The 57,671-nt window shown below is 32.8% G+C and carries 53 protein-coding genes, 1 tRNA gene and 2 pseudogenes (2 of these 56 running past the window's edge); 27 read left to right on the top strand and 29 right to left on the bottom strand.

All coding sequences use genetic code 11. The annotated features are described in order from the left end of the window. The 4 genes from OD917_RS02505 to OD917_RS02520 all read right to left on the bottom strand — a co-directional run. Positions 1-279: the beginning of a 3'-5' exonuclease gene (locus OD917_RS02505; protein WP_248727902.1), read on the bottom strand. Its footprint begins 492 nt before the window's first position; only the first 279 of its 771 coding nucleotides appear in the window; it begins with the start codon at positions 277-279; its stop codon lies beyond the left edge, outside the window. A gap of 219 nt (positions 280-498) precedes the next feature. Beyond that, the gene (locus tag OD917_RS02510) at positions 499-1,869 is read right to left on the bottom strand and encodes a dihydrolipoamide acetyltransferase family protein (RefSeq protein ID WP_263521957.1); all 1,371 of its coding nucleotides are present in this window, start codon (positions 1,867-1,869) and stop codon (positions 499-501) included. Between the two features lie 84 nt (positions 1,870-1,953). Beyond that, positions 1,954-3,117 carry a glycosyltransferase family 2 protein gene (locus OD917_RS02515; RefSeq protein ID WP_263521958.1) on the bottom strand — a complete coding sequence of 388 codons (1,164 nt, stop codon included), beginning with the start codon at positions 3,115-3,117 and terminating at the stop codon, positions 1,954-1,956. A gap of 31 nt (positions 3,118-3,148) precedes the next feature. Next, entirely contained in the window at positions 3,149-4,315 is a 1,167-nt protein-coding gene (locus OD917_RS02520; protein ID WP_263521959.1) for a BamA/TamA family outer membrane protein, read from the bottom strand. A gap of 104 nt (positions 4,316-4,419) precedes the next feature. On the opposite strand from OD917_RS02520, the gene OD917_RS02525 reads away from it, so the two are divergent. Then, positions 4,420-5,037, top strand: coding sequence for a hypothetical protein (locus tag OD917_RS02525; RefSeq protein WP_263521960.1), 618 nt, complete (start codon positions 4,420-4,422; stop codon positions 5,035-5,037). A 206-nt stretch (positions 5,038-5,243) separates the two neighbouring features. Here the strand turns inward: OD917_RS02525 and OD917_RS02530 are convergent, their stop codons facing one another. After that, on the bottom strand, positions 5,244-6,434 hold the full coding sequence (locus OD917_RS02530; protein ID WP_263521961.1) for a DUF5009 domain-containing protein: 1,191 nt from the start codon (positions 6,432-6,434) through the stop codon (positions 5,244-5,246). A gap of 112 nt (positions 6,435-6,546) precedes the next feature. Here OD917_RS02530 and OD917_RS02535 point away from each other — a divergent pair, with 112 nt between their 5' ends. Then, a complete protein-coding gene (locus OD917_RS02535; RefSeq protein ID WP_263521962.1) occupies positions 6,547-7,284 on the top strand; it encodes a tyrosine-protein phosphatase in 738 nt (245 codons plus the stop codon). Positions 7,285-7,289: 5 nt separating this feature from the next. On the opposite strand, the gene OD917_RS02540 is transcribed toward OD917_RS02535, so the two are convergent. Next, the gene (locus OD917_RS02540) at positions 7,290-8,708 is read right to left on the bottom strand and encodes an undecaprenyl-phosphate glucose phosphotransferase (protein WP_263521963.1); all 1,419 of its coding nucleotides are present in this window, start codon (positions 8,706-8,708) and stop codon (positions 7,290-7,292) included. A 126-nt stretch (positions 8,709-8,834) separates the two neighbouring features. On the opposite strand from OD917_RS02540, the gene OD917_RS02545 reads away from it, so the two are divergent. The 5 genes and pseudogenes from OD917_RS02545 to OD917_RS02565 all read left to right on the top strand — a co-directional run bounded on the left by OD917_RS02545 (position 8,835) and on the right by OD917_RS02565 (position 13,572). Next, positions 8,835-9,800, top strand: a complete 966-nt coding sequence (locus OD917_RS02545) for a T9SS C-terminal target domain-containing protein (protein WP_263521964.1) — start codon at positions 8,835-8,837, stop codon at positions 9,798-9,800. 89 nt (positions 9,801-9,889) lie between these two features. Then, entirely contained in the window at positions 9,890-11,752 is a 1,863-nt protein-coding gene (locus OD917_RS02550; protein ID WP_263521965.1) for an ABC-F family ATP-binding cassette domain-containing protein, read from the top strand. Between the two features lie 91 nt (positions 11,753-11,843). Continuing rightward, a pseudogene (locus tag OD917_RS02555) lies at positions 11,844-12,211 on the top strand (four helix bundle protein). Between the two features lie 101 nt (positions 12,212-12,312). Continuing rightward, entirely contained in the window at positions 12,313-12,783 is a 471-nt protein-coding gene (locus OD917_RS02560; protein ID WP_263521967.1) for an FKBP-type peptidyl-prolyl cis-trans isomerase, read from the top strand. Positions 12,784-12,792: 9 nt separating this feature from the next. Next, positions 12,793-13,572 (top strand): O-methyltransferase, encoded by a 780-nt coding sequence (locus tag OD917_RS02565; RefSeq protein WP_263521968.1) that lies wholly within the window; start codon positions 12,793-12,795, stop codon positions 13,570-13,572. 51 nt (positions 13,573-13,623) lie between these two features. On the opposite strand, the gene OD917_RS02570 is transcribed toward OD917_RS02565, so the two are convergent. Then, a complete protein-coding gene (locus tag OD917_RS02570) occupies positions 13,624-14,283 on the bottom strand; it encodes a DUF6565 domain-containing protein (protein WP_263521969.1) in 660 nt (219 codons plus the stop codon). A gap of 290 nt (positions 14,284-14,573) precedes the next feature. On the opposite strand from OD917_RS02570, the gene OD917_RS02575 reads away from it, so the two are divergent. From OD917_RS02575 to secA, 5 genes are all read left to right on the top strand, one after another. Beyond that, positions 14,574-15,260, top strand: coding sequence for an ABC transporter ATP-binding protein (locus OD917_RS02575; RefSeq protein ID WP_263521970.1), 687 nt, complete (start codon positions 14,574-14,576; stop codon positions 15,258-15,260). Positions 15,261-15,313: 53 nt separating this feature from the next. After that, on the top strand, positions 15,314-15,871 hold the full coding sequence (locus tag OD917_RS02580; RefSeq protein WP_263521972.1) for a hypothetical protein: 558 nt from the start codon (positions 15,314-15,316) through the stop codon (positions 15,869-15,871). A gap of 50 nt (positions 15,872-15,921) precedes the next feature. Then, the gene (locus OD917_RS02585) at positions 15,922-16,491 is read left to right on the top strand and encodes a cob(I)yrinic acid a,c-diamide adenosyltransferase (protein WP_263521973.1); all 570 of its coding nucleotides are present in this window, start codon (positions 15,922-15,924) and stop codon (positions 16,489-16,491) included. Positions 16,492-16,663: 172 nt separating this feature from the next. Next, a complete protein-coding gene (locus OD917_RS02590; protein WP_007138072.1) occupies positions 16,664-16,885 on the top strand; it encodes a DUF2795 domain-containing protein in 222 nt (73 codons plus the stop codon). Positions 16,886-16,973: 88 nt separating this feature from the next. Next, positions 16,974-20,315 carry a preprotein translocase subunit SecA gene (gene secA / locus OD917_RS02595; RefSeq protein WP_263521976.1) on the top strand — a complete coding sequence of 1,114 codons (3,342 nt, stop codon included), beginning with the start codon at positions 16,974-16,976 and terminating at the stop codon, positions 20,313-20,315. A gap of 153 nt (positions 20,316-20,468) precedes the next feature. Here secA and OD917_RS02600 read toward each other — a convergent pair whose 3' ends face one another. From OD917_RS02600 to cysC, 4 genes are read right to left on the bottom strand one after another with little or no spacing between them, the layout of a single operon-like run. Next, on the bottom strand, positions 20,469-21,131 hold the full coding sequence (locus OD917_RS02600) for a TrmH family RNA methyltransferase (RefSeq protein ID WP_263521978.1): 663 nt from the start codon (positions 21,129-21,131) through the stop codon (positions 20,469-20,471). Between the two features lie 59 nt (positions 21,132-21,190). Next, positions 21,191-22,159, bottom strand: a complete 969-nt coding sequence (locus tag OD917_RS02605) for a sulfotransferase family protein (protein ID WP_263521979.1) — start codon at positions 22,157-22,159, stop codon at positions 21,191-21,193. Position 22,160: 1 nt separating this feature from the next. Continuing rightward, positions 22,161-22,850: an aspartyl/asparaginyl beta-hydroxylase domain-containing protein gene (locus OD917_RS02610; RefSeq protein WP_263521980.1), complete on the bottom strand. Its 690-nt coding sequence runs from the start codon at positions 22,848-22,850 to the stop codon at positions 22,161-22,163. A 5-nt stretch (positions 22,851-22,855) separates the two neighbouring features. Continuing rightward, complete coding sequence (gene cysC, locus OD917_RS02615; protein WP_263521981.1) at positions 22,856-23,383, bottom strand: adenylyl-sulfate kinase; 528 nt, start codon at positions 23,381-23,383, stop codon at positions 22,856-22,858. Positions 23,384-23,549: 166 nt separating this feature from the next. On the opposite strand from cysC, the gene OD917_RS02620 reads away from it, so the two are divergent. The 3 genes from OD917_RS02620 (at position 23,550) to OD917_RS02630 (ending at position 28,119) form a co-directional block, all read left to right on the top strand. Continuing rightward, entirely contained in the window at positions 23,550-24,239 is a 690-nt protein-coding gene (locus OD917_RS02620) for an SIR2 family NAD-dependent protein deacylase (RefSeq protein WP_263521982.1), read from the top strand. A 78-nt stretch (positions 24,240-24,317) separates the two neighbouring features. Continuing rightward, a complete protein-coding gene (gene purB / locus OD917_RS02625; RefSeq protein WP_263521983.1) occupies positions 24,318-25,664 on the top strand; it encodes an adenylosuccinate lyase in 1,347 nt (448 codons plus the stop codon). 217 nt (positions 25,665-25,881) lie between these two features. After that, on the top strand, positions 25,882-28,119 hold the full coding sequence (locus OD917_RS02630; protein ID WP_263521984.1) for a cation:proton antiporter: 2,238 nt from the start codon (positions 25,882-25,884) through the stop codon (positions 28,117-28,119). Between the two features lie 168 nt (positions 28,120-28,287). Here the strand turns inward: OD917_RS02630 and OD917_RS02635 are convergent, their stop codons facing one another. Next, positions 28,288-28,926: a peroxiredoxin gene (locus OD917_RS02635; RefSeq protein ID WP_008468040.1), complete on the bottom strand. Its 639-nt coding sequence runs from the start codon at positions 28,924-28,926 to the stop codon at positions 28,288-28,290. Positions 28,927-29,038: 112 nt separating this feature from the next. Continuing rightward, on the bottom strand, positions 29,039-29,950 hold the full coding sequence (locus tag OD917_RS02640; protein WP_263521985.1) for an AEC family transporter: 912 nt from the start codon (positions 29,948-29,950) through the stop codon (positions 29,039-29,041). A 253-nt stretch (positions 29,951-30,203) separates the two neighbouring features. On the opposite strand from OD917_RS02640, the gene OD917_RS02645 reads away from it, so the two are divergent. The 3 genes from OD917_RS02645 (at position 30,204) to meaB (ending at position 32,565) form a co-directional block, all read left to right on the top strand. After that, complete coding sequence (locus OD917_RS02645; RefSeq protein ID WP_111289163.1) at positions 30,204-30,611, top strand: RrF2 family transcriptional regulator; 408 nt, start codon at positions 30,204-30,206, stop codon at positions 30,609-30,611. A 57-nt stretch (positions 30,612-30,668) separates the two neighbouring features. Further along, positions 30,669-31,310 carry an NAD(P)-dependent oxidoreductase gene (locus OD917_RS02650; RefSeq protein WP_263521987.1) on the top strand — a complete coding sequence of 214 codons (642 nt, stop codon included), beginning with the start codon at positions 30,669-30,671 and terminating at the stop codon, positions 31,308-31,310. A 157-nt stretch (positions 31,311-31,467) separates the two neighbouring features. Further along, the gene (gene meaB, locus OD917_RS02655) at positions 31,468-32,565 is read left to right on the top strand and encodes a methylmalonyl Co-A mutase-associated GTPase MeaB (RefSeq protein WP_263521989.1); all 1,098 of its coding nucleotides are present in this window, start codon (positions 31,468-31,470) and stop codon (positions 32,563-32,565) included. 54 nt (positions 32,566-32,619) lie between these two features. Here meaB and OD917_RS02660 read toward each other — a convergent pair whose 3' ends face one another. From OD917_RS02660 to OD917_RS02670, 3 genes are all read right to left on the bottom strand, one after another. After that, positions 32,620-34,554 (bottom strand): LTA synthase family protein, encoded by a 1,935-nt coding sequence (locus tag OD917_RS02660; RefSeq protein WP_263521990.1) that lies wholly within the window; start codon positions 34,552-34,554, stop codon positions 32,620-32,622. A gap of 37 nt (positions 34,555-34,591) precedes the next feature. Next, on the bottom strand, positions 34,592-34,819 hold the full coding sequence (locus tag OD917_RS02665; RefSeq protein WP_008468034.1) for a hypothetical protein: 228 nt from the start codon (positions 34,817-34,819) through the stop codon (positions 34,592-34,594). A 105-nt stretch (positions 34,820-34,924) separates the two neighbouring features. Then, a complete protein-coding gene (locus tag OD917_RS02670; RefSeq protein ID WP_263521993.1) occupies positions 34,925-36,310 on the bottom strand; it encodes an MATE family efflux transporter in 1,386 nt (461 codons plus the stop codon). A gap of 190 nt (positions 36,311-36,500) precedes the next feature. Between OD917_RS02670 and OD917_RS02675 the strand changes: the two genes are divergently transcribed. From OD917_RS02675 to OD917_RS02710, 8 genes are all read left to right on the top strand, one after another. Continuing rightward, complete coding sequence (locus tag OD917_RS02675) at positions 36,501-37,019, top strand: hypothetical protein (RefSeq protein ID WP_263521994.1); 519 nt, start codon at positions 36,501-36,503, stop codon at positions 37,017-37,019. A 219-nt stretch (positions 37,020-37,238) separates the two neighbouring features. After that, positions 37,239-38,075 carry a DUF6929 family protein gene (locus tag OD917_RS02680; protein WP_263521995.1) on the top strand — a complete coding sequence of 279 codons (837 nt, stop codon included), beginning with the start codon at positions 37,239-37,241 and terminating at the stop codon, positions 38,073-38,075. A 262-nt stretch (positions 38,076-38,337) separates the two neighbouring features. Next, a complete protein-coding gene (locus OD917_RS02685; RefSeq protein ID WP_263521997.1) occupies positions 38,338-38,838 on the top strand; it encodes an RNA polymerase sigma factor in 501 nt (166 codons plus the stop codon). 2 nt (positions 38,839-38,840) lie between these two features. Continuing rightward, a complete protein-coding gene (locus OD917_RS02690) occupies positions 38,841-39,812 on the top strand; it encodes a hypothetical protein (protein WP_263521999.1) in 972 nt (323 codons plus the stop codon). A 70-nt stretch (positions 39,813-39,882) separates the two neighbouring features. Next, complete coding sequence (locus OD917_RS02695) at positions 39,883-42,048, top strand: YfbK domain-containing protein (RefSeq protein WP_263522000.1); 2,166 nt, start codon at positions 39,883-39,885, stop codon at positions 42,046-42,048. A 53-nt stretch (positions 42,049-42,101) separates the two neighbouring features. Then, positions 42,102-42,689, top strand: a complete 588-nt coding sequence (locus OD917_RS02700) for an LURP-one-related/scramblase family protein (protein ID WP_263522001.1) — start codon at positions 42,102-42,104, stop codon at positions 42,687-42,689. A gap of 114 nt (positions 42,690-42,803) precedes the next feature. After that, complete coding sequence (locus OD917_RS02705; protein WP_111289183.1) at positions 42,804-43,520, top strand: 3-ketoacyl-ACP reductase; 717 nt, start codon at positions 42,804-42,806, stop codon at positions 43,518-43,520. Positions 43,521-43,656: 136 nt separating this feature from the next. Further along, positions 43,657-44,163, top strand: coding sequence for a hypothetical protein (locus OD917_RS02710; RefSeq protein ID WP_263522048.1), 507 nt, complete (start codon positions 43,657-43,659; stop codon positions 44,161-44,163). Positions 44,164-44,335: 172 nt separating this feature from the next. Here OD917_RS02710 and mtaB read toward each other — a convergent pair whose 3' ends face one another. Beyond that, positions 44,336-45,670, bottom strand: a complete 1,335-nt coding sequence (gene mtaB / locus OD917_RS02715) for a tRNA (N(6)-L-threonylcarbamoyladenosine(37)-C(2))-methylthiotransferase MtaB (protein WP_263522002.1) — start codon at positions 45,668-45,670, stop codon at positions 44,336-44,338. A 487-nt stretch (positions 45,671-46,157) separates the two neighbouring features. Here mtaB and OD917_RS02720 point away from each other — a divergent pair, with 487 nt between their 5' ends. Further along, positions 46,158-46,679, top strand: coding sequence for a hypothetical protein (locus OD917_RS02720; protein WP_111289276.1), 522 nt, complete (start codon positions 46,158-46,160; stop codon positions 46,677-46,679). 69 nt (positions 46,680-46,748) lie between these two features. Here the strand turns inward: OD917_RS02720 and OD917_RS02725 are convergent, their stop codons facing one another. The 12 genes and pseudogenes from OD917_RS02725 to hisS all read right to left on the bottom strand — a co-directional run. Then, the gene (locus OD917_RS02725; protein ID WP_263522004.1) at positions 46,749-47,279 is read right to left on the bottom strand and encodes a GNAT family N-acetyltransferase; all 531 of its coding nucleotides are present in this window, start codon (positions 47,277-47,279) and stop codon (positions 46,749-46,751) included. A gap of 4 nt (positions 47,280-47,283) precedes the next feature. Beyond that, entirely contained in the window at positions 47,284-48,087 is an 804-nt protein-coding gene (locus OD917_RS02730) for a Cof-type HAD-IIB family hydrolase (protein ID WP_263522006.1), read from the bottom strand. Between the two features lie 79 nt (positions 48,088-48,166). Beyond that, a pseudogene (locus tag OD917_RS02735) lies at positions 48,167-48,384 on the bottom strand (putative signal transducing protein). Between the two features lie 124 nt (positions 48,385-48,508). Continuing rightward, positions 48,509-49,321: an alpha/beta hydrolase gene (locus OD917_RS02740; protein ID WP_263522007.1), complete on the bottom strand. Its 813-nt coding sequence runs from the start codon at positions 49,319-49,321 to the stop codon at positions 48,509-48,511. Positions 49,322-49,464: 143 nt separating this feature from the next. Then, a complete protein-coding gene (locus OD917_RS02745; protein ID WP_263522008.1) occupies positions 49,465-50,127 on the bottom strand; it encodes a DEAD/DEAH box helicase in 663 nt (220 codons plus the stop codon). 102 nt (positions 50,128-50,229) lie between these two features. Then, positions 50,230-51,393 (bottom strand): sigma-54-dependent transcriptional regulator, encoded by a 1,164-nt coding sequence (locus OD917_RS02750; RefSeq protein WP_263522010.1) that lies wholly within the window; start codon positions 51,391-51,393, stop codon positions 50,230-50,232. 109 nt (positions 51,394-51,502) lie between these two features. Then, a complete protein-coding gene (locus OD917_RS02755; protein WP_263522011.1) occupies positions 51,503-52,819 on the bottom strand; it encodes an ABC transporter permease in 1,317 nt (438 codons plus the stop codon). Between the two features lie 79 nt (positions 52,820-52,898). Then, complete coding sequence (locus OD917_RS02760; protein WP_111289201.1) at positions 52,899-53,828, bottom strand: ABC transporter ATP-binding protein; 930 nt, start codon at positions 53,826-53,828, stop codon at positions 52,899-52,901. Positions 53,829-53,989: 161 nt separating this feature from the next. Next, positions 53,990-55,099 (bottom strand): molecular chaperone DnaJ, encoded by a 1,110-nt coding sequence (gene dnaJ / locus OD917_RS02765; protein ID WP_263522012.1) that lies wholly within the window; start codon positions 55,097-55,099, stop codon positions 53,990-53,992. An 81-nt stretch (positions 55,100-55,180) separates the two neighbouring features. After that, complete coding sequence (locus OD917_RS02770; RefSeq protein WP_111289205.1) at positions 55,181-55,759, bottom strand: nucleotide exchange factor GrpE; 579 nt, start codon at positions 55,757-55,759, stop codon at positions 55,181-55,183. A gap of 458 nt (positions 55,760-56,217) precedes the next feature. Further along, positions 56,218-56,288, bottom strand: a tRNA-Trp gene (locus OD917_RS02775). A gap of 120 nt (positions 56,289-56,408) precedes the next feature. Continuing rightward, positions 56,409-57,671, bottom strand: partial view of a histidine--tRNA ligase gene (gene hisS / locus OD917_RS02780; protein ID WP_263522014.1) — the 3' portion only. Its footprint extends 165 nt past the window's final position; the window shows 1,263 of its 1,428 coding nt (coding positions 166-1,428); the start codon falls outside the window, past its right edge; it ends in the stop codon at positions 56,409-56,411.

Raw genomic sequence — 57,671 nt, forward strand, 5'->3', positions numbered from 1 at the left:
AAATCCGCCCAAGTCACTGTCTTTAATCATATTGTGAATATGCGGAGCAAGTTCTGCAAAAGTTGGTTCGTTAGCCACTTTTTCATCAGTGATGCCATGAACTGCAGTTGTTTGTGGAGGAATTGGAATTGTTGGATTAACCAACCAAGTCTTACTTTCTTTATTTCCGTTAGGAAAAACTTTGAATATTGAAATTTCTACGATTCTATCTTTACCGATATCAATTCCCGTTGTTTCGAGATCAAAAAAGCAAATTGGCTTGTTAAGTTTTAATTCCATTTCTAATTTTTATAAGTTTACAAATGTAATTTTTAAAGCCGAATATCCTCCTTTATTCTGATTTTTTTTGTCGAAAAATGCTTTCAAATCCTAATTTTAACTTTTCAAAAATAAGTCCTACACTGGATTACGCATTTCTACTTAATTCTTTTCTTACAAAACAAAAAAATCCGACAAGTTTAAAACTTATCGGATTTGAATTTATTTTATAATTGATTTTTAGAAATCTCTATCTACATCAAAAGCTTCTAAATATTCTGCTACTCTTTTTACAAAACTTCCTCCAAGCGCTCCATCAACAACTCTATGATCGTAAGAGTGAGACAAGAACATTTTTTGGCGAATTCCAATGAAATCTCCTTCTGGAGTTTCGATAACTGCAGGAACTTTACGAATCGCTCCAAGTGCTAAAATTCCAACTTGTGGCTGATTGATAATTGGCGTTCCGAAAACACTACCAAAAGTACCAACGTTTGTTACCGTGTAAGTTCCGCCTTGCGTATCGTCTGGTTTTAGTTTTCCAGCTTTTGCACGGTTTCCTAAATCGTTAACCGCTTTTGCCATTCCAACCAAATTCAATTGATCTGCATTTTTAATCACAGGAACAATTAAATTTCCGTTTGGCAATGCCGCTGCCATTCCTAAATTGATATTTTTCTTTTTAATGATATACTCTCCGTCAACAGAGATATTCATTCCAGGGAAATCTTTTAAAGCTTTTGCAACAGCTTCCATCATAATTGGAGTAAAAGTCAATTTCTCACCTTCTCTTTTTTCGAAAGCTGCTTTTACCTTATCTCTCCATTTTACAATATTTGTTACGTCTACTTCAATAAAAGATTGTACGTGAGCCGAAGTTTGAACTGAAGCCACCATATAACCTGAAATCAGTTTGCGCATTCTATCCATTTCCACAATTTCATCCCCTCCGTTTACAGAAACTGGAACTGCTTGTTGGCTTTTTTGAGCAACAGGTTCTAGAGTTTTTGTAGTTTCAGCTTTTGGAGCTTCAACTTTAGGAGTTTCAACAACTATTTTCGGAGCCGCTTCAACTGTTTGTGGCGCTTGAACAGAACCTGATTTACGATCTTCTACATATTTTAAAATATCTTCTTTAGTTACTCGTCCGTCTTTTCCTGAACCAGCAATATTTTCAAGTTCGTTTAAAGAAACGCCTTCTTCTTTTGCAATATTTTTTACTAATGGAGAAAAGAATTTATCTGATGCTGAGAAATCTTGAGAAGTTACTGTTTCTTTAACCGCTTCGATTGTTTTTTCAATTTCAGCAACTTCAGCAGGAGCTGCAGTTTCTTCAACTTTATTTGTCGCTGCAGTTGGCTCGTCGCCTCCTTCAGTTTCAATAATCGCGATCGTTTGCCCTACTTGCACTAAATCATCTTTACCAAACAATTGCTCAACTAAAATTCCTGATACTTCACTAGGCACTTCGCTGTCAACTTTATCTGTTGCAATTTCGAGTACGGCTTCATCAGCCTCAATTTTGTCTCCAACTTCTTTCAACCAATTTGTAATAGTTGCTTCAGCGACACTTTCTCCCATTTTAGGAAGCTTTAATTCAAATCTTGCCATATTGTTAATCTAAAAGATGTTTTTGATTTTCAGATTGCGAAATTAATGAATATTTTAAACATAAATTACACTTAATATAATTTTTTACTCAATTTTTATAATTTGCCCTCTATCATTTCTGGAATCGCTTCCAATAATAAAATGGGTATTTTTGGGTAAAATTTTAAAAGTAATACTCTTATCTTTAAGAGTTTCTATGATTTCGATACATTTTTTGAACGAAATGTATCGATTATCCAAAATGATTTCGATCTTTTTTCCCTTAAAAATCAGGCACGAATTTACCATTTTTTCTTTCGGGATTTCTAAAAAGCTTACTTTATTTTTTAAAGTTAAAGCTAATTTTTGAGACAAATCTTCATTTAAAGAATAAAAAACATACGATTCTGGATTCGGTTTTATTCTTGTTTTACCTTGAAACATTTTTATAAAAGAGAAAAACCAAGTCCCCATTTGGATAAAAAAACTAAAAAACAATGGTTTCTTAAAATGCTTCTGATAAAAGAAATTCATTGCTTCCTGAAAATGAAGCATATATTTTTCGTCTTTTATTGTGCTTTCTCCTTTATAATGTAAAACAGTTGTTTCGTGAAAATAATAGTTTGTTTTTTCTTTCAGTAATGCGCGATACGATAAATCAATGTCGTCAGCATACATGAAACAATCTTCATCAAAACCATTTAAATCTTCATATAGTTTTCTTTCTAAAAACATAAAAGCGCCAACTAGAATATCTACTTTTCCAGTTTCATATTCATTTAAATGTTGTGCATAATATTGATTTAAAAATCTGGTTTTAGGAAAGATTTTATACAATCCGAAAATTTTTGTAAAAGAAACCCAAGGCGTTGGAACTCCGCGTTTACTTTCCGGAAGAAATTCTCCTGTTCCGTCAATTAATTTACAGCCAATGATTCCGAGATTGTTTTGCCTTTCGGCGAAAGCCAGAATCTTTCTAAAAGTATCTTCTGCAACAACGGTATCTGGATTTAAAATACAAACGTACTTTCCTTTCGCTTGACGAACACCAATATTATTGCCTTTTGGAAAACCGAAATTTTCTTTGTTTTCAATTAGTTTAACGTCTGAAAATTTTTCTTTCACCATCAAAACACTTTCGTCTGATGAATTATTATCCACTACAATAATTTCAGCATCGATTGACGCAATTGCTTCCTGAACACTTAAAAGGCACTGTTCGAGAAAGTAACGCACATTGTAATTGAGAATGACAACCGATAATTGCATGAATAATTGAATCTGTAGATTTTGGCCGAAGTTAGAAATTTTCTGATAACCCCAAACGAAGTGACCAATCGTTTTTACTAATTCCGTAATCTAAAGCTAAATTACTTCCGTTTCTTTTATTCCATTTTATGCGGATTCCAGTTCCAACAGCGGGATTCCATTTTTTAAATTGATAAGTATCTATTCTTGAAACAGAAGAAACATTGGTAAAAAAAACTGCTCCAAAAAATCCGTTTCGGCTAATATCTGTTCGATATTCAGTTTCAAAATAAGCCAAAGCATTACTTCTATATCTGTTTTTAGTAAATCCACGACCCGTTTTTCCTTCACGATCCCAGCCAATACTTGGCAGGTCCAAATAATGAGGTTTTCCTCCAAACGTTGACCAAAAAAAAGCTCTAGAAGCCCAAACCCGATGTTTGGTTTTGCTAAAGGAATGATATTTTCTGGCATCAAAATACAAAGACTGCCATTTATCACCTTCAACTCCGCTGGTATTAATTCGCAAATCGGCTTCGATATATAAACCTTTTTCAGGATTAATAATATTTTCCCTGGAATCGTAAAGTCCTTGAAATGCAAAACCAAACGAAGTTTCGTTAGAATAATCTCCATTCATATATTGGTAATAATCGGTTTCCCCTTCTATATAAGATTCTTCAGAAATGTTTTTATAATTATCCAAAAGAAAACCAACTCCTAGTCGATAATTGCCGACAATCTGTCTCGTTATAAACTGATAAAAACGCCATTGCTGATAGTCGAGTGTTGACATTTCTTCTTTGGAATCATGTTCTCCCAAGCCATATGTGAGCTGCGGATAAATCATATAACGATAATCTCCAATAAGACTCCATTTATTATCTTTTGAATAAATATAAGATTGAATTGGAAATACAAATTGTTTGCTAAAACTAAAATAAGGTGAAAAAGTAATCTGAGACATTCTGGTCGTTTCAGGATCGCCTAAATAAAATGTGGTCAAAAAAGAAACAACCAAACCAGTGCTAGAATTAACTCCAACAGGAACTGGCAACAAAGAAAAAGTCAGTTTTCTTTTTCTTTCTGGACGAATAGTATCTTGCTTGTCAAAAACCCGATGAATAACATCTAAAATATCTCGTGTGCCCACATCTGTGCTATCATTTTGAGCCTGACAAAACGATCCTATTAAAAATAAAACTAAGAAGTATTTCATTTTTAAACTATTCACACACAATATCTTAAAAACCGTCTCTTACAAATTTAAAATTTTATTAAGAATAACAATAAAAATTTTGGATGAATAAAAAAGAATTTCGGATGAATCAAAAAGTTATATTTGAAACACTAAATTATTTGATTTTGAAAACCTTAAATATGTTTCGTCTTTGTATTTTTCTTCCATTGCTTATAATCTTTGGCTTTTCGGTAAGCGATCAGAAAAAAGAAATAAATCTCGTAAAAACGAATAAATGGTTTATTGCTGGACCTTCTGTAGAAAATGAAGAAATGATAAATAAGTTTCGCCTGGAAAACGGAATTGTTGCGGTCACTGCAAAAGACAATCCGAAAGGCGAAATAGAATTAAATGTTATGATTACGCCTTCTGAAACTAATGACGGAGTTCCAACTAATCTTTCAGATCATTCTAAATATGTCGAAATTACCTATCAATCGACGCAAATTATAAAATTGCAAGCAAGAGAAGGAAATGAAGAAGGAACTGGCTGTATTCATGGGGGTTCGCACCCCAGAGCTAGCATTCCTGCTTCTCCCAAACATTTCTCTACAATAAAAATTCCTTGGTCAGATTTCAGACAAGACGAACTTCCAAATGGAAAAATTTTAGATATTCATAATTTATGCAAATTCAACTTCGTGAATTACAATCCTGTTTCTGGGTCTGTATTGAAGATAAAATCTGTTATTATAAATTGAGATTTTAACGCAAAGTGCGCAAAGATTTTTTAAGTGTTTTTTACAAACGGTAAGTTCACAAAGCTTTGTGAACTTTATATTTTCTTAAAATATTTATCTAGAATTCTTTGTGCACTTTGCGAAAAAATCTTTGCGCGCTTTGCGTTAAAAAAATTCTCTCAAAAATCCTTTACGAACTTTGCGCTAAAAAAATAGTTTCAATAAAACTATAATTGCATCTGAATTTTATATCTATTTAGAATTTTCATTACAAAAAGCATAATTATCGAAAATGCTAAAGACCATAGAATTCCCGGAACTCCTACTCTGAAATATCCTGGAATAATATGAAAGTTTATAAGCTTACAGAAATAATAAATAACACCTGGCAAAATATAAATCAATAACGGATTTGCTGCCGCAGGCATGAAAAATTCGCTCCATTTGGTTTGTTTTTTGACTTCCATTAGCCAATACAGAAAATAGAACAAAACAGTGCAAATCGCCGCTGAAAACATAGTCCAAGAAGGCGTTCCTTTTATTTTTGAAATTCCGAAATACGGACGAAGTAAAATTGCTGTCAGGGTAAACAAAACAATAAACCCAATTACAGGCCAATTGATTTTTGAACTGATTTTTCGATCGAAAAACAATAGCGAAATTACTACTCCAGCTGAAACTAAAGAAGCATGAGTAAGATGTCCGGCAATAAAACTAAGCCACGACGTATTTTGAACAAAAGAGTTTTCGGTTAAATTAAGAGAATTCATTGCGACAGAAAAAATTAAAAATCCAATCATCGCCCATAAATTCCCTGAAACCAGCCAATAATAAATTACTGTAAATAAATACGCCCAACCAATCAAGCCTAGAATACCCCACCATTTTGGCGTCATTCCTCTTTCTCCAGTATCTTGAATATATAAAAAGTAAAGCGCAATAAGAACTAAAATTCCTCCATATTGCAATACATTTTTCAACCAAAGAGGAAAATCTTTTGGGTATTTGTTCCAAATTGGAATTGGCATTGCGTAAGCCAATAATCCCCAAAATGCTGGCTCAATAATCATTTTTGAAGCATCATAACCATATTCGGCATTAACCATAAAAACACCAATTATTATAAGTGCTAATGCTCTTTTTAGCGTGTGCGTCCAGATGGTTTTCAGGCTGTCACCTTTAATCAATCTCGCATTAAAAGCAAACGGGATCGACATTCCGACAATGAATAAAAAAGCAGGAAAAACTAAATCAACAAAAGTCATTGCATCTGCATCTGCTGGCATATGTTTCATCCATTGTGGGACATTACTAATACTCGCCAGTTCGTTTACAAAAATCATTACAAAAATGGTAATTCCACGCAAAGCATCTATAGAAATGATTCTCTGATTGAATAAATTCTCTTTTATTTTCATAATTTTTTACTTTTTTACTAAAAATCAAATATAACATAATTCTAAAATGTCTTATTAGAAATTCTAGATTAATTTTGTACTCTAATAAATTGAGTCACACATTTTTTACCCCATGTTATCATTTTTCAAATCTAAACCCATTTTAAAAGAACTGTTAAACGGTAGTTTTGTAGATATTCATTCTCACGTTCTACCAGGAATTGATGACGGAGCAAAAAATATTACCAAATCGATTGCGCTTGCAAAATCTCTGAAAGAATTAGGTATTTCTCAAATTATTACAACTCCGCATATCAATCATTATGTTTGGAACAATTCTCCTGAAATTATTCAGTCTAAACTTCAGGAAACCCAAAATGCATTAAAAGAAAATAAAATTGAAACCCCAATTCGTGCCGCCGCAGAATATTTTATAGACAGCTGGTTTGAAAATCATTTTAAAGAAGAAAAACTGCTTACCTTAAAAGAAAATTATGTTTTAGTGGAGATGTCTTATTTAAATGCTCCTTTAAACATTTATAAAACAATTTTTGAAATACAAGTTGCAGGTTACATTCCTGTTTTGGCACATCCTGAAAGATATGTTTTCTATCATAATAAATTTTCAGAGTACGAAAAATTAAAAAATGCTGGATGTCGTTTTCAGTTGAATTTACTTTCTACTGTAGAATATTATGGTTCTAAAATCACTAAAATGGCCGATGACCTTTTAGAGAAAGGAATGTATGATTTTTGCGGAACCGATGTTCATCACAAAAAACATATTGAAGCTTTTGATAATAAACTAAAAATAAAAAATATAGATCCTTTAAAAGAGATTATAACGAATAATCAGTTTTTTAAATTTTAAAAAATCTAATAAGCGTTTTCTTCCCCTTTAAAAATATTAATAACGGTTTTAACTATAATTCTCATATCGAGCAGAAAACTCCAGTTTTCGATATACCAGATATCGTATTCCACTCTATTTTCCATATCGCTTAAAGCCTTCGTTTCGCCTCTATAACCATTTACCTGCGCCCAGCCAGTAATTCCTGGTTTCGCATATTGACGCACTAAATAATTGCTTATCAAATCGCTATATTCTTTAGCAAGTTTAACCATGTGCGGTCTTGGCCCCACAACAGACATATCTCCCCAAAAAACATTAAAAAACTGAGGTAATTCGTCGATACTTGTTTTACGAATAAAAGCACCAAATTTAGTAATGCGGGCATCTCCTTTTTCTGCTTGTTTATTGTGTGCCAAAACGTTAACGTGCATACTTCTAAATTTCAAGCATGTAAAAGTTCTATTATCTCGACCAGATCTTTTTTGTTTAAAAAATACTGGCCCAGGCGATTCTAATTTGATAATAATCATGATTATAGGAAACAGCCACGGGAAAATTAGCAATATTACCAGACTTGAAAAACAGACATCAAAAATCTTTTTTATAACCCTGTTTGAAGCAAACTCCATTGGTTCTGTACGAAACATTAAAACAGGAGTGTTTTCATAAAAAGTAACTTCTACTCTGCTTGCTTTTGTGTAGAGCTGAAAATCTGGAATAAACTTTATGCGAACCATATTTTGTTCGCAAATCCTAATAAGTTCATTAATTATTTCGATGTTTTCAATGTGTAATGCAACATACATTTCATCGATTTTCTTATCAATTACAAAATTTTCCACCTCATCAAATTGTCCGATGATAAGAGCTGGATCAATGGTTGTTTCTATATTTTTTTTATCAAAAAAACCTAAGAATCGATATCCGTAAGTCAAATCTTTTCCGAGTACTTTACGAATTCTTTCTCCACTTTCATTGGCACCAACGATTATAAATGTCTTAAAATTATATCCTTTACTTCGAATATATTTTAGAAGTTTCATAGAAAAAAACCTCGTAAACATTAGCAGACTAAAAAAGATCAAATAAAAATACACCATTCTAAGCCTTGATATATCGCCATATTTTAGGTAAACAACCGAAATAGAAATTAAAGCTGCGTGAATTGAAATCTTTTTAATTGTTCGCCATAAAATAGATTCTATAGGCTCTATACGAATGCTTCTATTCGAATCGCTTTGAAGCAATAATGCAATCCAGATTAAAGCCGCTAGCAAAGAAACCGTTCTTTCTTCTTTGGACAACAATTTATCTAAACTTCCAAATCTTGCCAATGCAGAAAGGACTGTTGCTAAATTCAGTAATATAACATCTACCACAACAAACAAAAGCTTGAAGTAACGCGAAATTCGGTAATGAGATAGTTGTTGTAAAATTTTCATGACGGAGTTCAACTTTATCCTAAAAGACAAAAAAATGTCAAAAATAAAATCGATGCAAAATAACATTTAAATTATATTTTTTGACACTTATTCTCTTCTAATTATTTAAAATTTTACCTTTAACGTATGTTAAAAATTATAGTCTTCTTTTTTGCCTTTACTTCTTCGATATATTCGCAAATTTCGGCGTGTACAGATCCGAAAGCTGAAAATCATAATGCCGAAGCTAAACAAAATGATGGAAATTGCAACTATAAAAATTTACATCTAAAGCCAGAATATTCTATTCGTTTAAGTGATTCTATAAAGGAAACTTCAGGATTAATTGCTTTCGAAAATTTGCTTTGGACGCATAATGATGATCACGATACAAACATTTATGGATTAGATTCTTTAGGAAAAATCAAAAAGAAAATTGTTCTTCCTGAAGTTATCAATCAGGATTGGGAAGAAATTGCGAAAGACAGCACACATATTTATATTGGTGATTTTGGAAATAATTATTCTGGTAATAGAACTGATTTGAAAATTCTTAAAATCGAGAAAAAAACTTTTTTAGAAGAAAATCCGAAAATTGAAACCATTTCATTCACTTATTCTGATCAAACCGATTTTTCTCCTTCAAAACCAAATAAAACCGATTTCGATTGTGAAGCTTTTATTGTTTCCAAAGACAGTATTTACTTGTTTACCAAACAATGGAAAACATCTAAAACTACTATTTATGCACTTTCAAAAGAATCTGGATCTCAGATTGCGAAATTAAAAACTACATTAGATACAAAAGGTTTAATCACTGGCGCCACTTATTTAGAAGACAAAAAACTAATTGCTTTATGTGGCTACACCAAAGTTGGAAAACCTTTTTTATATCTGCTCTACGATTTTAAAAATCATGATTTTTTATCTGGAAATAAAAGACGGATCGATTTAAAACTTCCTTTTCATCAAATCGAAGGAATTTCGACAAAAGATGGTTTGCATTATTTTTTAACGAATGAATCTCTGGTTCGAAAACCAGTAATAAATGTTCCGCAGCAAATTCATTACTTTGATTTGAATTCTATACTTGGATCGTATCTCCATAAATAATTCGCAAATGCGAGATAATAGTTTACTTTTGCAAAAAGTTATGCTTTAAAAATATTCATAACTCCTAATTATAACTTAGAATTTACAAAGTGAACTATTTATCAGTCGAGAATATATCAAAGTCATTTGGCGAAAGAGTCCTTTTTGACAACATTTCTTTTGGAATTAATAAAGATCAAAAAATCGCTTTTATTGCAAAAAACGGCTCTGGAAAAACAACCATTATGAGCATTATCAATGGTTTAGAAGAACCTGATACTGGTCAAGTTGTTTTAAGAAAAGGAATCAGAATGGCGTTTCTTTCGCAAGACAATAATCTTCAAGATGAACTTACGATTGAGGAAAGTATTTTCGCTTCTGATAATGAAACGCTTAAAGTTATTGAGGCTTATGAAAAAGCTTTAGAAAATCCTTCAGACGAAGAAGCTTACCAAAAAGCTTTTGATGCTATGGATCAGCACAATGCTTGGGATTTTGAAACACAATACAAACAGATTTTATTCAAATTAAAACTGGAGGATTTTAAGCTTAAGGTTAAAAATCTTTCTGGGGGACAGAAAAAACGCCTTTCGTTAGCCATAATTCTAATCAATCGTCCAGATTTATTGATTTTGGATGAGCCAACCAACCACTTAGATCTTGAAATGATCGAATGGTTGGAAAGTTATTTTGCTAAAGAAAACATCACTTTGTTTATGGTAACGCACGACCGTTTCTTTTTGGAACGCGTTTGCAATGAAATTATCGAATTAGACAACGGAAAACTATACCAATACAAAGGAAATTATTCTTACTATTTACAGAAAAAAGAAGAAAGAATCACTTCTGAAAATGCAAGTATTGACAAAGCAAAAAACTTGTTTGTAAAAGAATTAGAATGGATGCGACGCCAGCCAAAAGCGAGAACAACCAAATCTAAATCGCGTCAGGATGATTTTTACATTATTAAAGAAAAAGCACAAAGCCGAAGAAAAGAAAATAAAGTTGAGCTTGAGATTAATATGGAAAGAATGGGAAGCAAAATTATTGAGCTTCACAAACTTTCTAAAAAATTCAAAGATCGTGTTATTCTTGACAATTTCAGTTTTGATTTTCAACGTGGAGAAAGAATCGGAATTATAGGCAAAAACGGAACGGGAAAATCGACTTTCTTAAATCTTTTGACAGGAACAATTCCGCCAGACAGCGGACGCGTTGTTAAAGGAGACACTATAAAAATTGGATATTATACACAGTCTGGCATTAATCCAAAACCAGGTCAGCGTGTTATTGATATCATAAAAGAGTACGGAGAATATATTCCGTTGACAAAAGGAAAAATTATTTCGGCTTCGCAATTATTGGAGCGTTTTCTTTTTGATGCCAAAAAACAATATGATTATGTTGAGAAATTAAGCGGTGGAGAATTAAAGCGTTTATACTTGTGTACTGTTTTAATTCAGAATCCGAACTTCTTGATTCTCGATGAGCCAACAAATGATTTGGATATTGTGACTTTGAACGTTCTAGAAAGTTTCCTTTTAGATTATCCTGGATGTTTATTGGTAGTTTCGCACGACCGTTATTTTATGGATAAAATTGTAGATCATTTATTTGTTTTTAGAGGACAAGGCGAAATCGAAAATTTCCCAGGAAACTATTCTGATTTCAGAGCTTATGAAGACAGCGCTGATGTTGCTCAAAAAGAAGAAAACAAAGCTGAAAAGAAAGAATGGAAACAAAATAATCCAACTGGAAATTTAAGCTTTAACGAACAAAAAGAATATCAAAAAATCGAAAGAGAAATTAAAGATCTTGAAGCTGAAAAAGCTAAAATCGAACAATTATTCTCAGATGGAAAAGTGGCTGATGCCGATATTGAGAAAAAAGCAAACGAACTTCAAAATATAATCAATAAAATCGATGCAAAAGAAGAACGCTGGTTTGAGCTTTCTGCAAAACTTGAAGGATAGATTTTAAGTTTTCAGTCCCAGTCGCGGTTTTCAGTTTTGCTTTTTTTGAAAGAAAATTCTTTAATTTTATTAATTTTGAAAAAAATAGATAATGGATTATAAAGAATTATTGGCATATAAGAAATCATTTTGAGCTTGCGATGGAAATTTTCGAATTGTCAAAAGCTTTCCTTTAAAGAAGAAAGATATTCACTAACAGATCAAATACGACGATCATCAAGAAGTGTTGCAGCAAATATTGCAGAATCTTATCGAAAAAGAAGATATACAAATCACTTTATTAGCAAATTGACCGATAGCGATGCTGAAAATTCAGAAACAAACACATGGCTTGAATTTTCATTAAAATGCGAATATATTAGCAAAGAGACTTTTGACAAGTTAAATATTAAAAGTCTTGAAATTGGAAGACTGATAAATTATATGATTAACAATCCGAATAAATTTGGATGTAATTAGAAAAATAAAATTATACGATCCAACAAAACTGAAAACCGCGACTGCGACTGCGACTAAAAACTAATTTCCATATATTTACGCCCTTAAAAATTAAATACCACATGAAAAAATTATTAACCGTATTATTTACTTTAGCATTATTTGCTTCTTGTACAGGTGTAGAAAAAGATAATTCTGAACCGCCAAAAGATTATACCGAACAAAACGAACAAGAGATTAAAGATTATTTAACCAAAAATAATTTAACAGCAACAAGAACCGATTCTGGTCTTTATTATATTATTGATGAACCTGGCGATGGGGCTCAGCCAACATCTACTTCGAATGTAACTGTTGCGTATAAAGGTTATTTTACAAGTGGAAAAGTTTTTGACCAAAGTAAAGACACTGGAATTTCATTTGGCCTAAACCAGGTAATTAAAGGGTGGACAGAAGGTATTCCATATTTTAAGGAAGGTGGATCAGGAGTACTTTTGATACCTGCGCGTTTAGGTTATGGAAGTTATGATTATATGACAATACCTGGAGGTTCGGTACTTATTTTTGACGTAAAATTGATTAAAGTAAACTAATATTTCTAGATGCTTTTTCAAATAAAATCTTATCTAAAATTTCTTTGGAATTCTAAAAACGAACACGCCGTTCATTCGCCGTTTGTTTTTAATCTATTGACAAAATGTTTTTATGATAAGAAAGCAAAACCAGAATATGCAATTCTAAAAAAGTACAGAAAATCGCTTTTAGAGAATAAAAATTTCATCGAAGTAACCGATTTTGGAGCGGGTTCTAGAGTTTTCAAAACAAACCGAAGACAGATTTCTAAAATTGCACAAACAGCTGGAATTTCGCCAAAACGAGCAGAATTATTATTTCGCGTAACAAAATACTTTCGTCCAGAAAATATTCTCGAAATAGGAACATCTTTAGGTTTAGCAACTTCTGCGTTGGCTTTAGGAAACCCAAAAGCAAAAGTAGTTACAATTGAAGGCTGTCCAAATACAGCAAATGTTGCTCAAAATTATTTAGCGCAATTTGATTGCAATAATGTTGAAAATGTAATTTCTGAGTTTGAATCTTTTTTAATTTCTGAGAACATTCAAGCTACAAATTACAATCTGATGTATTTTGACGGAAATCATTCAAAAAAAGCAACTTTAGCTTATTTTGAGCTTTTATTGCCAACTGTTGATAATGATTCTGTTTGGATTTTCGATGATATTCATTGGTCAGAAGACATGGAAGAAGCTTGGGAAATCATTAAAAGCAATCCTAACGTAAAAGTCACAATTGATACATTCCAGTGGGGATTTGTATTCTTTAGAAGAGAACAAAAAAAAGAACATTTTATAATTCGAGCATAAAAAAAGACGATCAAACGATCGTCTTTTTTACTAATTCAAAATTTTAATTTTTTATTTTTTTGCGTCTTTATTTTCTTCAGACTTCGCTCCCATTCTGTTTACAGTATACATCGGTGCAAACTTGATTTTCAAACCAGCAATTTTTCTATTATCCTCAGCAGACAAACCTTCTTTTTCAACTGTATTTTTACGGCTGTCAAGAGCTTCATACATTAACTTAATTTCATCCCAGTCTTCTCTAGAATATTTATCTTTATTATTTTCTACAGTATGAACAAACTGCTGATAAACGCTATGAATATTTTGAGCATTCACCCAATTAAAACTCATATCGTCACCAATTTTTCCTGCACCAAACAAAGCGTCTCTTAATTGCTGTTTTGGACTAGGAGCTGGAGGGGCAAATTGGGCGGTCATCTCATTTTTAAATTCTTCGTATTTAATTTTACTTGCATTTACTTTTTCAGTTGCAGCCGCATTATCTTTAATATCTGCTAAAGCCGCTTCAGCTTCTTGAGATCTTCTGTCATATTCTGCTTCCACACTTTTCCAATTGTCTTTTAAATCGGTAGCGGCAACATTTTTAACTGAGTCAACATAGATCACATAGCTCTCTACTGTTTTTTGAGCCTTTTCTTGTTTTTCATCTTTACACGATGTCATTCCTAATACTAATAATGCAATTCCTGTAGCTATTTTGATATTTTTCATAATCTTGATTATTTAATTAATACATAATCAAATTTACCAAATACCTAAACCAATAAATTACATTATTATCACATTTTTAAAATTAAAAACATATTAAAACTGTAAAAAAGACATAATAATGATAATTACGCAAAATATTTCCCGAAAGATGTAACATTTACTGCTCTAAAAAATATATTATTTTAATATTTATTTATTAAGGAGCTTTTGTAACAAAATCCAATTCTGAACTACTTATGATTTTTATTGAAAAGTGTTTTGTACTTTTAAATCCAAAATTGTAAGAAGAAATGGCTGAACCATTAATTAAAATAACTGACATCAGACGAAATTTTGTTCTGGGTAACGAAATCGTTTATGTTTTAAAAGGAATAGATTTAGAAATACAAAAAGGCGAATATGTTGCTTTAATGGGACCTTCCGGATCTGGAAAATCTACATTAATGAATTTATTAGGTTGTTTAGACACTCCAACATCTGGTCGTTATGTTTTAAATGGAAAAGATGTCAGCCAAATGCGAGATGATGAATTAGCTGAAATTAGAAACAAAGAAATTGGTTTTGTTTTTCAGACTTTCAACCTTTTACCAAGAACAACTGCTTTAGATAATGTAGCTCTTCCTATGATTTATGCAGGTTATGGAAAATCTGAAAGAATTGCCCGCGCAACCGAAGTTCTAAAACAAGTAAATCTTGCCGATAGAATGGATCACCAGCCGAATCAGCTTTCTGGAGGACAGCGCCAGCGTGTTGCAGTTGCCAGAGCATTGGTTAATAAGCCTTCGATTATTCTAGCCGATGAACCAACAGGAAACTTAGACAGTAAAACTTCTGTAGAAATTATGAAACTTTTTGGAGATATTCACGCTCAAGGCAATACTGTAATTCTAGTAACTCACGAAGAAGATATTGCTGCTTATGCACATAGAGTTATTCGTTTAAGAGATGGTTTAATTGAAAGCGATACTACTAAATAATTTTGGTTTTACATATAAAGCTAAAACCTGAATTCTAAAATCTAAATGAGAATATGCGTTTATTTTATTTTTTATTTATTCTTCTAACTTTTTCCTGTTGCAAAAATGAGATTGAGAATAAAAGCACTCATATTTCTTTACCGACTAAAGCGCCGAAAACAGAAATAAAATGGTTAACTGAAAATCAGGTTAAAATAAATAGCAAAAATCATCTATCCTATCTGAAAGGTTTTGAATGTGATTCGGTTATCGGAATTGATTATATAGGATTTTCTGGCGAAGATTATTACTGTCCAATTAATGAAAAAGGACAGTATATAAGCAGCATCCGTAAAAAACAAAAACTTAGTCAGGAGCAGATTTCAAAATTAAATACAATTCTGTGTGATAAAAAAATGTTCGAAAATCCAAATATTGCTGGTTGTTACGAGCCAAGACTCGGATTTGTTTATTTTAAAAACAATGAAGTGATTTGCCAGACCATAGTTTGCATAGCCTGCTCACAGCTTGAATCATCTGCAGAAACTGCCGATTTAAATGGAAGTTTTAACCAAAAAGCCGAATTAGCATTCAAAAAGCTAACCACTGAACTCGGTTTTTCAAAAAACTAATTAAAAAACTTAGCATCTCAGCATCTTAAAACCTTAGCATCTTAAAAAAAATGAAAGTATATACCAAAACAGGCGATAAAGGAACGACGGCTCTTTTTGGAGGAACTCGAGTACCTAAAGACCACATTAGAATTGACAGTTATGGTACTGTTGATGAATTGAATTCTTATATTGGATTAATTCGTGATCAAGAAATCGATTCACATTATAAAACCATTTTAATCGAAATTCAAGATCGTCTTTTTACTGTTGGTGCCATTTTGGCAACTCCACAAGAAAAAGAAGTTTTGAAAAATGGAAAACTCCGCTTAGAAAATCTTGGAATAATAGACTCAGATATTGAATTACTCGAAAACGAAATAGATAAAATGGATGAAAGCCTTCCACAAATGACTCATTTTGTTTTACCAGGCGGCCACCCAACCGTGTCACATTGTCATATAGCACGCTGTATTTGTCGTCGTGCAGAACGTTTGGCGGTACATTTAAGTCAAAATGAACACGTTCCTGAAATAGCAATTACATACTTAAACCGACTTTCTGACTACCTTTTTGTCTTGGCACGAAAGTTGTCCTCAGACCTTAAAGCGGAGGAAGTGAAATGGATACCGAGAAAGTGAAATTTTAGATTTTAGACTTCAGATTTTAGATTTTTGAGAATTCTCAAATCTAAAATCAATAATCTAAAATCTGCAATTAATGGGACGTTCTTAAATTTTATTAAAATAAATCAAAATTTACTTGTCTTTTTCAGTAAAAAATTTATTTTTGCACAAACTAAACAGATAACAGATGTATTGGACATTAGAATTAGCATCTTATTTAAGTGATGCGCCATGGCCTGCTAACAAAGATGAACTTATTGACTACGCCATTAGAGCAGGTGCTCCATTAGAGGTAGTAGAAAACCTTCAATCAATAGAAGATGAAGGCGAGATATATGAATCAATGGAAGAAATTTGGCCTGATTATCCAACAGACGAAGATTATCTTTGGAATGAGGATGAATATTAAAAAATAAACCAAAGGAAAAAGTCTCTCGTTATGGAGACTTTTTTTTTGGCTCAAATACATATTATATAATAAAGAAATACGATAAATCATGAGTTTCATAAACAGTATTATTAAAGTCTTTGTAGGCGATAAATCGCAAAAAGATGTCAAAGCTTTACAACCTTACTTAAACAAAATCAAGACATTCGAAGCTCCTTTAATGAGTCTATCAAACGACGAATTAAGAGCTAGAACAGTTTATTTTAAAGATAGAATCAAAGAAGCTAGAGCTGATAAAGATGCTAAAATTGCTTCGCTTAAAGCGGAAGTAGAAAACATCGAAGACATCGATAAAAGAGAAGATCTTTATGATGCTATTGATGCTCTTGAAAAAGAGGCTTATGAAATCTCTGAGAAAACTTTATTGGAAATTCTTCCTGAAGCGTTTTCTGTAGTTAAAGAAACTGCTCGCCGTTTTAAAGAAAACTCTCGTGTTGAAGTTACTGCAACTCCAAAAGACCGTGAATTCTCAGCTGCAAAACCATATATTACTATTGAAGGTGATAAAGCGATCTGGGCTAACCAATGGAATGCTGCAGGAAAGGATATCACTTGGGATATGATCCACTATGATGTTCAATTAATTGGTGGTATGGTATTACACGAAGGTAAAGTTGCCGAAATGCAAACGGGTGAAGGTAAAACTTTGGTTGCTACATTGCCTCTTTACTTAAACGCTTTGACAGGAAACGGAGTTCACTTAGTAACGGTGAACGACTACTTGGCAAAACGTGATAGCACTTGGAAAGCACCTTTATTCGAATTCCACGGTTTATCTGTTGATTGTATCGATAACCACCAGCCAAGTACAGAAGCTAGAAAAAAAGCTTACGATGCTGATATCACTTATGGAACCAACAACGAGTTTGGTTTCGATTACCTAAGAGATAACATGGCGCATTCGCCTAGCGATTTAGTTCAAAGAAAACACAATTATGCAATTGTCGACGAGGTTGACTCTGTATTAATTGATGATGCTAGAACGCCGCTTATTATTTCTGGACCAGTTCCTCAGGGAGATCGTCACGAATTCAACGAATTGAAACCAAAAATTGAAAACTTAGTTGCACAACAACGTCAGTTAGCGAATGGTTTCTTAGCTGAAGCTAAAAGATTAATCAAAGAAGGTAATACGAAAGATGGAGGTTTCCAATTATTAAGAGCTTACAGAAGTTTACCCAAAAATAAAGCATTAATTAAATTTTTAAGTGAAGAAGGAATTAAACAATTGCTTCAAAAAACTGAAAATCAATACATGCAGGATAACAATCGTGAAATGCACAAAGTTGACGAAGCTTTGTATTTTGTGATTGAAGAAAAAAACAATCAAGTAGAATTGACAGACAATGGTATCAAATACCTTTCTGGAGATACTGATGCCGATTTCTTCGTTTTACCAGACATCGGAACAGAAATCGCTGCGATTGAGAAACAAAAACTAGACAAAGACGCTGAAGCTGAAGCTAAAGAAAGATTATTCCAAGACTTTGGCGTAAAAAGTGAGCGTATCCATACTCTTACTCAGCTTTTAAAAGCTTATGCTTTATTTGAAAAAGACGTAGAATATGTTATCATGGACAACAAAATTATGATTGTCGATGAACAAACAGGTCGTATCATGGACGGACGTCGTTACTCAGACGGTCTTCACCAAGCGATCGAAGCGAAAGAAAACGTAAAAATTGAAGCTGCAACTCAGACTTTTGCAACAATTACATTGCAGAATTATTTCAGAATGTACAACAAATTAGGTGGTATGACTGGTACTGCTGTTACAGAAGCTGGTGAGTTATGGCAAATTTATAAATTGGATGTTGTTGAAATTCCTACTAACCGTGGAATTGCAAGAATTGACAAAGAAGATTATATCTACAAAACAACTCGTGAGAAATTCAACGCTGTTATTGAAGACGTTACTGAATTATCACAAGCTGGAAGACCGGTATTGATTGGAACAACTTCTGTTGAGATTTCAGAATTATTAAGCCGTATGCTTAAAATGAGAGGAATCACACACAACGTATTGAATGCTAAAATGCATAAGCAAGAAGCTCAAATCGTTGAAGAAGCTGGTAAAGCTGGAGTTGTAACTATTGCAACAAACATGGCTGGTCGTGGTACCGATATTAAATTATCTCCAGAAGTAAAAGCTGCGGGAGGTTTAGCAATCGTTGGTACAGAGCGTCATGATTCTCGTCGTGTAGACAGACAGTTACGTGGTCGTTCTGGTCGTCAAGGAGACCCAGGAAGTTCTCAATTCTATGTTTCTCTTGAAGATAACTTAATGCGCTTATTTGGTTCTGAAAGAGTTGCTAAAGTAATGGACAGAATGGGATTGAAAGAAGGTGAAGTTATTCAGCATTCTATGATGACTAAATCTATCGAAAGAGCTCAGAAAAAAGTAGAGGAAAACAACTTTGGTGTTCGTAAACGTTTATTAGAATATGATGACGTTATGAACTCTCAACGTGAGGTAGTTTACAAACGTCGTCGTCATGCATTGTTCGGAGAGCGTTTGAAACTGGATATTGCAAACATGCTTTATGATACTTGCGAATTAATTGTAAGCAATAATAAAGTTGCTAATGATTTTAAAGGATATGAGTTTGACTTAATTCGTTATTTCGGAATTACATCTCCAATTTCTGAAGCAGATTTCTTAAAATTATCTGATATTGAAGTTACTGGAAAAGTATACAAAGAAGCTTTAGCTTTTTACACTGAAAAAACTGAAAGAAGCGCAAGAGAAGCTTTCCCAATTATCAAAGGAGTTTTTGAAGAGCCAAACAATCGTTTCGAAAGGATTGTAGTTCCATTTACAGACGGAATCAAAACTTTGAATGTAGTTACTGACTTGAAAAAAGCTTACGAAAGCGAAGGAGCCCAATTAATTGCTGATTTTGAGAAAAACATCACACTTTCTATTGTTGATGAAGCTTGGAAAAAACACTTACGCAAAATGGATGAATTGAAACAATCTGTTCAATTGGCTGTTCACGAGCAAAAAGATCCATTGCTTATTTACAAATTAGAAGCTTTCAACTTGTTTAGAGGAATGTTGGACAACGTTAACAAAGAAGTTATTTCATTCTTATTTAAAGGGGATTTACCTGCTCAAAACGCTCCAGAAATTCACGAAGCAAGAGAAGTTCGTCAAAAAGAAAATTTACAATTAAGCAAAGACGAAATTCCAAATAGCGAAAGCATGAACCGTGAAGCTGGTGAAACACAACAACGTCAAGTTACCGAAACTATCGTTAGAGATATGCCAAAAATCAACAGAAATGATAATGTTGTAGTTCAAGAAATTGCTACTGGTAAAACAGAAACAATGAAGTACAAAAAAGCTGAAGCTTTAATTGCTGCTGGAACTTGGGTTTTGATTAACTAACATTTTTTTAAGTATTCAGTTGCAGTCACAGTTTATAGACTGATACTTTTAAATTCCATAAAAAAGACCGATAGTTTAAACTATCGGTCTTTTCTTTTTATCTTTTTATCTAAATTTTAGTTTATACTCTAAACTGAGACTGAAAACTGCGACTTATTTTGGGTTATCTTGATAATAACGCGCTTCGATTCGTTTTATATCTTTAATAGAATTTTTAGCCCACTCTAAACGTTTTACTAAAATTTCTTCTTCAGTCAATTTCCAATTGATATCAGATCTACGAAGTCTGTTTGTTAAGCTTTGAATAATGATTGCAGCCGAAACCGAAATATTTAAACTTTCAGTAAAACCAACCATTGGTATTTTTAAGAAACCATCTGCATTGTCCATAATTTCTTGTGATAATCCTTCTTTTTCTGTTCCGAAGAATAAAGCACTTGGTTTTGTAATATCGAAATCTTCCAACATACAATCTTTCTCGTGCGGAGTTGTTGCAATAATCTGATATCCTTTACTTCTCAAATCAGAAAGACATCCTGAAACCGAATCAAATCGGTTAATATCAACCCATTTTTGTGCGCCTAAAGCAATTTCTTTATCTATTCTTTTTCCAAAACGCTGTTCAATTACATTCAATTCCTGAATTCCGAAGACTTCGCAGCTTCGCATTACAGCACTTGTATTGTGCATTTGGTAAACATCTTCTACTGCAACTGTAAAATGTTTTGTTCTATTTTCTAGTACTTTTAAAAAATTAGCTTTTCTATTTTCAGTCAATATATTTTCTAAGAATGCGAGGTAATCTAAATCAATCATTTTATTTATGTTTGGCGCAAAAATAATAAATAAAAGAGAAAGAAGACTTCACCTATTTTTCAGCCTGCCAAATCTTCAATAAAATTGGCATTAAGCTTTTCGTGCAAAACATTGAGCTGAGCCAAATTCACAGACAAGATATCGTCTTTGTATGAATCTCCTATAAAAACTGCCTGTTCATTTTTAGAATGTTTTTTAAGACGCTCTAGCATTGTATTTATTTCTATTTCAGAGTAATCAATATTAATAAAAGCAATAAATCGCTCAATTACATTCTTCATTCCGTCATTATAATTGAGTACTATCACATTTTGGTCTGTTTCATAAAAGTCTAAAAAACTTTGAAAATATTTTTCTAAAACCAAAGCTTGATACTCGTAAAAACTTAACTCCTCAATTTCTTTTGAAGTAATTCCGAAAACACTCGACGGAATTATATTTGGAACCATATGCATTCCTGCCATCTTTTGATGTGATCTTAAAACATCTCCCGGATTTCGGTATAATAAAGCAAAAGGGATTTCAGAAAAAACAGATCTTAAATAAGGAGCCTTAAAAATACTCCATGCGTCCAATTTTATAATTAAATGCTTTTGATCTGGAAATCTTTTTTGACCTAAGAATCTCAAAACCGATTTCAGTAAAACTGTTTTGGCATCTTCATTAAAAGCATCACTCCTTAAAATTTGATCGACAATAGGAGCTTCAGAAACCATAATATTTGAAGATGAAGTTGCCAGAGACTGACTTAACATGGTTGATCCACATCTTGACACATGAAAAACTAATCCTTTTAATTCAACAGAATCCAATTCTTTTGACCATTCAATAATATTTTCTGCTGTGCTAACTAATCTAAAACGCTTCGAATTATAACTATGGCTTCTACATTTCACAATTGTTTCTTCAAAAAAAGGTTCTGCAAAAGGTATGTCTGAGAAATAACTCCATTCAAAATAGATTTCATCCTTTTTTTCAACTAAGTTAATCGGAATCCAATTTGAAATAAAATCTTTTACATTTTCCATTTTATGAATTCATTTGTGATTGAAGTTCCTCAATTATCTTGGTATTAATTTCGGACGGATTTCTAGAAAGTTCTGCAATAATCTGCTGTTTTACATCATCTGAATATTGTTTATTCGGTAGATAATTCACATCAAACCCCATTTTAGAAAACAATTCGTCAGACCATTCATTTCTTAAACAATCCAACGTTAAGTGAATTCTTGGTTCCAAACTTTTGTTTTGAACGCTGTGCGGTAACTGAAAATTGGCATACCAGCATTCTCCCATTTTCATCGGAATTCGTTTCCTATCTACATAAAAATACACTTCAGAATTGGTGAGAATTGGAATATGAATCCTAAAAAACCCTTCTTCATACGAAGTATCATTATCAAAATGTTCTTTAATCTCGCTATTAGGTCCGAGTCTTAACAATCGAACTGATTCTTTTTCGCATTCAAACCAATCCATTATTTCTTTAAAATAAGGACAACTGTCAAGTAAAGGCGTATTTTTATATTCTTTATCTGGAAAGGAAAGAATATCCGTTTCTAAACCAGATTGTGATCGTAAAGAAATACTTGTCCATTTTCCTTCATATTTATTTGTATTAAAATGCGGCGTCCACAAATTTGCTTCGCAAGTCAATAAATCATTTTTCAATTTTTCGATCGAAAAAGAAATTGGAAGTTGGCAGGAAGAAGGATTCATAAGTCTTAAAATTTTAAATTGGTAATTATAAAATTGTACAATTTATTGGCAGAAACGGAAACGGTTTCAGAATCTGTTTTTAATACTAAATCTACTTTTTTTGGAGTTTCATAAACATCTGTTATTCCAGTAAAATTTTTAATTTTATTCAAATCATTATCAGGCAATAATGCTTTTTTGTATAATCCTTTTGGATCTCTTTCGATCAAATTATGAATCGAGCAATCCAGAAAGACCGTTTTTACAAATTCAAAAGTCCTTAATTCATTCCTAAGATTTTCATATGGATTTATAACCGACATCAAAACAATCTTATTTTCTTCAATCAGAGCTCGACCAACATTAAAAAGACGTCTTATGTTTTCGCAACGATCTTCTTTAGAAAATCCTAAATCTTTACAGATTGTTTGTCGGTAAACATCACCATCTATTATTTCTGCTTCATAATTATTTTGAAGCAACAGATGTCTGACATTTTCTGCCAGCGTCGTTTTTCCTGAGCCAGACAAACCTGTAAATTGAATTAAAATCATTTTAGAAACACTTTTATCAAACGCGACATTAAAACTAAATAATTCAAAGCGAGAGACAAAGAGTATAAATACCCATTATTTTCCCTTAAAAAGAACAGCTGATCCCAACTATTTACTAAACATTTGAAGAAAGAAATTACTATTTTTATCTTTTAATAAATTAAGAATGAAAAAGAAACTTGTAGTCTTAACCGGAGCAGGAATCAGTGCCGAAAGCGGAATCAAAACATTTCGCGACAGCGATGGTTTATGGGAAGGTCATGATGTAATGGAAGTTGCAACGCCAGAAGGCTGGTTCAAAAATCAAGAATTAGTTTTGGATTTTTACAACAAACGCCGCCAGCAGTTAAAAGAAGTAAAACCAAATCTTGGACATATTATTTTGGCAGAATTGGAAAAGGATTTTGATGTATATATTATTACTCAAAATGTTGACGATTTGCACGAACGCGCCGGAAGCTCAAAAGTTTTGCATTTACATGGCGAATTATTAAAAGTTCGAAGCACACAAAACAAAAATCTAATTTTAGATTGGACAGATGACTTGCTTACGGGAGATTTAGACACAAACGGCCATCAATTGCGTCCGCATATTGTTTGGTTTGGCGAAGAAGTTCCTGCTTTGGAAGAAGCTATCGACATTACCGAAACGGCTGATTATTTTGCTGTAATTGGGACTTCGCTCCAAGTTTATCCTGCAGCAGGCCTAATTGCTTACACACCAAGCACAACTCCTGTTTTTTATATTGATCCAAAACCAATTGCAATTCCGAATCTTCGAAACAAAGTAGAAACGATTGCAAAATTTGCGTCAGAAGGAGTTGCCGATTTAAGAGAGCGATTAAATTCATTTTGAATGTATAAATGCGCTTTTAATTAGCTGTAATCGCTAAATTCTGTTTATATTTGCACCTTTCGAAAAAACAACATAACAATGACTACTCTAAACGAACTGAATGCTATATCGCCAATTGACGGAAGATATAGAAATAAAACTCAAAATTTAGCCCCTTTTTTCTCTGAAGAAGCTTTAATAAAATATCGCGTTTTAGTTGAAGTGGAATACTTCATTGCGTTATGCCAAATTCCATTGCCACAATTAAAAGGCATTGATTCTAGTTTATTTGAAAGCTTGAGAAATATCTACAAAAATTTCTCAACAGAAGATGCACTTTGGATTAAAGAAACAGAAAAAGTAACCAATCACGACGTAAAAGCGGTTGAATACTTTATTAAAGATGCTTTTGAAAAATTAGGTTTATCTCAATACAAAGAGTTCATTCACTTCGGGTTAACATCTCAAGATATTAATAATACTGCAATTCCGCTTTCTACAAAAGAAGCGTTTGAGCAAGTTTATATGCCAACGCTAATTGCTGTAATTGCAAAACTAAAAGAGTTAAGCACAGAATGGAAAGACATTCCGATGCTTGCTCGTACACATGGACAGCCAGCCTCTCCTACCCGTTTAGGAAAAGAAATTTTGGTATTTGTTGAGCGTTTAGAAGAGCAAATGCGTTTGTTGTTCAATATTCCGTTTGCTGCTAAATTTGGTGGAGCTACAGGAAACTTTAACGCACATCATGTAGCATATCCACAAATTGACTGGAAACAATTCGGAAATAAATTTGTTGAAACTGATCTTGGTTTAAAACATTCTTTTCCAACAACTCAAATTGAGCATTACGATCATTTTGCTGCATTTTTTGATGCTTTAAAAAGAATCAATACTATTATTATTGATTTAGATCGTGACATCTGGACGTATGTTTCGATGGATTATTTTAAACAAAAAATCAAAGCGGGAGAAATTGGATCTTCTGCAATGCCACATAAAGTAAACCCAATTGATTTTGAAAACTCTGAAGGAAACTTAGGAATTGCAAATGCTATTTTTGAACATCTTTCTGCAAAATTACCAATCTCGAGATTACAGCGTGACTTAACTGACAGTACTGTTTTACGTAATGTTGGTGTTCCTTTCGGGCATACAATTATTGCTTTTGAAGCTACTCTTAAAGGTTTGAATAAATTACTTTTGAACGAAAGTAAATTTGCTGAAGATTTAGAGAAAAACTGGGCAGTTGTGGCAGAAGCAATTCAGACTATTTTACGTCGTGAAGCGTATCCAAATCCTTACGAAGCTTTAAAAGGTTTAACAAGAACTAACGAAGCAATCGATAAAAATGCGATTCATAATTTCATTGCAACTTTAGAAGTTTCAGATTCTGTTAGAGCAGAATTATTAGCTATAACTCCTAGCAATTACACAGGAATTTAAGAAAAACTCCAAATATTTTATCAAAAAAAGCTATCTTTATCGAGATAGCTTTTTTTATTTAACCCGGAGTAGTCCAAATTGCTTCACTTAACTTTATTTTCGTTGGAGTTCAGTGAATTACATTTTAAAAAAAGTCTTTTCGTTCAAAAAGCCAGATTTTGAACAAAGACTTAAATGAAAAGCTGGATCAAGCTCCACGAAAACTAAAATACCACCTATGATTGCATTAAGCGCCGCTGCTGAAAGTACACACCATTTACAACCTTTAATTAGTGATTTAGGATTAATCCTAATGACTGCTGGAATTGCCGTTCTAATATTTAAAAAAATGAAACAGCCTTTGGTTTTAGGCTACCTAATCGCAGGATTTTTGGCTGGAAACCATTTTGATTTTTTCCCATCTATAACCGACATGAAAAGTGTGGAAGTTTGGGCAGAAATTGGGGTTATATTTTTACTTTTTAGTTTAGGACTCGAATTTAGCTTTAAAAAACTAATGAAGGTTGGAGGGACTTCGTCTGTCACCGCTATAACCCAGATTTTGTTTATGACCGTAATTGGTTATGCAGTTGGACAATGGATGGGCTGGGAAAAAATGGATAGTATTTTCTTGGGAGCGACACTTTCAATTTCATCCACAACTATTATTATCAGGGCTTTTGATGAATTGGGAGTTAAAGGAAAAAAATTCGTTGGAATTGTTTTTGGAGCTTTAATTGTTGAAGATATTGTTGCTATTTTAATGCTTGTTTTATTATCAACTATTGCAGTAAGCGATCAGGTTTCTGGTACAGAATTACTGCAATCGGTCTTAAAACTAGTTTTCTTTTTAATTATCTGGTTTTTGGGCGGAATCTTTATTATTCCAACTATTTTCAAAAAAGCAAAACATCTCTTAACAGACGAAATGCTTCTGATTATCTCATTAGCATTATGTTTAATGATGGTAATTTTTGCTGCAAATGTTGGTTTCTCCCCTGCTTTAGGCGCTTTTATCATGGGGTCTATTATTGCAGAAACTACGATGGCAGAAAAAATCGAACATTTAATTCAGCCTGTAAAAGACTTTTTTGGTGCCGTTTTCTTTGTGTCCGTGGGAATGTTAATTAATCCCATAACTTTGGTTAATTATGCACTTCCTGTTGCTATAATTACGCTATTGACCATCTTTGGAAAAGCATTCAGTTCTTCGATTGGAGCTTTGATTTCTGGCCAGCCTTTAAAACAATCTGTTCAAACTGGAATGAGTTTGGCTCAAATTGGGGAATTCTCATTTATTATTGCAACGCTTGGGATGACATTAAAAGTTACTAGCGATTTCTTATATCCAATTATAGTTGCTGTATCTGCAATTACCACCTTTACAACTCCATTTTTAATTAAGTATTCAGAACGTTTTGCTCTATTTTTAGAATCAAAAATGCCTAAAAGATGGGTTAAAAATATAAACCGTTATAGTGTGAATGCGCAGGCAATTAAATCGGTAAGCACTTGGCAAATTGTCCTTCGCTCTTCGATCACACAAATTATTCTTCACACCATAATTATCACGGCAATTATTTTATTGTCTTCTAAATTTGTTGCTCCTTTAGTCGCTGATACTAGATTTGGAAATACTTTGGCCGCTTTATTAACTTTAGTTGTTATTGCGCCTTTTTTATGGGCGCTTTCATTACGTCGTGTAAAAGTAGAAGAAGTTGAAATACTGTGGGAAGAACGTAAATATCGTGGTGCATTATTAATGCTAATCTTGATCAGAATGAGTCTCGGTTTATTCTTTGTCGGATTCTTATTGAATATTTTCTTCTCTCCTTTAGTTGCTTTTATCGCCTTGATCATTGCAATTGGAGCATACCAGATTTTCCCTAAAAAACTAAATGAGCAATATCATAAAATCGAAAATCACTTTTTAAAGAACCTCAATGATCGCGAAAACAAAAAAATAGATAGAAGATATGCCAATTTAATGCCATGGGACGGTCACATGTCTTTCTTTGAAATTAAAAAAGAATCTAATTTAGTTGGGCAAACTTTACAAGAACTTAAAATTCGTGAACAATTAGGAATTAATATCGCTTACATAAAACGTGGAGAAGTTACAATTCCTATTCCTACCAAAAATGAACGTTTATTCCCTGGCGATGAAATTTGTGTAATTGGAACCGATGCTCAAATTACAGAATTCACAAAATACTTAAATCAAAACGAAACAGAACCACCTGTAAAAGTGGAAGAAACTGATATTGTATTACGTCAAATGGAAGTTTCTCAAGATGAATTTATTCAAAAAAGCATTGGCCAATTTAGAACCAAAACTGACGGAATGGTAGTAGGAATTGAACGAAATGGAAATCGTATCCTTAATCCAGAATCAAGTTTGATCTTAGAAAAAAATGATATTCTCTGGGTTGTAGGAGATAAAAAAAGAATGAATGCTTTGTTGGCAGCCAAGTAAGTTTTTTTTTAGGTTCAAAGGTACAGAGGTTCAAGATGCAAAGTTTTTTTTCTAAGAGCTTATAATTTCTTTGATAAAAAGCGCTAAGATTTTCAAAATTGAAAATCTTAGCGCTTTTTTTATAATCTTTGAACCTCTATTCCTTTGAGCCTTTGAACCATTAAAAAACTATTTATTCGGTTGCGGTGTCAAACGTAAATAAGGTTTAATTGGCGTATGTCCTTTTGGGAATTTAGCTGGAATGTCACTGTCTGGAATTGCTGGTGCAATCACTACATCTTCTCCATCTTTCCAGTTTGCCGGAGTTGCAACGCTGTAATTTGCTGTTAATTGCAAACTGTCAATTACACGAAGCAATTCGTCAAAATTTCTTCCTGTCGAAGCTGGATATGTTAAAGTCAATTTGATTTTTTTATCTGGTCCGATAACAAAAACAGAACGCACTGTAAATTTGTCGCTTGCATTTGGGTGAAGCATATCATAAAGATTCGCTACTTTTTTATCCTCATCAGCAATAATTGGGAAATTTACTTCTGTATTTTGAGTTTCGTTAATATCTTTAATCCACTCTTTGTGAGAATCCAAACCGTCTACACTCAAAGCAATAACCTTCGTATTTCTTTTTTTGAATTCTGGGACATAGTTCGCTACAGTTCCTAATTCAGTTGTACAAACTGGAGTAAAATCTGCTGGATGCGAGAATAAAACACCCCACGAATCTCCTAACCATTCGTGAAAATTAATTGGTCCCTGTGTAGTTTCTGCCTGAAAATCCGGAGCTATATCGCCTAATCTTAATGTTGACATAATTTATCATTTTTAGTTCATCTAAAATTAATTAAAAAATGTATTTAGAAAACATTCAAAAGGTAAAAAAAAGTTAAAATTCTACTTTATCGATATAATTAGTATTTTACTTCTAAATAAAGCTCAAAACAAAATACCAAAAAGCAAGTGTAATGAAGGAAATTGGAATTCCGAAACCAATCATCATACTGCTTAATTTTGGTTTTAATCCGTAAGTTGAGGCTAAGATTGCGCCTGTAATCATAGGAGCCATAGCGGTTTCCATTATGGTAATTTTTATCACTTCAGAATGCTGATTAAAAATGCAAACGTAAAGCACGAAAATGATAAAAGGAATTAGAAGCAATTTGAAAAAAAGTCCAAGTCGTAAAAATTTCCAATGTTGGCTTTTTCTATCAAAAGTCAATTGCAAGCCAACAGACAGCAAGGCTAAAGGCGTAACCAAACTACCAATTTTCAATAAGGCAAATTGAAAATTCTCATTTAAATTGTAATCAAAAACATTCATTAAACAAGCCAAAACGAACATTAGAAATGGTGGAAAAAAAATAATCTTTTTGAAAATTCCCAATGCATTCGGACTCCCTTTAGAATAAAAAGCTGCCGTAAAAACTCCCAAAGTAGAAACCACAACAAAAGTTCCCGGCTGATCAACTAAAACCGCAGTTTCTAAACCTTTCTTTCCAAATAAAGCTTCAATAATGGGATAACCCAGAAAAGAACTATTGCTTAATCCCGCAGTCAAAATCAAACACCCAATCAATTTGTTCGACCAGCCATTTCTTCTTCCTAAAAAATGAAAAAAAATAAAAGCCAGAATATAAGTAATCCATCCCGCTCCTATCGGAAATAGCAATTCGCTACTCCACTTTATCTTTGGAATATGATATAAAGTAATTGCAGGAAGACAAAAATAAATGACAATTTTATTGAGTGTCTTATAAATATGAGTGGGAAATTGTTTTACGTGCTGTAAAACTAAACCCAGCGAAAGAAAGAGAAATATTAAAAGAAAGTTGTTCATATTGTAAGATCAACACAAAAATAGTTAATTACATTTAGTGAGAAGTGAAAAGTGAATAGTAAATAGCCCATTTAGCAAATTACAACTATTGAATTTCTTTTGTTAAACCTCTAACATTCTCTCAAAAACTATTCAATTTCAAATAATTAACAATCACTTTTTACATTTCACTAACCTCTTTTTACCAAAATTTAGTTAAATTAGTATTTTGTGTTACAAAAAGATGTAAATTTGTAACATATTTTATTACAGTATGATTTCAGGTAAATTTGCCATAACGATTCACATTCTTACTCTGCTGCATAAATTCCCTAATGATTATTTATCATCGGAGTTTATTGCGGGAAGTATTAATCTAAATCCTGTTTTGGTTCGAAAAGAAATTGCCAACCTAAAAGCTCATCATATTGTAGAAAGTAAAGAAGGAAAAAATGGCGGTACAAAATTGGCAGTAAACGCTGCTGAACTGACTTTAAAACAAATATTCGAAATGACCTTTGAAACTATTGGTTTAGGTTTTGCTAAAAATCAGCCGAATCCTGATTGTCCTGTTGGAAAAAACATCAATCAGCATTTGGAGAATTTATACAGCGAAATGAATCAGAAAGTTAGCTTACAGCTGGAAGGTATTTCATTGGAAGATTTTTCGAATCAATTTTAAAACTATTTTTTTAACCTAAACTGTAACATTTTTTATTACTAAATAAATTTATATATTATGAAAATTGCACTTATTGGAGCTACAGGATTTGTTGGCTCAGCACTTTTAAATGAATTAGCAGACAGAAAACACGAAATCACTGCTATTGCAAGAACTCCAAAAGACACAGCAAACGCAACTTGGATTGCAGCAGATATTTTTAATGTTGATGCTTTGGCAGAAATCTTAAAAGGTCACGATGCTGTTATTAATGCTTACAATCCAGGCTGGACAAACCCAAACATTTACGATGACTTTTTAGCTGGTTCTAAAGCGATTCAAGAAGCCGTTAAAAAATCGGGAGTTAAACGTTTTATTACTATTGGTGGTGCAGGAAGTTTATATGTTGCACCAGATTTACAAGCAGTTGACACTCCAGATTTTCCAAAAGAAATTTTCCCTGGCGCAAATGCTGCGAGACATTATTTAAATATCATTAAAGAAGAAAAAGATTTAGACTGGGCATTCTTTAGTCCAGCTTTCGAAATGCACGCTGGAACTAAAACAGGTAGAACTGGAAAATATCGTTTAGGACTAGAAAATCCAGTTTTCAATGACGAGCAAAGAAGTATTTTATCTGTAGAAGATTTAGCGGTTGTTATTGCTGATGAAGTAGAAACTCCAAAACATCACCAAGTTAGATTTACCGCGGGTTACTAATTCTTTTTAGATGCTAAACTACTAAGGTTCTGAGATTCTAAGTTTTTTTCTCTCAAACTTATAAATACATTTTTAACAAAAAACAGTTTCTTAGACAGTATTCTGCTTTTGAAACTGTTTTTGTTTTCAGTACTTTTACATTTCTAAAAAGTGCGTTTTGTCAAATTCTAATAAACAAGCCGGCAGTATATCTGAAAAAGCTGGAATTTCACCTCCCGAAATCACCAATATTTCGGCTATTAATCAAATTAAAAACAAACGCAGGCAACAACCAACTTCTCAAGAATTAATTAATGGGATTTTAGAAGGAAACAGAACTTCTTTAAGTCGCGCCATTACATTAATTGAAAGTACAAATTCTGATCATTTTGAAAAGGCCAATGAAGTAGTTCAAGGCTGTTTAGCATACGCCAATAAATCAATTCGCATTGGAATTACGGGCGTTCCTGGTGTTGGAAAAAGTACTTTTATTGAAGCTTTTGGAAAACATCTGACGCAATTAGGAAAAAAAGTAGCTGTTTTAGCTGTCGATCCGAGCAGTTCGCTTTCACACGGAAGTATTCTAGGTGATAAAACGCGAATGGAAGAATTGGTTAAAGATGAAAATGCTTTTATTCGTCCGAGTGCTTCTGGAGAAACTTTGGGCGGTGTGGCGCGAAAAACCCGAGAAACTATTATTCTTTGCGAAGCCGCAGGTTTTGATACTATTATTATTGAGACCGTTGGTGTTGGTCAAAGCGAAACCGCTGTTCATAGTATGGTCGATTTCTTTTTACTTTTAAAAATTTCTGGCGCTGGCGATGAACTTCAAGGCATTAAACGCGGAATTATGGAAATGGCAGATGCAATTGTCATTAATAAATCAGACGGAGATAACATAAAAAAAGCCAATCAGGCGAAATTAGAGTTTAATCGTGCTTTGCATTTATTTCCTCCTAAAAAATCAAATTGGCAACCAAAAGTAACAACTTGCAGTTCTATCACGAAAGAGGGCATTTCTGAAGTTTGGAATACTATTTCTGATTATTTTGAAATGACTAAAGAAACTGTATTTTTTGAAGAAAAAAGAAACGAACAAAATCACTTCTGGATGATGGAAACCATCAACGAGCAATTGAAGCAAAACTTTTACAATCAACCTGAAATTATTTCGCTTTTAGAAGAAAATAAAAAAGCAGTGCAAAACAATGAAATTTCACCTTTTGCAGCTGCTTCTATGTTATTAAAATTTTATTTTAATAAAGGGACAAAGTAACAAAGGTTCAAAGCGACACAGTTTCTAAACCTTTGTCACTTTGTTACTTTGAACCTATTTATTTCTAAGCTTATACTTACTTTCCTTGTATAGATTCCCTGCTGTAATAACATGTGCTAAAGCATCTTTAGCTAAATCTTCATTTAATTTTACAGGAACTAAAGTGGTATCGTTTTTAATTTCGAATTGAAGCGGTTTCAAGTTTGGCTGCATGATCACCACTTGGTTTTCTACTCTAAAAGCATTGATATCATTAAACTGCATGATAGATCTTCCTTGTACTTTCGGATCTAGCTTGGTCAAGTTTCTTCCAACCATTGGAGTTTCGAACGGCATTCCTAAATATCCTAACAATGTTGGCGGAATATCAATCTGACTTGCTAATCGATCGTAAACAGCTCCTTTTGCAACTCCAGGTCCCATAATGAATGCTGGAATGTGAAATTTATTTATCGGAACTAAATTTTTACCGTACGTTCTTGTATTATGATCGGCAATTACAATGAAAATCGTGTTTTTGAAATAAGCTTCTTTTTTTGCCATTTCGAAGAATTTTCCAATAGAGAAATCAGCATATTTCATGGCGTTATTTACCGTTGCTGGCTTTTTATCGTAAGGTTTAATTCTTCCTGCTGGATATTCAAAAGGTTCGTGATTTGAAGTCGAGAACATTAAAGAGAAGAATGGTTTATCTCCTTTTGATTTGAAATACTGATTCGCTTTGGTAACCAAATCTTCATCAGAATAGCCCCAAGTTCCTTTGAAAGCATATTTATTTCCGTCAGAATCAAAATCTTCTTGATCGACAATATCGCTGAAACCATTTCCGTTGAAAAACGAAGCCATATTATCAAAATTTGCCATTCCGCCATAAATGAAACTCGTTTCGTAACCTTTTTGTTTTAATGCTTCCGCTAAAGTAAAAAAGCCTTGTTGTGAGTTTCCTAGCTTTACTACACTTTCAGATGGCGAAGGTAAAAATCCTGTTACTACCGCTTCAATTCCGCGGACACTTCTGGTTCCTGTGCAATATAAATTGGTGAATAATGTTCCTTCTTTCGATAATTTATCAAATTCTGGAGTTAATGGTTTTCCTCCTAAAATTCCAACATATTCTGCACCTAAACTTTCCTGTAGAAAAATAACCAAATTGTATGGTTTTTTCATAATAGAATCAGGTTTTTGTACGTGTAAGAACGGAATTTCAGCATCGGTAAAATCATTTGGCCCTGCGATCATGTATTTTTTTACACGAGCAATCGCTTCGGCTTCGTCCATTTTACCATACATTTTGGTGTTTCCTTCATTTTTAATTGAATACGCAGCAAAAGCAACTGTATAAAATGAATTTAATCCCAACGTATTCGTTAACTGATCTGTAGAAAAAACGGCATTACTTGCATTAATAGGACGTTTTGAAGTTAGACTTGAACGCGCACCAAAAAACAATAAAAAAGCCACTAATGGAAATACCATTAATTTGAATTTATAATCTGTATTTGCAGTGTGAAATAATTGCTTTCCTTTTTTGAAAGCAAAATAAATCACAACTCCAAGAATAAGGAACGTCACAATTATAGAAGTCAGATAACTTTTTAAAAGCATTCCAACCACTTCTTTTGGATAAATAAGATAATCTAAGAAAATCTTATTTGGACGAGTGTCATATTGTTTTACAAAATCTGGTGAAGCTAATTCTACGAAAAGAATTAAAAACAGAAACAGAAAACTGTAAATTACGAGAAACTTATTGGTAAACTTTATCGCTTTATTTGGCAAAAAAGTAATCAGCAACGCAGGAAGAAATGATAAATAGCAAAGCAATATCAAATCCATTCGAAGACCGATTGGAAAAATATACCAGAAATCTGGCGTCTGAACTACTCTTTCTTTAAAAAGAAAAAACAAAAAGATTCGGCTTAAAGTGGTAATCAATAAACCGATTAATATAAAACTGAAAATAGGTTTTAAGAAACGTAAATTTTTCATTAAAAATAGTATAAGAACGTAAGATTAGAAAAACAAATTACTCTTCGTAACGGTTTATTTCTCTGTCATAAAATTCATTTGCTTTTTCAATTAAACTTTCCATTTCGGCGTTTAATTCTGCTTCGTCAAGATCTTCTGGTTCTTCTAAAAACTCAACCTCATCATCTTTCAAATTGATAATAAATCTTGGATAATCTAGGTGAATGATGAAAATATCGTCTGGAAAATCAGTATTATCTCCAAGTAAAAATTTAGGCAATTCCATATGTATTTATTTTTTTAATGGTTATTTTTTTAGTCTCGATTGTACAAATAAAAAGGTTTCTCCTGATTTTAAGTTTTATACCTTCGGCTTATTTTTTATTCAAATTTAGTTATTTGAAACTGAATTGGTAATCAATCTCTTTGTTAAGTAATGAAAACGAATATACAAACAAATTGCCGCCGCGGTTAAACCTGCCAAAAGTCCGATCCAAACTCCTTGCGCCTTCAATTCGGTGTGTTCTCCCAGATAATATGAAATAGGAAAACCAATAACCCAATAGGCTACAAAGGTAATGTACATTGGCACTTTTACATCCTGCAATCCGCGTAAAGCGCCTAACACAACAACCTGAATTCCGTCAGAAATCTGGAAAACCGCTGCAATCAAAAGCAATTTTGATGCAATGCCAATTACTTCTTCATTATCTAAAATCTGTCCAGTATTTTCCATATTTAAGAAAATATGAGGCAGATAATTATGGAAAATGATAAAGAAAATTGCAAAAATCGTTTCTAAAATTATAGCAAGTAAGAATATAGAACGCGCTACAACAATCAGTTTTTTATAATCCATTAAACCTCTTTGGTTGCTTACACGCACCATGGATGTTACGCTTAATCCCATTGCAAACATAAAAGTCATCGATGCCAAACTTAAAGCAATTTGATTTGCCGCCTGACTTGTTTTCCCAATGTTTCCGCAAAGCCAAATGGAAGCTGTAAACAAAACCACTTCAAAAAGCATTTGCATTGCAGAAGGAAATCCGATGCTGATTATCTTTTTTATTGTTGCTTTTTGAATTTCATTAAAACTGAAACCTTTAAAAAAGCGTTTTAAATCATCTCTTCGCGAAAGCATAATATGCATGAACATCACCAAAAATATTCTTGAAATTACAGTTCCTAAAGCTGCACCGATAATTCCCATTTTAGGAAAAATCCAGATTCCATAGATTAAAACATAGTTTATTCCAACGTGAAGCACATTTGCCATTACCATAGCATACATTGAATATTTGGTTAATGACATTCCGTCTGCAAATTGTTTATATCCTTGATACATAACTAATGGAATCAATGAAAAAGCAACCCAACCTAAATAAGGTTTTGCAAGCACGATAACATCTGCTGGCTGTTTTAACAATTCCATAATTGGTTTGGCAAACATAATTACCGTAAAAAGTACCAATCCTAAAATGGTACAAAGAAATAATCCATGATGAAATGCAGAACGAATTTTAGTATCATTTTTTTCTGCGTCACCTTCAGCTACAATTGGTGTAATAGCTGTCGAAAATCCAATTCCTAAAGACATTGCAATAAAAATCATACTGTTACCAAGTGAAACTGCCGCCAATTCTGTACTTCCAATTTTGCCCACCATTATATTATCGACAATACCAATTAAAGTATGTCCGACCATACCCAAAATTACGGGATATGCCAGTCTTAAATTATACGAAAACTCTTTGGTGTACTGCTTTAAATTCACTTGTATTCAATTTTAGTCGGCAAAGATAGTCAGAAGCTTCGAATTCTATCCAATTAATAAAAATATATCCCAATTTTAAGGCAAAAATAAGACGAACTCAATATTATGTAACGATTTTTAAAAATTGTATAACAAACTCCAAACGCCTTGCATATAATTTTACATTATAGAAATTTCAAAAATATAAGCCATGAAAAAATTACAGATGTTATGCCTAGCTGCGTTCACGTTTTTATTTGCCAACACAACTTTTGCTCAAGAAACAGAAGCAACAAATTACGATCAAGGTTTTAGATTGGGAGTCGGGATAAATGGAGGACTTCCAACCGATAACGATTATGACTGGTCTCTTGGGGGAGATGTTCGTTTACAGTATGATCTTTCCAAAAAAACATCTTTGACCTTAACAACGGGATTTACCAATTTATTTATGGGAAAAGACGATCTTGGAAATGACATAAAAGATCTTGGGTTCATTCCAGCAAAAGCGGGTTTTAAAGCTTTTGTTTTAAAAGATCAATTTTATGTTTTAGGAGAGCTTGGTGCTGGTTTCGCAGTAACAAATGGTTATGACCAAACAACGTTTTTATGGTCTCCAGGTATTGGATATGCCAACAAGTACATCGACTTAAGTGTTCGTTATGAAGATTATCATGATTTTAGAACCAATCAAGTAGCACTGCGTGTTGCTTATGGTTTTAAACTATAAAAAATAGGTTTAATTTATTATTTTGTTTTTGGTAAAACCCGACAGTCTGAGGAGTCTGTCGGGTTTTTTATTTTAAATCAATTTAAAAAATAATCCGAAAAAATAAATCCTGTAGCATTTCATCTTTTTCATTTTTTATATAATAAATATACTACTTTTACGAATCCCGATAAATTATCGGGAACGCCATTCATTGCAATATTCTACAAGAAAAACTTCATGGAAAAATTCACATTAGAAATATTATTTCAAATTATCGGAATCGGCTCAGCATCGGGATTATTTTTCAATAATGACGCGCTTTATGTAATTGGAGACAACAGCGGATTCTTATACGAATACAATATGCAGAATCAGCAATTGAATCAGCATGCTTTAATTGACAATCCTACACAGAATATTCCGAAAAACCTAAAACCCGATTTTGAATCGATTACGCATCACAATGATACTCTTTATGTTTTTGGTTCAGGTTCAACCGAAAACCGAAACAAAATGATTGAATTTGATTTAAAATCAAAAAGCGTTTTAAAGAAAAATAATCTGGTTGATTTATATGCTTTAATGCAAAGCTTCGGCGAAATAAAACCAGAAGATTTTAATTTGGAGGGTTCTATTTTTGATGGAGAAAATTGGTTTTTATTTAATCGTGGAAATGGCGTTTCAAACAAAAACACGATTTTTACTATTCATGCTAAAAAACTAGACGAAGAATTTGCTTTAATTGCTGTCAACTACAAACTGCCTAAAATAAAAGGTGTTCGCTCTAGTTTTACTGATGCTGTTTTGGTCGATGATAAAATCTATTTCCTTTCAACCGCAGAAGACACCAAATCAACTTATGATGATGGCGCAATTTTAGGAAGTTTCATCGGAAGAATCGATGTAAAAACCATGAAAATTGATTTCACTCAAAAAATTACCTCAACCAATAAATTTGAAGGTCTGACTCTTTATAAAAAAGAAAATAATAAAATTGAGTTTTTGCTTTGCGAAGACAATGACACAGAAGTTTTAGAAACCAAGATTTATAAATTGACATTGCCGATTAAATAAATCTATTCGATTACAATATTATCGTAGAGACGAACGCGCAGGGCGTCTACACAAAGATTGTCGACACAGATTGATTTACGTGACTTTAGACGCACTGCAGTACGTCTCTACAGAAAACCTTTGCACCTTTGTAACTTTGAACCTAAAAAAAAATATTTCAATATTTTTTTACCCCTCTCCCAACCTTTTTATCTTTTTATCTCTCTATACAAGAAAGACAACAATTGTGATAAACGAAACTCAAATAGCAAACTGTAAAAAAATGCACCGCGACGCCCAGCGTCAGGTGTACGAATACATGGCGCCAAAGTTGTACCGCCTTTGCAAAAGATATTTAAAAAAGGAAGAGGAAATCGAAGAAGCTTTGGCCGATTCGTTCTTTACTATTTTCACCAAACTCGATCAGTTAAAAGAAGCTTATGCTTTTGAAGCTTGGGCTAGAAGAATAACTGTAAATCATTGTTTGGCGACCATTAGAAAAGCGACCAACTTTAATATGTATCTCGACGATGTAAAGCTGATATCTCAGCCTTCTGTCGACGAACTGAATACATTGGAAGAAGAAGATTTACTTAATTTATTAAACCACATTCCAGACGGCTGTAAAACTATTTTTAACCTTTTTGTTATTGAAGGTTTCTCTCATAAAGAAATAGCCGAAATGCTGAAGATTTCTGAAGGCACCTCAAAATCACAATTGAATGCCGCCAAGACCAAACTGAAAGAACTGGTTAATAAACTGTATTATAAAAAAGCAAAATAGTCATGGACAATCAAGATAAATTATTCGATAAAATAAAAGAAGCTTCGCAAAAAGCCGAGTTTCAAGACTTTCCTGCAATGGAAAAAGTCTGGTCGCGTGTTGAAGAAAAACTGGACAAAAAGGAAGATAAAAAAACAATCGTTTTATGGAAAAAAATTGCGGTTGCCGCTTCTCTTCTATTATTGATTTCACTGGGATATCAATTTTTACATTCAGATAAAGAAATTGCAACAGAAACAACAAAAGTAGTTTTTGACGAAAAAGCAAAAGAAAAACCTCAAGAGCCTACTTCAAATAAAATTATAACTCCACCTTCTGATTCTGAAATGGTTTCTAACGAAGAAGCAGTTAAAATTTTAGAAAATCAAACTAAAAATAAAGAACGAGTTGCTATTCAAGAGCCAGTTGTTTCAAACACAGCGCCTATTTTGGATCTTCCAGCTGCAAATATTACTTCGGAAGCTGCAGTTTCTGCAAACGAACCTTTAAAAGCCGAAGAGCAAAATGAAGAAGCTGACAATTATGTTGCTTCGAAAAAAGATGCTCTAGCAGAAAAAAGTTATTCTGACACAAAAGAAAGACAATCTGCAAAAGTTGCTTATGCTGCTGCACCTGCTCAAAAAGATAAGAAAAGCACTCCTTTAATCGTTCTTAACGGAAATGCTATGGCGCATAGCGATGATGCAAAAAGAGATAAAATGATACAAGCTGAAATACCAAATTTAGATCCTGAAAATGTTGATTCGCTAATGATTTTAGAAGAGCCTTTATATATCATTGATGGCATTTATTATTCAGAAAATGATTTGTTTGGTAAAAATCCAACAAGTCCATACGCGCCTTTAGATCGCCAAGAAATAAAAACGATAACTATTTTACAGGACCTTGAAGCTACTGAAAAATATGGCGAAAGAGGAAAAAAAGGTGTTGTAATTATAACTACAAAAAACGGAAAACCTACTCCGAAAAAATAGTTTCATGCTTTGTCAAAGTCTGCAGCTTTGACAAAGCAAAATCAAAACATTAATTCTAAAACTTATTATCATGAAAAGTCTAAAACTTATTTCATCAGCCATTGCTATGCTTATATGTTTCGTAACCATGGCACAAGAAAGAACAATTACTGGAACAGTTACAGATGAATCTAAGACACCTCTTCCTGGCGTTCAAATAATTATTAAAGGCACTAAAAAGTATGCCCAAACCGATTTTGATGGAAGATATTCTATTCAAGCTCAAAAAGGAGATGCTCTTGTTTTTAGCTATGTAGGTTTGGATACTCAAACCTTTTATGTACAATCGTCAAATATTATCAACGTTGAACTAAAAAGTAGCCATGCTGAATTACAAGAAGTTGTAGTTGTGGGTTATGGAAGAAGTAATTCTGAATACGAAGACAGAAGTTATGCACGTGCTGAAAGAAGAAAAGAAAAAAGAGAGGCCTCAAAAGCGCTTCAAGGAAAAGTTGCTGGAATTCAGGTTTCCAATACTATTGCATATGTTTCTAGCCCGACCCCTACTGTTACGATTCGCAGTACTGCATCAATTTCTCCTAAAAATGAACCAATCTATATTGTCGATGGAGTTAAGATGAAAGCCAATCAAATGTCAAAAATTAATCCGAATGATATTAAAGATTTAAAAGTGCTGAAAGATGATGCCGCAACTTCAATTTATGGAAGCAAAGCTTCAAATGGCGTTGTGGTTATTTCTACCAAAGATGAACTTTACAAAAATCTTACTGAAAAAGAATTGGACAAAAAACTAAATATTATGCCAATTCCAACAGAACCAACTCAGGAAGATTACGATTCTTTTGTAGAAAATGCTTTCGAAAGTCCGAAAACTGCGCCACTTTCTACATTTTCTATAGATGTTGATAATGCTTCTTATACCAATATAAGACGATTTTTAAACAATGGACAGCAAGTTCCAAAAGATGCCGTTCGTGTTGAAGAAATGGTTAATTTCTTTAAATATACTTATCCGCAGCCAAAAAACGAGCATCCGTTTTCAATCAATACTGAAGTGAGCGATTCGCCTTGGAACTCAAAAAATAAAATCTTGAAAATTGGTCTACAAGGAAAAAATATTCCAACGGAAGATTTACCAGCTTCAAACCTTGTTTTCTTAATTGATGTTTCTGGATCTATGGAAGACATGAACAAATTGCCTTTACTAAAACAATCGTTGAAAATTTTGGTTGACGAATTAAGACCAAAAGATAAAGTAGCGATTGTAGTTTATGCGGGTGCAGCGGGACTAGTTTTACCTCCAACTTCTGGAGATGAGAAAAAAACAATTATTAATGCATTAGATAATTTACAAGCTGGAGGAAGTACTGCGGGCGGTGCAGGAATTGAACTGGCTTATAAAATTGCTGCTGAAAATTTCATTAAAAGCGGAAACAACAGAGTAATCTTGGCTACTGACGGAGATTTCAACGTTGGAAGTTCTTCCAATTCTGATATGGAAAAATTAATTGAAGAAAAAAGAAAAACAGGCGTTTTCTTGACTTGTTTAGGTTATGGAATGGGAAATTACAAAGACAGCAAAATGGAAATCTTGGCCGATAAAGGAAACGGAAATTATGCTTATATCGATAATATTCAAGAAGCAAATCGGTTTTTAGGAAAAGAATTCAAAGGTTCGATGTTTGCTATCGCGAAAGATGTAAAAATCCAAATCGAATTTAATCCGAAGCAAGTTCAGTCTTATCGTTTGATTGGTTATGAAAACAGAAAATTGCGTCCAGAAGATTTTAAAAACGATGCAATTGATGCTGGAGAATTGGGAAGCAATCACACCGTTACGGCTTTATATGAAATTATTCCAACTGGAGTAAAAAGTGATTATTTAGCAGAACAGCCAGATGATTTAAAATACACTAAAACAGAAACTAGTTCGAATAATTATAGCAACGAATTGGCAACAATTAAATTCCGTTACAAAAAACCTGACGGAGAAAAAAGCATCGAAATGGTTCAGACGATCGAAAATAAATCGGTTGCTTTAGAAAAAGCGAGTGATGATATGAAATTTAGTTCTGCCGTAGCTTGGTTCGGATTGAAATTAAGAGATTCAAAATTAATCGCTGATAAATCTTCTAAAGAAATTATAAAATTAGCGAAGCAAGGAAATTCAAACGACGGCGAAGGTTACAAAGCTGAATTTATTCGTTTAGTTGAAACTTCTAAACAGTATAATTAATAAATATTGTATTACATTTGCGGCTTTATTTTTAAAACTTATATTACACACGTATGAATCCTATTTTAAGCCAAAATCTATTTTTAGTAAAAGAACATATTGGAATGTTCAAAGCCGCAAACAATTACGACATCTACGATCCAGAAACTAACCAAATCATAATGAACTGCCGAGAAAACAATCTTGGTTTTTTCACAAAAGTATTCCGTTTTACAGATTACAAAAGAGCAACTCCGTTTAATGTTGAAATTACAACTCCTTCTGGCGAAAAGTTAATTACCGTAAGAAGAGGTGTTGCTATATTCAGATCGACTGTTGAAGTATTGGATGAAAAAGATCGTTTGGTTGGAACTTTCAAACAAAAATTCTTTTCGATTGGAGGAAAGTTTGACATCTTGGACAAAAATGAAAAACCTGTTGCAACGTTACAAGGAAAATGGACTGGTTGGGATTTTAAATTCTCGCACGAAGGAAAACAATTGGCTCAAGTTAGTAAAAAATGGGCAGGTTTAGGTAAAGAGTTTTTCACAAGCGCAGATAATTATGTACTTCAAATTGAAGATACCGTTGCAACTGATAGTCCGTTGAGACAGTTAATTTTAGGAGCTGTTATGTGCATTGACATGGTTCTTAAAGAATAATCGAAAGTTGTTAAACTTAGATTAAGAATACCTTTTAGAGCATCATTTTAGTTTTCAAAACCTTATTTTTGTAAGACTTAAAATGATGCTTTCTGCATTTCTAAAAACACAATCATGACCGACTTAAAAAATAAAAACGCCTTTATTACTGGCGCAGGAAAAGGAATTGGAAAAGCTGTAGCAATTGCTTTGGCTAAAGAAGGTGTAAACCTGATTTTGGTTTCAAGAACTCAAAAAGACGTAGAACAATTAGCTGACGAAGCTTCTAATTTAGGCGTGAAAGCTTTGGCTTTAACAGCTGATGTTTCTGACATCAACTCTATCAATAAAGCTGTAGAAAAAGCTTTGGCTGAATTTAAACACATCGATATTTTAATCAATAGCGCAGGAATTGCTTCTTTTGGAAAATTCTTAGAATTAGAACCAGAAGCTTGGGAAAGAATTATTCAAGTGAATTTAATGGGAACATATTTCACAACTCGTGCTATTATTCCAAATATGATCGAAAGACAAACTGGAGATATTATTAATATTTCATCGACTGCCGGATTAAATGGAAATGCTTTGACAAGTGCTTACAGCGCATCTAAATTTGCTGTTTTAGGTTTAACCGATTCTCTGATGCAGGAAATGAGAAAACACAATATTCGTGTTACGGCTTTAACGCCAAGTACGGTTGCAACCGACATGGCAAAAGACTTAAACCTAACTGACGGAAACCCTGAAAAAGTAATGCAGTCTGAAGATATGGCAGATTTAATTATAGCGCAGTTAAAATTAAACCGAAGAGTTTTTATTAAAAACAGCAGTATTTGGTCTACTAATCCTTAAAAAAAATCCAAATTTTTGAAATTCCAAATTCCAATTACTTTGAGATTGGAATTTGGAATTTAATTATTGGAATTTTAAAAAAATGTAGGTCCCAAGTATAATTGGAATTTAATTATTGGAATTTAAAAAAAACATGATGGAACAATATTTAAGACAATTGGTCGAAATTGAATTTCAGGATAAAAAAGAAATCTTCAGCGGATTTTTAATTGATTATTCTGATGATTGGATTTTGCTTCGAAATAATCCTGTTGATTTTGTTTTGGATGGTTTCGTTATTCTTAGAAATAAAAACATTGAAGTTGTAAACCGAGATCATGATTTGGCTTTTACAGAAAAAGTAATTCGCTTAAAAGGCTTGAAAATTAATTCTGATGATATTATCCCGATTAAAGATTTAGCTTCAATTATAAATTATGTTTCTAAGAAATACGGAATTTTCCAAATCGCCAAAAAATCATCTAAATCAGCTTATCTAGGAAAATTAATAAAATTGAATGAAGAAGAATTGACCATTGATTTTTTAGATACACGCGGTCAGTTTGGCGGAGAATTAGGTTTTAATCCAGAAAAAATTCGAGTTATTGAATTTGATACAGATTATATTAACTCTTTAAAATTGGTTGTTCAGGATAATGAGTAATTCTTATAAAACAAAAAAATCCCTTTTTTACGAAAAGGGATTTTTTTGTCATTTCGACCGAAGGGAGAAATCGCACTAGCAATTACGCACAGAAAATCTCCAATCTTTGTCGACAAACTAGTGTGATTTCTCTCTTCGGTCGAAATGACAATACTTTGTCTGTTTATTTTTTTTAAACTTCCGCCAATTTATTCAAAAACTCAATACGAACACTTCCGTCTTCGTCAATTTTTGTCAAGTTGATTTCTTGCAAAGTATTTACCAATTCAGGATTCCAAGGTGTTTTTACTTTTACGTAGTTTTCAGTAAATCCGTGAATATAACCTTCTTTATTTTCTCCTTCAAAAAGAACTGTTCTGTTTGTTCCTAACTGACTTTCATAAAAAGCACGACGTTTTTTAACAGACAATCCACGAAGCATTTTACTGCGTTTAGCGCGAACATTTGAAGGAACAACGCCTTCCATATCAACCGCTTCTGTATTATCTCTTTCTGAATAGGTAAAAACGTGTAAATACGAAATATCCAAATCATTTAAGAAATGATATGTTTCTAAGAAATGCTCATCTGTTTCTCCAGGAAAACCAACAATTACGTCAACACCAATACATGCATGAGGCATTACTTCGCGAATTTTATTTACACGATCAACATATACTTCGCGTAAATAACGGCGTTTCATTAATTTCAAAATATCATTGCTTCCTGATTGTAACGGAATATGAAAATGCGGTACAAAAGTTCGGCTTTTCGATACAAATTCAATTGTTTCGTTTTTCAATAAATTTGGTTCGATAGAAGAAATTCTCAAACGTTCGATTCCTTCTACTTTATCCAAAGCCTGAACTAAATCCAGAAAAGTATGTTCGTGTTTTTTGTTTCCAAACTCCCCTTTTCCGTAATCACCAATATTTACACCTGTTAAAACAATTTCACGGATATTTTGAGCCGAGATTTCTTTGGCGTTTTTCAATACATTTTCTAAAGCATCACTTCTTGAAATTCCTCTTGCTAAAGGAATTGTACAGTAGGTACATTTATAATCGCAGCCGTCTTGAACTTTTAAAAATGCTCTTGTACGATCTCCAATAGAATAACTTCCAACATAGAAATCAGCTTCAGCAATTTCGCAGGAGTGAACTTCACCCATGTCGTTTTTGCTCAAATCATGAATATAGTCCGTGATTTTGAATTTTTCTGTCGCTCCCAAAACCAAATCAACGCCATCAACCGCAGCTAATTCTTCTGGTTTCAATTGTGCATAACAACCAACAGCAGCAACAAAAGCTTTTTCATTCAGCTTCATTGCTTTTTTAACTACTTGCTTAAACTGCTTATCTGCATTTTCTGTTACAGAGCAAGTATTGATGACATAAATATCTGCTATTTCTTCAAAATCGACACGGTCAAAACCTTCGTCGTTAAAATTTCTGGCAATTGTAGAAGTCTCTGAAAAATTCAGTTTACAACCCAGTGTATAAAAGGCAACTTTCTTTCTATTTTCCATAATCTGTCTTAAATTAATGAAATCGTTGTCAAAAAATTTAAGGCTGCAAATTTACAAACAATATTTCTCAAAAGAAAGCAATTAAGCCACTTCGAATCAATAATTTGCACCAATGTTAATTTAGTAAAATTTTATTTTAATTTTTTTTATTTTATTTTTTGAGAAAATTGAGATTATCCAAACAGAAATTTTTAACATTTCAATAAGAATAAAATGACAAAATAATCGATTAAGTGCAAATTTTATCGATTAAGTACATTTTTTTCGGTTTTAAATTCAAAATTTCTTACATTTACTTTTGTTATGAATCAGGTCAAAAATAAATTCATATTTGAGAATTTTAATACGTTTTAATTAATTTAATAATAATTCGAGCATAACAATTTTGAATTCTACTCGTTATGTTGTTGTTTTGTGTTACAAAATGAAATGGGAAAGCCGAAAACCAAAGAGAGTAGGCAAAATTAAAATACAAATACCACGCTTTATGAAAGCATTTTTACCCACAATCTGCTTGATGTTCTTAACCCTATTTAGTTCGCAAGCGCAAACTAATGCCCCTGCTGCAGCAAATCCATTTCCTACAATTAGTACATTAACGACTTGGGCAAGCTTCAACTCTCAGCAGCAATTTGATGTTGCTATTCGTGCAGTTGGGTTTAAGTTTGAAGTTAAAGAGCCAGGAGAAGGTTCTACTGCTTATACCTACATTCGTAAAGTAACCGTTAACGAAGTAAACTATACGGATAGAATTGTTTACAGAATTACTAATAATAATTCAGCAAGTATTATTTCTTTAGTAACTGCTTCTACTGACTTGGTTAGTTTATACACACCACAATTGGCAAGTTTTAAAAACAACAACTGTAAAACAGAAATGTCTAAAGACAAAAATACAACTTGCAGCTGTTACGAAAGTGCAAACTTTGCAATCGATCTTTGCGATGAGCGTGTAAAATTAACAATGGGTGACGGAAATAAATATTTCGTTTCTGTAGCTAAAAAATAATAGCATAACTCTGATTTGTTTCCAAATCTTTACTGACTTTTAAGTATGTAAAGATTTGGAATACATTTCTTAGTTTAAGTTTGGATTTTTAAGTTCGTACCAAACTTCTAATTCCTCTTCATGGTGGAAGGAATTTATAAAACGAAAACCTAGTTTCTCTAGAATTTTTCTAGAATTTTCGTTTCCTGCATCTGCGTAAGCATATAATTTTTCTACTTTCATTTCATTAAAGGCATAATCTATAAAAGCTTTTCCTGCTTCTGTAGCATAACCTTTTCCCCAATGTTTTTCGATAAAACGGTATCCTAACTCATAAAAGTTTTTATGATCGTTAATTTCGTCTGTTATATACTTTATTCCAGACCATCCAATAAATTCATTGGTTTCTTTTAAAACAACAGCCCAGCGGCCTGTTCCAAGATCTTTATATTGTTTTTGAACAAACTTGATATATTCAATACTTTCTTCAATATGTTTTACAGGCCTATTGCCAACAAATAAATGCACATTCGGATTGGAATCCAATTCAAACATTCCTTCTGCATCAGAAAGTTCTAATTCTCTTAAAAGCAAACGCTCTGTTTCAATTGGATTTTTCATTTTTTTAATTTAAAATATAACGTGTCACTACCTCAGCAACACCATCGTCATTATTTGAAGCTACAATTAAATCGGCTTTATCACGTAATTCTGGTGTCACGTTATCAACCCAAACACCCAAACCTGCATATTCTATCATTGTCAAGTCATTTCCAGCGTTTCCAACAGCGATAATTTCACTTTGATGAATTCCTAGCTTATCTGCCAAAAACTTCAAACTCGCAGCTTTATCAATTCCTTGTTGCGCAGCTTCTAAGAAGAATGGTTTAGACATAGAAACACTTAAATGTGGCATCGCTTCTTTTAAATCTTCTTCTAAAGGCTTTAAATACGCTGGATCTTGTAATAAAATACATTTAACGGCTGGTCTGTCTACATAATCTTTAAAGCTTGAAACTTTTTGATGCGCCATTCCGGTAATTTCTTTTTCTACTTCGATATACTGAGAATCTGTTTCGCTAATTATTTCATCATCCAAATACGTAATAATATGCGTATTCATTTTAACGCTATAATCATATAAAGCATGAATCTGCTGAACGGTTAATTTCTGTTCAAACAAAATTAAATCATCTTTTACTTGACTGATTATTGCTCCGTTAAACGAAATCATATACGAATCGTTTTTATCTAATTCCAATTCTCTAGCATAAGCCGTCATTGCCGAAGTTGGTCTTCCTGAAGCCAAAACTACATAAACACCCTTTGCTTGCGCCTCTAGTATCACTTTTTTATTTAAATCTGAAATTCTGTGGTCGTCTGTCAACAAGGTATCATCCATGTCGAGCACTAACATTTTGTATTGCATATTTTTTTTAGTTTTCAGTCGCAGTTTTCAGTCGCACTCTCAGTAACTACTGAAAGCTGAGACTGAAAACTGAAAACTTTTAAAGGCTCATTCTAAATTCTTCTATAACTGGATTTGCTTTTGCAAAATCTGTTTCTTGTATAAATACTTCAACCGCCAAATCTGTTTGCCAAAGCCACCTAAACGTGCTGATTGAATATTGTCTTTTTTAACTGTTTCAACTCCCGCTTCTTGCAATCTTTCTTGCAAAGCAATCGCTAATACTTCACTACCTGAAAACACCTTCATTAATCCCATGATATTTTATTTTTTATTAGTTTTCAGTCGCAGTCACAGTTTTCAGATTGCAAACTGCGACCAAAACTGTGACTTACAAAAATCTCGTTTTCCAGTTACTGAGACTGAAAACTGAGACTTCGACTTATAATATTCTTTTTAATTGTTCTTGAAAATCTTCATTTTCATTTACGCCAATATGTTCTTGATTTTTCAGCGGATAAAAATAGGCATTTGAATTCAATAACTTCTTTAATCGTATTGAATTATCAATTGGAATTAATTGATCTTTAGTTCCATGAAAAATATAAATTGGACTTTTTATTTTTGGTAGATAGAGATTTGTTTCTAAACTAAACTTCTTCATAAAATCAGGAAAAAATGGCACTCTAGAACTTGACAATTCTAGAAAATTGAAATAAGGAGCCTGAAGAATCAAAGCTCTCGGGTTATTTTCTAAAGCTAATTTAGTCGCAAAACCAGAACCAATTGAATATCCTGCAATAATAATTTTATTCTGAGAATATTTCTCAGCCACTTTTTTATATACAATAGAAATATCTTTACTTAATTGCTCTTCATTCTCAATTTCACCTTCACTTTTTCCAAAACTTCTATAGTCTAAAATGAAAATATCGTAACCTAATGAAGTATATATTTTTGCAATTTTACCCCAAGTTTCAAGCGTTCCCGCATTTCCATGAAGATAAAAAACAAGACCTTTTGAGTTTTCAGCCTTAAACAATAATCCGTTCAAAATACTTCCATCAAAAGAAGTAATATTTACCTCTTCAAACTTTTGTTTATAATCAAACTTAAAATCTTTTGGAAGTTTTGAACTGTGAAAAACCAGTCCTATTTGATTAAAATACACGTAAGAAATAATTAAAACATATAGGACAATAAAAAAGCACAAAAGCACTATTCCTAAAAATTTAACTGTTTTTAAAATCTCCATATTTTTAATTTAATTTTCAGTCTCGGTCTCAGTTTACAGTTATTTTACTGAAAACTGAAACCATAAACTGGGACTGTCTTCACGAAAAAATCCCGCTTTTCAGTAACTGCGACTGAAAACCGGGACTGTAAACTTATAGTAAATTATTCTTCTTCTTCAATATCATCTTCATCCTCATCAAGCTCTTCTCCTTCTTCATCCATATCAAACAAATAAGGCTCAAGCATGATTTTATCTGCCAAAATTTCAATACGTTCTGTCAGAGTTTCAGAAAAAATAATTCGTTGCACTTTGGCAATACTATTAGAAATACGTGTAATTTTTGGATCATGTCGTAATTTCAAAATCGGATCTGCATCATCCAAAATAAACATTTTAAGACGATTTACATTGTAACCAGCTGTACTAAACATATCGTTTAATTTTGTTGGTGTTCCAATTAAAATATCAATTCCTGTAGAAACGTAATTTTTATCATAATCCATATCGCCTTTATCGTGCACGCCATAAACTTCAAGATTAGTATATTTTCCTAATTTCTCAAAAAGCTCGACCATTGCAACCATTTTCTCTTTGTCTTCAACAATAATCAAAGCTCGTGGCGATTCTTCTGTTTTTCCAGCCAATTGCTGAATCACATTCATAACAATTGTCGTTGTTTTCCCACTTCCTTTCGGCGAAATAATTACACAATCAGCACCACTTTTTATGGTCGAAAAAGTTTCCATCTGCAAAGCATTTGCTTCTGTCAAACCGTTTTCAATTAAGGCATCTTGTAATTTCTCGTTTATTTTTTTTAGTTTCATTTTTTTATGCTTTAAGCTTAAAGCTATACACTATAAGCAAAAATTATTTAGTTTCTATAAAAGCTTAAAGCCTAAAGCTTATAGCCTAAAGCGCGAAGCAAATTATTTGCTTGCGAACATTTTCACATCTGATTCTGAGATTTCGTTTCCTCCCAAAATAATCAATCTTTCGACTACATTTCGAAGTTCACGAATATTTCCTGTCCAATCGTATTCCTGTAATAATTTTATGGCTTGCGCCGAAAATGACTTAGCTGCATTTCCTTGTTCTGAAGCTATTTTTTCTGTAAAATGCAAAATCAAAGCAGGAATATCATCACGTCTTTCATTCAATGGCGGAACTTTAATCAAAATTACTGCCAAACGATGGTATAAATCTTCACGGAAACGGCCTTCAGCAATTTCCGTTTTTAAATCTTTATTCGTCGCCGCAACTACACGAACATCAACTTTAATATCTTTATCAGCACCAACTCTCGTAATCATACTTTCTTGCAAAGCGCGTAAAACTTTGGCTTGAGCCGAAAGACTCATATCTCCAATTTCATCCAAGAAAATAGTTCCTTTGTCAGCCGCTTCAAACTTTCCAGCACGATCTTTCACTGCCGATGTAAAAGCACCTTTTACATGTCCGAACAATTCGCTTTCGATTAATTCACTTGGAATTGCAGCACAGTTTACTTCAATTAACGGAAAACTAGAACGTTCACTTTTTTCATGTAACTGATGCGCCACGAGTTCCTTCCCTGTTCCGTTTGGTCCAGTAATCAAAACTCTAGCTTCTGTTGGAGCAACTTTATCAATCATCAGTTTGATATGGTTAATCGACTCACTGTCGCCAATCATTTCGTAGTTTTTGCTGACTTTTTTCTTTAGGATTTTATTTTCAACTACTAATTGTTTTTTGTCCAAAGCATTACGAACTGTATTTAATAAACGGTTCAAATCTGGCGGTTTTGAAATATAATCAAAAGCTCCTAAACGCATGGTTTGAATCGCAGTTTCCATATCGCCGTGCCCAGAAATCATTACCATCGGAATTTCTGGTTTTATCTTTTTTACTTCTTCTAAAACCTCAACACCGTCCATTTTTGGCATTTTGATATCACACAAAACCAAATCATAGTCGTTGTTTTTTATTTTTTCAAGTCCCGCAACACCATCTTCAGCTTCATCAACCTGATAGGAATCATTTTCTTCTGATAATATTTTTACCAAAACTCTTCTGATCGCTGCTTCGTCTTCTACAATTAGTATTTTACTCATTTTTTTTTTGAGATTCTAAGGTTCTAAGTTGCTAAGGTAATGAGGTTTTTCTACAAGAAGCTAAAAAACTTAGCATCTTAGAACCTTAGTACCTTAGCGACTTTAAAAATTAATATTTTAGCCACTTATACAATTCTTTCCAAGTCGGTTTTTTGCCGTACATTAAAATACCTACTCGGTAAATTTTTGCAGCGAACCATACAACAAGGAAAAATGTAGCAAACAATAATGATACCGAAATTGCGATTTGCCACCACGGCACGCCAAACGGAATACGCATTAACATTACAATTGGTGAAGTTAACGGAATCATCGAAAAGATAACCGCAACACTTCCATGTGGATCGTTTACTACTGTAAAAAATCCGATATAAACACTCAAAATCAAAGGCATTAGAATTGGCAGCAAAAATTGCTGAGAATCGGTTTGATTGTCAACTGCAGCTCCAATTGCGGCATAAAATGAGCTATATAAAAAATATCCTCCAATAAAATAAATCACAAATCCGATTATGATGCTTGCAATTGGCAAATTCCATAATTCAGCAATATACATTTGCGCCGATCCAGAAAGTTCATGTTGAGCCGTTTGCATCATTTCTGGAGAAATTCTCGCCGTTGGCCCAACATTCACGTCAAAAAATGCTGAAGCAGCAAACATTAATCCTAAGCCAATTATTGCCCAAATGATGAATTGCAAAATTCCTGCTAATGAAGTTCCAACAATTTTACCAATCATTAATTGAAATGGCTTTACAGATGAAATAATGATTTCGATAATCCTGTTTGTTTTTTCTTCGATTACGCTTCGCATTACCATATTTCCATAAATGATAATAAACATCATAATCAAGTAACCAAAGGCACCGCCAATCGCAATTTTAATTTCGTTTAAACCTTTTAAACTTTCTTCTCCAGAAGCTTTAACCAAATGAATATTTACATCTGATTGTGCTTTCTGAATAGCCAAAGTGTCTAGTTTTGCTTCTTCCAGATTTAGTTTTGTAATTTTATTTCCAATAACATCCTGAGTATTTTCAATAAAAGAAATACTCGGACTATTATTAGAAATAAATTCAATTTTACTTTCTAAATCTTTTATATTTTTTGTTTTCGGAATAACGATTAATCCGTTGAAATTTTCTTTTGTAATGCTATCTTTTAAAGCCTTTACATCAATTTCAGATAAATTTAAATATTTGAATTCGGCTCCTTTTTTATTTTCTTTTAAAAAATCAGAAGCAAAAAGTCCAGTTTCGTCATGAATTGCAATTCTTTTCGTTTCTGCTTTCATCGAACTTAAATAGCCAATAAAAACAGCAATCGCCACAAATAAAAGCGGACTCAAAAATGTCATGACAACAAAAGATTTATTGCGGACTTTGGCAATAAATTCTCTTTTTATAATTAATGAAATAATACTCATTTCTTGATTTTAGATTTTAGATTGTTGACTTTAGATTTTTAGATTTTAGGTCTTCACTCTAAAATCTAAAATCTGAAATCTAAACTTTATTTTCCGTTACCGTTTGGATAAAAATATCATTTATACTCGGAATTTTTTCAACGAAATGCGTTACTTGCCCGCGTTGCGTTAAAACATGTAATAATTCATTTGGCGCTGCGTTTCCAATCTGAATATTTAATTTCAAATCATCATTTAGCGATTTAAAATTAGCAGGCGAAACTGTGAACTTTTGAGTAATATCATACATCAAGCCTTCAACATTATTGGTCAAAATTCCAACTTCAAAACTATTGGTTCTAAACTGACGTTTCACATCTGCAACTTTTCCTTCGATCAATTTATTTGATTTGTGAATTAAAGCGATATTTTCGCAAAGCTCTTCAACACTTTCCATTCGATGTGTCGAAAAAATAATAGTCGAACCTTGTTCTTTTAATGCCAAAATTTCATCTTTAATAACATTAGCATTTACGGGGTCAAATCCAGAAAAAGGTTCATCTAAAATCAGTAATTTGGGTTTATGCAAAACACAAACTACAAATTGAATTTTCTGTGCCATTCCTTTAGAAAGTTCCTGAATTTTCTTGTTCCACCAGCCTTGAATTCCTAATCGGTCAAACCAATAATCTAGTTGTTTTTTGGCTTCAGCTTTAGAAAGACCTTTCATTTGAGCCAGATACAAACATTGCTCTCCCACTTTCATCGAACTGTACAAACCTCTTTCTTCGGGAAGGTATCCGATAGTTTGCACATGTTTTGGTTGCAATCTTTCTCCATCCAAAATTACTTCACCGCTATCTGGCAATGTAATTTGGTTTATGATTCTGATAAGGGAAGTTTTTCCGGCTCCATTCGGACCTAAAAGTCCATATATACTGCCTTTTGGCACATTTAATGAAACTTCGTTAAGTGCTACATAATCGCCGTATTTTTTTACGACTTTATGTACTTCAAGTAAGTTACTCATGCTATTTTTAAGGATTTACTGCGTCACTTTGCCTATTACGGTTCAGCGACTGTAAAAGTAAATAATTCGAAGCGAAATTGTGTCATATTACACAAAAAACCCATTCTAATTTATGCTAGAATGGGTTTTTATTATTTTATAAACTTTTAAAAGAGTTCAAATTATGAGAACATATCTTTTACTTTTTCAAAGAATGATTTCTCTGATTTCTCTGGACTTGGAACAAAATGTTCGTCGTTTAAAGCATTTTCAAAGAATTGTTTTTGTTCTTTATTTAATGTTTTTGGAGTCCAAACGTTTACGTGAACCAGTAAATCTCCACTTCCGTAGCCATTTAAACTTGGAATTCCTTTTCCTTTCAATCTTAAGATTTTTCCAGACTGAATTCCTTCTTCTAATTTAATACGAACTTTTCCGTTGATTGCTTCAATATCTTTTGAAACTCCCAAAACTGCTTCAGGGAAACTGATATATAAATCGAAATGAATATTTTCCCCTTCACGCTTCAAAAATTCATGTTCAACTTCTTCAATTGCTACAATTAAATCTCCTGGAATACTGTTTCCTGGAGCATCATTACCTTTATTAGCAACTTTTAACTGCATTCCGTCAACAACTCCTGCAGGAATTTTGATTGATACTGTTTCGTCTTCCTGAACCATACCTTGAGCATCGGCCTCAGAAGGTTTTTTATCTAAAATTTGACCAGAACCTCCACAAGTAGGACAAGTTGACGCAGATTGCATTCTTCCTAAAATAGTATTGGTTACACGCATTACTTGTCCTTGACCATTACAAGTCGTACAAGTTTTATACGTTACGCCCTTTGCCTGAACTTTACGTTTTACTTTAACTTTTTTCTCAACTCCATTTGCAATTTCTTCTAAAGTCAATTTAACTTTAATTCGAAGATTGCTTCCTTTAGCACGACGAGGGCCTCCACCTCCGCCTCCGAAACCGCCAAATCCGCCACCAAAAATATCACCAAATTGGCTGAAAATATCATCCATGTTCATACCGCCATGACCACCGCCAAATCCGCCAGAACCATCAAATGCTTGATGACCGTATTGATCGTATTTCGCTTTTTTCTGCGGATCACTTAAAACTTCGTAAGCTTCTGCCGCCAATTTGAAGTTTTCTTCTGCCTCTTTGTCGCCTGGATTTTTATCAGGGTGATATTTTAAAGCACTTTTTCTGTATGCTTTTTTAATTTCAGCAGCATCAGCATTTTTTGAAATGCCTAGTATTTCGTAAAAATCTTTTTTCATAATTAGATTAAGTTCCAAATCTTATCCCGAAGCTTCGGGACCAAAATCCAAAAAAAATCATCGGACTTTGTTTACATTTTTTTAGTTACCAACAACAACTTTAGGGAAACGAATAATTTTATCTCCTAATTTGTATCCTTTTTCAATAACATCAACAATTTTCCCTTTTAATTTGTCAGACGGAGCTGGAATTTGGGTAATTGCTTCAGCAACATCAGCATTGAAAGCATCTCCTGCTTGAATTTCAACTTGTTCTAAACCTTTAGAAACTAAAGTGCTTTTCAATTTTTCATGAATCAACTCAACGCCTTTTTTCAAATTTTCATCATCAGACTTGTTGATTTCTACTGTCGCTCTGTCAAAATCATCTAAAACAGGAAGCATTGCCAATAAAACTTCTTGGTTTGCTGTTTTAAATAATTCAAGACGCTCTTTTGAAGTTCTTTTTTTGTAATTTTCAAATTCAGCAAATAATCTCAAAAACTTATCTTTTTCGTGAGCCAAGTCTTTAGCTAATTGCTCCTCAACACTTAATTCTTCAACAATTAACTGCTCTCCGTTGGCATTGTTCTCTAACGTTACATCGTCTAATTCCTGATCGAATTCTGTATTTTCCGTAGTCATATTACTTTTATTTTTAAAAATATTTTTAAACTTCATTTTATTTCTTTCTGTTAGATTGCAAAAGTACTGCCAAATCTTTTAAAATGTCAAATTGTCACTTTATTAATTATGAGACTTTTAAAAAACGAAACAGGCTCATTAAAATTTAATACAATTTTAAGACTATTACGTTATAGTTTATTTTATCTTTGATAGCGTAAAAACAAAAATTATTACACCAAAAATTGAATTTAAGGGTTGGCTTCGGCCTCAAAATAATTATTAATTCAAATTTACCTTATATTAAAAAAAGCTTCGCCTATAGAGACGAAGCTTTTTTTTATGCTTTCTTCATCTTTGGATTAATGACGAAACCTTAATGACGAAAAAAAATTAACGCAAAGAACGCAAAGTTTTTTCATTCTTAAGCTTTTATAGAAAAGACAAAGTTCGCAAAGCTATATTTTACAAATGCTTTGCGAACTTTGCGCTTTTTGATAAAAAATATTTTATTGCACGGGCGGAGGGATTCGAACCCCCATCAACGGTTTTGGAGACCGCTATTCTACCCTTGAACTACGCCCGTAACTTAAGGTCGGCAAATTAAGAGTTTTTTTTCTTCTCTAGCAACTATTTTAAGCAGAGATTTTAAAAGAAAATCCTTTAAATCTGCGGAATCTAAAGCAAAAACTTTTGTCCCAGACAGTTAGCCTAATAAAGTTTTTTTCAATCCCTCGAAATCAACAGAAACCTGCTCTCCTGTCATTAAATTTTTAAGCGTATAAGAATTTGAAGTAATTTCCTGATCTCCAACCAATACTGCAAACGGAATTAAACGTTTGTCTGCATATTGAAATTGTTTTCCAACTTTTACATTGTCAGGATACAACTCTACTTTTATGTTTTCTTTTCTCAATTTCTGAATCGCCTGCGAAGCATACAAAGCTTCTTTATCTCCAAAATTTAAAAATAAAGCTTTAGAAGTCGCTGCAACTGTTTCTGGAAATAAATGTAATTCTTCTAAAACTAGATAAATTCTATCCAATCCAAAAGATATTCCGACACCGCTCATATTCTTTAAACCAAAAATACCAGTCAAATCGTCGTATCTTCCACCGCCTCCAATAGACCCCATAGCAACTGTTTTTGGAGCTGCAACTTCAAAAATTGCTCCTGTATAATAATTTAAACCGCGAGCTAAAGTCACATCTAAATCTAAAATGGCAGTAGAAAGTCCTAATTCAGCAACATTATCACATATAAATTTAAGCTCTTCAACACCTTTCATTCCTTCTTCAGAAGATGACAATAATTCTGAAAGCTGTGCAATTTTGTCTGCAAAGGTTCCCGAGAAACTGAAAAGTGGCTGTACTTTTACTAAAGCATCTTCAGAAATTCCTTTTTCGATCATTTCTTTTTTCACGCCGTCTTCTCCAATTTTATCCAATTTATCAAGAGCAACAGTAAAATCGATTAATTTATCTGACGCGCCAATCACTTCAGCAATTCCAGATAAAATTTTTCTGTTATTGATTTTAATTGTTACGCCTTCTAAACCTAAAGAAGTAAAAACAGTATCATATAATTGAACCAATTCTACTTCCTGCCAAAGAGATTTTGAGCCTACAACATCGGCATCACATTGAAAAAATTCTCTGAAACGACCTTTTTGCGGATTATCAGCTCTCCAAACTGGTTGGATTTGGTATCTTTTAAAAGGAAATTCAATTTCACTTTGGTGTTGCACCACATATCTTGCAAACGGAACCGTCAAATCGTAACGCAAAGCTTTTTCAGAAATTTTTCCTGTGAATTTATTTAATTCAATTCTTTGCTCTAAAGTAATTTTCTCAGCAGAATTTAATTGTAATTCTTCAATTGATTCTGGCAATTCAATTTTACTTTTATTGTAGAAAAAGTTTCCAGAATTTAAAATTTTGAAAATCAGACGATCTCCTTCTTCTCCATA

The organism is Flavobacterium sp. SH_e (genome assembly GCF_025717045.1).
Classification (GTDB): Bacteria; Bacteroidota; Bacteroidia; order Flavobacteriales; family Flavobacteriaceae; genus Flavobacterium.

What these genes read in the sequence shown, in the direction of transcription:
- OD917_RS02510 (WP_263521957.1), bottom strand. Translation starts at nt 1,869, where the DNA reads ATGGCAAGATTTGAATTAAAGCTTCCTAAAATGGGAGAAAGTGTCGCT.
- OD917_RS02515 (WP_263521958.1), bottom strand. Translation starts at nt 3,117, where the DNA reads ATGCAATTATCGGTTGTCATTCTCAATTACAATGTGCGTTACTTTCTC.
- OD917_RS02520 (WP_263521959.1), bottom strand. Translation starts at nt 4,315, where the DNA reads ATGAAATACTTCTTAGTTTTATTTTTAATAGGATCGTTTTGTCAGGCT.
- OD917_RS02525 (WP_263521960.1), top strand. Translation starts at nt 4,420, where the DNA reads ATGAATCAAAAAGTTATATTTGAAACACTAAATTATTTGATTTTGAAA.
- OD917_RS02530 (WP_263521961.1), bottom strand. Translation starts at nt 6,434, where the DNA reads ATGAAAATAAAAGAGAATTTATTCAATCAGAGAATCATTTCTATAGAT.
- OD917_RS02535 (WP_263521962.1), top strand. Translation starts at nt 6,547, where the DNA reads ATGTTATCATTTTTCAAATCTAAACCCATTTTAAAAGAACTGTTAAAC.
- OD917_RS02540 (WP_263521963.1), bottom strand. Translation starts at nt 8,708, where the DNA reads ATGAAAATTTTACAACAACTATCTCATTACCGAATTTCGCGTTACTTC.
- OD917_RS02545 (WP_263521964.1), top strand. Translation starts at nt 8,835, where the DNA reads ATGTTAAAAATTATAGTCTTCTTTTTTGCCTTTACTTCTTCGATATAT.
- OD917_RS02560 (WP_263521967.1), top strand. Translation starts at nt 12,313, where the DNA reads ATGAAAAAATTATTAACCGTATTATTTACTTTAGCATTATTTGCTTCT.
- OD917_RS02565 (WP_263521968.1), top strand. Translation starts at nt 12,793, where the DNA reads ATGCTTTTTCAAATAAAATCTTATCTAAAATTTCTTTGGAATTCTAAA.
- OD917_RS02570 (WP_263521969.1), bottom strand. Translation starts at nt 14,283, where the DNA reads ATGAAAAATATCAAAATAGCTACAGGAATTGCATTATTAGTATTAGGA.
- OD917_RS02575 (WP_263521970.1), top strand. Translation starts at nt 14,574, where the DNA reads ATGGCTGAACCATTAATTAAAATAACTGACATCAGACGAAATTTTGTT.
- OD917_RS02580 (WP_263521972.1), top strand. Translation starts at nt 15,314, where the DNA reads ATGCGTTTATTTTATTTTTTATTTATTCTTCTAACTTTTTCCTGTTGC.
- OD917_RS02585 (WP_263521973.1), top strand. Translation starts at nt 15,922, where the DNA reads ATGAAAGTATATACCAAAACAGGCGATAAAGGAACGACGGCTCTTTTT.
- OD917_RS02590 (WP_007138072.1), top strand. Translation starts at nt 16,664, where the DNA reads ATGTATTGGACATTAGAATTAGCATCTTATTTAAGTGATGCGCCATGG.
- secA (WP_263521976.1), top strand. Translation starts at nt 16,974, where the DNA reads ATGAGTTTCATAAACAGTATTATTAAAGTCTTTGTAGGCGATAAATCG.
- OD917_RS02600 (WP_263521978.1), bottom strand. Translation starts at nt 21,131, where the DNA reads ATGATTGATTTAGATTACCTCGCATTCTTAGAAAATATATTGACTGAA.
- OD917_RS02605 (WP_263521979.1), bottom strand. Translation starts at nt 22,159, where the DNA reads ATGGAAAATGTAAAAGATTTTATTTCAAATTGGATTCCGATTAACTTA.
- OD917_RS02610 (WP_263521980.1), bottom strand. Translation starts at nt 22,850, where the DNA reads ATGAATCCTTCTTCCTGCCAACTTCCAATTTCTTTTTCGATCGAAAAA.
- cysC (WP_263521981.1), bottom strand. Translation starts at nt 23,383, where the DNA reads ATGATTTTAATTCAATTTACAGGTTTGTCTGGCTCAGGAAAAACGACG.
- OD917_RS02620 (WP_263521982.1), top strand. Translation starts at nt 23,550, where the DNA reads ATGAAAAAGAAACTTGTAGTCTTAACCGGAGCAGGAATCAGTGCCGAA.
- purB (WP_263521983.1), top strand. Translation starts at nt 24,318, where the DNA reads ATGACTACTCTAAACGAACTGAATGCTATATCGCCAATTGACGGAAGA.
- OD917_RS02630 (WP_263521984.1), top strand. Translation starts at nt 25,882, where the DNA reads ATGATTGCATTAAGCGCCGCTGCTGAAAGTACACACCATTTACAACCT.
- OD917_RS02635 (WP_008468040.1), bottom strand. Translation starts at nt 28,926, where the DNA reads ATGTCAACATTAAGATTAGGCGATATAGCTCCGGATTTTCAGGCAGAA.
- OD917_RS02640 (WP_263521985.1), bottom strand. Translation starts at nt 29,950, where the DNA reads ATGAACAACTTTCTTTTAATATTTCTCTTTCTTTCGCTGGGTTTAGTT.
- OD917_RS02645 (WP_111289163.1), top strand. Translation starts at nt 30,204, where the DNA reads ATGATTTCAGGTAAATTTGCCATAACGATTCACATTCTTACTCTGCTG.
- OD917_RS02650 (WP_263521987.1), top strand. Translation starts at nt 30,669, where the DNA reads ATGAAAATTGCACTTATTGGAGCTACAGGATTTGTTGGCTCAGCACTT.
- OD917_RS02660 (WP_263521990.1), bottom strand. Translation starts at nt 34,554, where the DNA reads ATGAAAAATTTACGTTTCTTAAAACCTATTTTCAGTTTTATATTAATC.
- OD917_RS02665 (WP_008468034.1), bottom strand. Translation starts at nt 34,819, where the DNA reads ATGGAATTGCCTAAATTTTTACTTGGAGATAATACTGATTTTCCAGAC.
- OD917_RS02675 (WP_263521994.1), top strand. Translation starts at nt 36,501, where the DNA reads ATGAAAAAATTACAGATGTTATGCCTAGCTGCGTTCACGTTTTTATTT.
- OD917_RS02680 (WP_263521995.1), top strand. Translation starts at nt 37,239, where the DNA reads ATGGAAAAATTCACATTAGAAATATTATTTCAAATTATCGGAATCGGC.
- OD917_RS02685 (WP_263521997.1), top strand. Translation starts at nt 38,338, where the DNA reads ATGCACCGCGACGCCCAGCGTCAGGTGTACGAATACATGGCGCCAAAG.
- OD917_RS02690 (WP_263521999.1), top strand. Translation starts at nt 38,841, where the DNA reads ATGGACAATCAAGATAAATTATTCGATAAAATAAAAGAAGCTTCGCAA.
- OD917_RS02695 (WP_263522000.1), top strand. Translation starts at nt 39,883, where the DNA reads ATGAAAAGTCTAAAACTTATTTCATCAGCCATTGCTATGCTTATATGT.
- OD917_RS02700 (WP_263522001.1), top strand. Translation starts at nt 42,102, where the DNA reads ATGAATCCTATTTTAAGCCAAAATCTATTTTTAGTAAAAGAACATATT.
- OD917_RS02705 (WP_111289183.1), top strand. Translation starts at nt 42,804, where the DNA reads ATGACCGACTTAAAAAATAAAAACGCCTTTATTACTGGCGCAGGAAAA.
- OD917_RS02710 (WP_263522048.1), top strand. Translation starts at nt 43,657, where the DNA reads ATGGAACAATATTTAAGACAATTGGTCGAAATTGAATTTCAGGATAAA.
- mtaB (WP_263522002.1), bottom strand. Translation starts at nt 45,670, where the DNA reads ATGGAAAATAGAAAGAAAGTTGCCTTTTATACACTGGGTTGTAAACTG.
- OD917_RS02720 (WP_111289276.1), top strand. Translation starts at nt 46,158, where the DNA reads ATGAAAGCATTTTTACCCACAATCTGCTTGATGTTCTTAACCCTATTT.
- OD917_RS02725 (WP_263522004.1), bottom strand. Translation starts at nt 47,279, where the DNA reads ATGAAAAATCCAATTGAAACAGAGCGTTTGCTTTTAAGAGAATTAGAA.
- OD917_RS02730 (WP_263522006.1), bottom strand. Translation starts at nt 48,087, where the DNA reads ATGCAATACAAAATGTTAGTGCTCGACATGGATGATACCTTGTTGACA.
- OD917_RS02740 (WP_263522007.1), bottom strand. Translation starts at nt 49,321, where the DNA reads ATGGAGATTTTAAAAACAGTTAAATTTTTAGGAATAGTGCTTTTGTGC.
- OD917_RS02745 (WP_263522008.1), bottom strand. Translation starts at nt 50,127, where the DNA reads ATGAAACTAAAAAAAATAAACGAGAAATTACAAGATGCCTTAATTGAA.
- OD917_RS02750 (WP_263522010.1), bottom strand. Translation starts at nt 51,393, where the DNA reads ATGAGTAAAATACTAATTGTAGAAGACGAAGCAGCGATCAGAAGAGTT.
- OD917_RS02755 (WP_263522011.1), bottom strand. Translation starts at nt 52,819, where the DNA reads ATGAGTATTATTTCATTAATTATAAAAAGAGAATTTATTGCCAAAGTC.
- OD917_RS02760 (WP_111289201.1), bottom strand. Translation starts at nt 53,828, where the DNA reads ATGAGTAACTTACTTGAAGTACATAAAGTCGTAAAAAAATACGGCGAT.
- dnaJ (WP_263522012.1), bottom strand. Translation starts at nt 55,099, where the DNA reads ATGAAAAAAGATTTTTACGAAATACTAGGCATTTCAAAAAATGCTGAT.
- OD917_RS02770 (WP_111289205.1), bottom strand. Translation starts at nt 55,759, where the DNA reads ATGAAGTTTAAAAATATTTTTAAAAATAAAAGTAATATGACTACGGAA.